We start from the raw sequence: 52010 nt of genomic DNA, 5'->3' as shown, positions 1-52010 counted from the left end.
AATATCAGGAGTCTTAAGGCCGGAACATATTCGAAAATACGTAAGTACAAGGAACTGCGCATCCGTGAGAACAGGATACGCCAGCTTAAATCAACAGTTAAGGAAAAGGAGTGTACGATCGAGGAACTCAAGCTGCAGGTGGAAGAACTAAAACGGGTGCGTTCACTGGAGATCAGCGGACGTACGACTCCTGTCAAAGTAGTCCAGGGATTTACCAGGGAGGCAATTGCTACTACTGCACAGCAGTACGGCATCAATCCCGGAGATGTACTGTTCTTCAAAGACGCCAGCGGCGGCGGACCTGCCGGTGTGGATATTCTGGCCGACCTTCGGGTCAGGGCAGTTATCTTCAGGGGTGAACCCGCACATAATGCTGTGGAAGAGTTCTATAAAAGGGAATTGCCATTCTTCAGCGTAAACTCATTGCCTGTGCAGTATGTGGACGATTTCGGTGTAGTGGACCCGGAAGAATTAAACGCTTTAGAGAAACGTTTTAATGAAGAACTGACTTCAAAGAAAAAAAAAGAGAAAGAACATCTGCTGGATAAACTGGTAGAAGAATATAAAAGCGACCGCCGCAAGGGAAAGATATAATTCCTGCGGTTTTGTTGTTTATACTGGCACTATCCCAAAAACCAGTTATTTCAATCTAGGATTATTGAAATTGATAATTACATAGACACGGATCTACATGGTTTGTAATTATCAATCTTAAGGTTATTGGGGTCGATATCATACGATTCTATTAAGTTTGTGATGGAAGGTATTTAATAAAAATCAAATCAGTGTTGATACGTGCAAATCCGTATCTGAAAAATAACTGGAATTATACTGTGTCGTTTATACTAAAGGCATAATTGCATCCAAAAACGAATATTTTATATATGTATAATTATTTTATTACTTTACAATAAAATGCTGCCAAAAAACAATATAACTATTATTTATTCCACTGAAAACGGGATGGTTGCACTGGACAGTCCGGTCAAACTCAAAATACTTGATTTTATCCACGGTCAGTCCAAATCATTTGAAGAAGTTGTAAACGAGTGCTGTAAAGCTAAATCCACAATTTCGGTACATCTGAAAGACCTGGTTATGCAGGATATTATTTTGGAACAAAAGGACCAATCTGACAAGAGAAAGAAGTACTATTCCTTAAACTCCCAGTTCATAGCATATTCCCAGATGCCGATGCAGAATTGCTATAATCGAATAATTGACAAGTTGATGGATACAGTCGATTCTGACAATTCTGAAATGGAATTTTTCAGGACTTTATGCCACACTATCAGGTACGGCCTGGAAGCCTATGGAATGAACCCAAAACCGGTTTTCAAGAAGATAGGCAACGATATTGGACAGAAAATGGACAGGTTCTTTGGCGCCGGCTCCATTGAGGAACTATTACCAGAATTGGCCGGATTCTGGCAATTACATGGTCTTGGTGAGATCGAGATAGACAACCTCGATCCGCTGACCCTGGTCGTACATGACTGTTTTGACTGTTCGGATATGCCGGATGTGGGGCGGACCCTGTGTGCACTGGTTGAGGGAATTATTGAGGGTATCTTCGAAGCAAGCCTTAAACTGCAGGTAAGAGCAAAAGAAGTGGAATGTTTCGGTACAGGTCACAACCACTGCAAATTTAAAATACGCATTCCGGATTGAAAACCTGTATTAAACGTACTGAAATACTAAACGTACTGAACAAACTGAAATATTGTGCGTACTGAAATACTGAATGTACTAAACGTACCGCTGCTTGTTATATTCCTTCAGTTCAGCCCAGTGCTCATTAATAAGCGCCTGAAGCCGGTCCACACCATCCGGGGGCAGCGCCCGGTAGCGTCCCTGCATTTTCAGGAATTCATCAATTGGCTTAAGTTCACTGAAATCCTTGTTCAGGGTCAGCATCCCGTGCTCTATTTCATACAGGGGCCACATTCCGCAGCGCACAGCAAGTTTGGATATCTTGATAGTCAATCTGGGATCGTAGTTCCACCCGGCAGTACATGCCCCCAATAGTTCAATATATGAAAAACCATCCCTCTCTTTTGCCCTGCTCAGTTTATTCAGGAAATCCACAGGATAGGCCAGGGATGCAGTGGCTGCATATACCCTATGGGCACCCATGATCTTGAGCATGTCCTTGTTGACAATATTAGTCCCGGTGGGATTTTCCTTCCCCCTTGGCGTGGTTTTGGTCTCACTGCCGTAAGGTGTTGCCGTTGACCACTGGAAACCCGTATTGCCATATGACTGGTTGTTGTAGCAGATGTAGATGATGCGCTCGTTCTTGGCCGCTGCTGCTGACAGGGAAGCAAAGCCGATATCATAGGTGGCCCCATCTCCGGCATACACCACTACATTCATATCCTCGTTCCCCAGGTTGTCCAGGCCGTGCCTGGCCCCGGCTGCAGTTGATGCCGCATTCTCAATGGCATTATGTATCCAGCTTGCTTTTAACGGTGTGTTGGGATACAGGGGCAGCAAGGTCATGCACCCGGCAGAATTGATAATAATGGTGTCAAGACCAAGTACTTTTAATGCAAGTTTCAAACCAAGGGACGGGCCGCAGCCCGCACATGCAGATGATCCGCCGGTGAAATTATCTTGTTTTGGTATATCCTTTAAACTCTTGAACTCCTGCATCAGATCTCCTCCAGATCGTTCCATTCCATCCTGGGACGTCCCGTTGCCAAGTCATCCATGAGTTTATGGGTGATCTCCTTTACCTTACTTTCTGTCTGCGGATTTCCCCCCAATCCCACCACAAAACCGGACACAATGGGTCGTTTGTCCAGATTGTACAGCGTTTCAATTATTTCCGGGAACATGATACCACCCTTGCCCGGTGCTACGTTGCGGTCGATCACTGCTATTGCCTTTGCACCTTTCAATGCCCCGGCCACTGCTTCATTGGGCCACGGGCGTATTACCCTGAGTCTTAACAATCCTACCTTGATACCTTCATCCCTCATCTCCAGAATGGCAGCCTTTGCTGTGGTACTCATGGAACCCTGGGTCACAAGCACCAGCTCGGCATCTTCCAGCATAAACTCATCCACCAGATGGTACCTCCTGCCGAAAATCTTCTCAAAATCATCCTGTACCTCTTCAATGACCGTGAGGGCATTGCGGGATGCCACATGATTCTGCGCCCGGAATATCGAGTACTCATCCAGCACCGGTGGACCCACAGTGACAGGCCTGTTCTTTGCTATTGTATGGACCGGATCATATCCTGGCAGGAATTCCTCCACCTGTTCAGGTGAAGGGATGATGATGGGTTCATCTGTGAATGATAGCACATATCCGTCCATATTGACCATGGCTGGCAGCAGCACCCGCGGGTCCTCAGCAATGCGATATGCCTGCAGCACCATATCCAGCACTTCCTGGTTGTTCTCTGCATGGAACATGAGCCAGCCGCTATCCCTCTGGTCAAGGAAATCGTTGTGGTCTGACCACAGGGTAACAGGCGCAGCCAGCCCCCTTGAAATGGTTGCCATCACAATAGGAAGGCGCATCCCGGCCGCAATGTACAACACCTCATGCATCAGTAACAGCCCCTGGGACGAAGTCGCAGTAAATACCCGACTTCCTACGGCTGCCGCACCCACAGCCGCACTCATGACCGAATGCTCTGATTCCATTCTGTCAAAATAAGTTCCAGGTAGTTCCCCGTCCGCACTCCACCGGGCCAGGGTCTCGATACACTCGGTCTGGGGCGTGATAGGGAAATTTGGGATATACTTGGCCCTGACCAGCCTTGCACCCCATGCTGCGGCTTCGTTGCCGGTAACAAGTGTCTGTTTCATGCTCCCTCCTTCTCTTCTGTCATGGCACCGGTTGGACACTCTTCCGCACATATCATGCAGCCCTTACACGAGGTCAGGTTGATTTCGGGACCATCAGGAGTCCAGTTAATAGCAGCATCAGGACAGTAAATATAACATATCTTGCATTTGGTACATTTTTCACTATGATGTACTGGTCTTACCAGTCTCCATGAACCCCTGTTGACCTTTGCTGCACTGCCCGGCTCTCTGATAATGGGAATACCCTCAATCCCTTTATAAGGTATATCTTCCTCCCTCACTTTGCCACCTCATAGCATTTTCTAACAGCGGTTTTATTTGCTTCGATCAGCTCTTTGGGATACTTGGAAAGCTCTTCTTCAATGGCCCAGTTCAGTGCATCGATTGAAATGATATTCGTGAATTTTGCCAGGGCACCCAGCATTGTTGTATTGAATATCGGTTTGCCGATAGTATCAAGGGCAATACTTGTGGCATCCACATTTTTTACCTCAGCAGGCGTGTCAATGTCAGGTTCATGTTCCGAGTTCACCAGCAGCACACCGTTCTCAGACAGCCCGTCAGCCACATTGACCAGGTCCAGCAATGTCCTGTCAAGTACCAGGACCACATCAGGGTCGTCCACATACCCCCGCTCCAGTATGGGGTCATCGTTTATCCTGACAAAACTCATTACAGGTGCGCCGCGCCGTTCTGCACCGTACAATGCAAAATCCTGGACCTGTTTGCCCATCTTAAAAGCAGCCAGGCCTACCATCTTGGCAGCTTTTTTTGCACCCTGGCCTCCTCTACCGTGTATGCGAATCTTATACATCCTCTAAATAGTGGTACTTGTTAAACTATAAAATTAACTGTATCATCAATTGTTGTCTGTGCTCTTAAGTGTGCTCTGTGGCAGAATAGAAAAAGCCAAAATCAATTTTATCTGGTAGTTATTAATGTTGCAACGTTTGATGTTAATCTAAAATTAGGGTTGAAGATTAAGTGGATTTGGGAAAGATTATGACCTTTTCCGACAATTACATCGTAAATAACTATTTTACAGCATAGTAAAATCACATAGTGGAAAAATCATGAAGGTTGCTATAATATATAACAAGGATATGACTGGTGTTATCAATCAGTTCGGTATGCAGAACAAGGAGATATACAACCCGGAGACTGTCAAAAAAGTTGCTTATGCACTTGAAAAAAGTGGGCATAATGTCAGAATTGCCGAAGGGAATATGTACATTATTGAAAAGCTAAAAGAATTCATGCCCAGTGTAATCGAAGGCGAGCGAATGGGCATGGTTTTCAACATGGCTTATGGTATCCAGGGTGAAAGCCGTTATACACATCTTCCGGCTATGCTGGAGATGGTTGGAATCCCTTATGTGGGCTCAGGGCCAGAAGGACATTCACTTGCCCTTGATAAGGTGATCACGAAGATAATTTTGCAGAAAAATGGTATTCCTACTCCTGAATATTGGGTGTTTTCCACAGGTGATGAGGATATGGGTAATGTCAGGTACCCGGTCATTATAAAACCCAAAATGGAGGCGGTCTCTTATGGCATCAAAGTTGTGTATAATGAAGCTGACCTGCGTGATGCAGTTAAATTCGTAATCTCGGAATTTAAACAACAAGCCCTGGTAGAGCAGTTCATCCGTGGCAGGGAATTCTGTGTAGGGTTATTAGGAAATGGCAATCCTGAGGCATTCCCGGTTCTGGAGATCGATCTTGAAAACGATCCGGACGCTATACAGACCGTAGATGACAAAAAGGAAAAACCCAGGGAAAAGATATGTCCTGCAATGATCTCCCGGGAACTGGCAGATGAAATGGTCAGGATGTGTAAAGATGCTTTCAATGCATTAGGACTCAGGGATTTTGCACGTGTCGATATTCGTATGGATGAGGATGAGAATATTTATTTGCTGGAGATCAATTCAATGGCAAGTCTTGGTCCCACTGGTTCTTTTGTTAATGCTGCTAAAGTTGCTGGTTATGACTATACCAGATTGGTAAATAGAATTGTAGATGTTGCAGCAGTTAGATATTTTTCTGATAATTTAATATTCCAGGAAAAAATAACTGGATATGGCAAAGAACACTTACCATTGCCGATACGTATTCGCGGGTTTCTAAGAATGAAACAGGAGGAGATAGAAAAACTGCTTAAAAAGATGACCACTATCAATTCCTATGTACGGAATGTGGAGGGTGTCAATAAACTTGGCACACTCATCTGGCAGCAGCTCAGTCCTCTTGGTTTTTCGCATCAGGTCATCCCCATGGTTGAAATTGGGAACATCCTGCTGTTCAGCAATTCAAATGAAAATAAATATGATGTGCTGCTTCTTGGCCATCTGGATAATTCCACTTCATTCACACGGCAGAGCCATTACCATGAAACTGAACAAAAGCTTTATGGAACTGCTGTATGGGACAGCAATGGCGGATTAGCAGTGATGATTGCAGCATTACGCGCCTTACGATTTGTCCGCCTTTTAAGAAAGATGAAGATAGGAATATTGCTGACCACCGATAATACCTTTCATGGAAAGAATACCAGCAACAGTATACAGGAAATCCTGCAAAGGGCAGAGGTTGTGATAGGATTGAGCGGAGCATCCCTGGATGGAACTGTTATCACCTCCCGTTCAGGAGCTGCAGTATACAACTGCCAGATGAATCTCATAAATGCAGAAAATGCAGGAGATGTTGCCAGAGCAACTGCTTCCTTTAGCAGTCTGCTGACAAGTTTGACCAGACTTTCCAATGAGGTGGATGGTGGGGTGGTAATTCCTCGAAAAGTGAAGATGAAATCGAGTATTGCAACCCTGTGTGCATATTGTGAAGCAGCACTGAGTGTGAGATTTGATAACCAGGAACAAGGTGATGCATTCAATCAAAAGATACATCAGATCATAAAGAAAACGAACAGCAGCAAAACCCGTTTCCAGATCGAAGGGGGTATCCGTCGGCTCCCTATGGCATATAATCAAAAAACAGATGAGCTCTATCAGCGTGTGAAGGATATCGGTAATAGACTGGACATAAGGGTTCTCAAAGAGCACAGGTGGAGTTCATCTGATATATGTTCAGTACGTCAGGATATTGCAAGGATAGACGGTCTTGGCCCTATCGGGGATGCCCCGCATGATAATGAAGAATATATATTGCGGCATAGCCTGCTGGACAGAGCTGCTTTACTTGCACTGCTGCTGAATGATATCAGGCAGAGGAAGTAACATTATGGATTTGAAAGAGATTGAATCGGGCTTTCAGCCTACTGAAGATGGCAAGTGTGCCAAGGCAGAGAACGGTATGGTCTCTACTGCCTTTCCTGATGCAACTTCTGCCGGAGTAGAGATACTAAAGCAGGGAGGTAACGCTGTAGATGCTGCCTGTGCTGCGGCTTTAGCACTTGGGGTCTGTGAGCCCCAGAGTAGTGGTATGGGGGGACAGACCATGATGCTTATCCATTTAAATGGGAAGGTACTGGCAGTTGACGGCTCATCCAGGGCTCCATCACTTGCCCACATTGGTGCTATTTATGAATATGATCGTTCCTATGGTTATCGTGCTACTACTGTGCCCAGCACACCTGCCACTCTATGGTACGTCAATAAACATTATGGAAAACTCCCGTGGGAACAGATACTTGAACCTGCTATCCATATAGCTGAGGATGGATACGCGATCACTCCTTTGCAGCACCAGCTCCAGAAACGCGAGCTAAAGAACTTTGACAGGGTTGAGCACGGATCAGGTAAAAAATACTTTCTAAAGGATGGAGAACCTTATCCCATCGGAGAAAGGTTCTGCCAGCCTGATCTTGCAAGAATGCTGAAGATACTTACCAAAAAGGGTATAGAAGAATTCTATCAGGGAACGATCGCCAAGCAGATAGACGCAGATATGCGTGAGAATGGCGGTTTGCTCAGATATGACGACCTTGCTTTAATCCCATGGCCCATCATCCGCAACCCTCTACACCGGAAATTCCGAGGCTTAACCGTTTACAGTATGCATCCACCGAGTGCAGGAAGAAGCCTGTTGTTCACCTTGATGGCAATCAATATGATAAAATCCAGGCACCTGAATAGAGACGAATTCAACAGGGCACTGCTGTTGGTGGAGATTTTTAGAAATGCTCTGCTGGAAAGCTCAGACAGACCTTTTGATCCGAATTATTATCCCCAGGTAGCAGAAAAGGATATGATCAAACGCTCTTTTGTCCATAAATGCATCCATAAAATCACCCGTGAAACAGAAATACATATGCCTATCCACGAAACTGAAGATGAAGTATCAGGAGATACCACTCATCTATCAGTAATAGACAGCTCAGGAACAGCAGTCAGCCTGACCCAGTCGATCGAAAGGGCATACGGGAGTAAAGCTGCAGCAGATGGGCTTGGTTTTCTTTATAATAATTACCTTAAGGATTATGAATATAAGATATTCTCTCATCCGTTTTATCTGCGTCCGAATGCGGTTCCATGGGCTACGGTAGCACCAACCCTAATTTTCTGTAATAAGAAGATATGGATGGCAGTCGGTAGTCCGGGCAGTGAACGGATATTTTCATCTATTGCCCAGTTTTTGATCCATGTAGTTGATGAACATCAATCGATTGGTGAGGCTATGCGAGCCCCGCGTCTGCACTGTTCGCTGGGAGGACGGATAAGCCTTGAAGCAGAACGTTTTCCTGAAGAACTTATAACATTCTTTGAACAGAAAGGTTACAGGATCGATAAAAGGGAAGCATTTTCATTTTATTTGGGCGAAATACATGCAGTAATGAAAAAGCATGATGACACTGGCTTTCAAGGAGTAGCTGAAATCAGAAGGGACGGAACTGCGGGAGGGTACTAATTATCAGATATCCCTTATTAATATCCATACCTCATGGTGGTGATATCATCCCGCCTGAAGTGAAAGATTTGGTTGATATTACAAAAAGGGATATTTTCTATGATAGTGACTCCCTGACCCGCAAGATATACGATTTCAGGAACAGTGTGGAGGCTTTCATCGAAATGCCCATCGCAAGGGCGATCGTGGATGTGAACCGGGCTCCAGATGATCGTCCTTTGCAAAACCCGGATGGTGTTATAAAAACCATGACCACAAACGGCACACCTATCTATAAGAAAGGCAGGTTTCCTGACGTTGCTCTTATCGATATATTATTACAGAGATATTACTTTCCATATCACGAAAAGCTGGATGATCTCCTGGAGAGTCGCAATATCAGACTGGCTCTTGACTGTCATAGTATGCTGCCCAGGTCACCACCGATCAGTGATAACTCTGGAGAGCCCAGACCACTGATATGTTTGAGCAATCGGGGTGATGGCCAGGGAATGCTCAGGGAAAATGGTCCTGTAACCTGTCCTCCTGAGTGGATATGTGCATTGGCAGAATCTTTCAGGCATGCATTTGCTGATGAAGGCGAAATTGCAATAAATGATCCGTTTTCCGGCGGGTATATCTCACAGTTTCATTACGGGCGAAATAAGATACCCTGGATCCAGGTGGAGATCAATCGTGAGCTCTATCTGAACGAAGCTTATTTTAATCCAGAGAAATTAAGAGTGAAGACGGAGATAATTATAGTACTAAGAAGAAAGATATTCAACGCTATTATTGAGGGATTTGCTATGAGAGGTAGATAAATAATGAAAGTACCTGGCATCTTCGGCTTACATGATATTCCTTTGAGTATTGTAAGAGAAGGGATCTCTCTTTCTATTGAGAGGGATAAAGGAGGTCTCTTTTACAAAAGAAAGTGCATGGATGAGGAAGTAGAGAATGTTTTTCTGTCAAGTAACAGTAAAGTCCTTATTAATCCTATTGAGCCATTGCACATGCCCAAAGAGCTGACTCCATATCTCCTTATAGAGTTTGAAAAATCAATTTTTATCGAACCTACGGCAAGAAAAATAATCTTTATAAAATTTCCAGTCGAGATCGGTGTTTTCGTGCATGGAAAAAAGGATTATCAGATCATTGATATTCTCTCTCTGGCTAAGCAGAAGTTTACTTTATATGGTTCTGTTAAAAGTGGTATTATATGCAAGTACTGGAAGAGTGATGTTTATTTCACGATGCCTGATATAAATCCAGTTTACGAAGGGGTAATAGAACTTAGCATGACAAACACAACCAAGAGGTGGGTGGAAGTAACAAAAGCGGTCTTTAATGCATACGGAATGAAGATTTACTACAGTGATGATATGGTCTCTATGAAAGCGAATATGAAGATTTTGAGCAAGAAGGTCGCAGAAATCGGTTTTATCGGCTCTCATCTTGGGAAAGGGATGAAAAGGTCCTTAGAACTTTATACCTCGATAAAGATTCCTATGATTGCAACAAAGTTTCTTATGGAAGAAGGTATATGATTTTTGATACAGTTATTTATGGAAATTTCACAGTTCTGGATAGAGTTATTTATGGAAACGTCACCGGTTTCGATCTTCTCAAGATAATAGTATTTTTAATAATTGCTGTCTTAATAGCCAGAGTAGTAGTAATCTACCTCAGAAGGTCTCTAAAGGATAGGATGAGCAGAGACCTTATGGAGATAGTTATTAAAGTTACTTATTACACGATCATTGTCATTGCTGTATTATTTAGCCTCAAAGATCTCCAGATTGATCTTTCAGGTTTACTCGTTGCAGGGGGTATAATTGGTATAGTGATAGGTTTTGCAACACAGAGTATAGTAGGTAACCTGGTTTCCGGGCTTTTCCTGATGTTTGAGAGACCGATTAAGATCGGTGATCAGGTAGATATCGATGGAACTTCAGGATTTGTAGAGGACATTCACACAGTCTCGACCATAATTAGAACTTATGAAGGACTGTATGTCAGGATACCAAATGAGAAGGTATTTACAAACAAGATTACGAATTATGTTGCCAATACTGCAAGACGATTTGAGTATGTTGTTGGAATACGGTACAGCGATGATGCTGATGATGCTATTGAGATCATTGAAGACCTTATCGAAGAGCATCCTATTGCCCTTAAAGATCCATCACCAACGGTTTTTGTTGATAATCTCGGAGATAACGCAGTCAATATCATTGTTAGGATCTGGGCACCTCCCACTGAGTGGTACGATCTTAAAATGGAGATGCTGTGGAAGATAAAGAAGGATCTGGAAGAAAACGGAATCGAAATCGCCTTCCCACAGCGAACGGTTTGGTTTGCCAATGAACTTCAGAAACAGGAAGTTAGCTGAATTCGATCTATAAGGCAGTATCAGGTGGATTGTAATGCACAGACTTTTTAGAAAGAGGTCAGAGAAAGTGGGACTCCCTCCCGGGACTCTCGTCCACATAGGGGAGAGAAAAGCCGTAAAAGAAAGAATTACGATCATTGATTATGATGAGACACAATTCCAGGAAAGGGAACTGGAGACGATCGAGGAATCTTTTCCATTTAGGGATACACCAACCATCACCTGGATAAACATAGAAGGTCTTCATCAGTTAGAGATCATAGAGAAGGTTGGCAAGCACTTCAATATCCACCCTCTTATCTTAGAAGATATTGCCAATACAGAACAACGTCCTAAGATGGAGGATTTTGATGATTACATCTTTCTCATATTGAAGAACCTCTGTTTTGAGGAAAAGGACATGAAGATAAAGGTGGACCAGGTTGGTTTGATTATTGGCTCGAATTTCGTTATTTCGTTCCAGGAGGGAGATGGGAATGTTTTTGATCCGGTGAGACGAAGAATCATAAACGGAAAAGGACGTATAAGAAAGATGGGGGCTGATTATCTTACTTATGCTTTGACGGACGTGATCGTCGATGGCTATTTTTTAATCCTTGAGAAAATTGGAGACAAGATAGAAGATCTGGAAGAAGAACTCATAGATGAACCAGGACCAAAAACCATGCATTCTATTCATAATTTAAAAAGAGAAATGCTGCTTTTTCACAAGTCGGTCTGGCCCCTGCGTGAGGTGTTAAGCAAATTGGAAAGAGGAGAATCGGATCTGTTCAGGGAGTCAACCGAGCTATATCTTCGTGATGTTTACGATCATACGATCCATGTGATCGACACAATAGATACATTTCGTGATATGCTTTCCGGAATGCTTGACCTCTATATCTCGAGTATCAGCAATAAGATGAACGAAGTTATGAAGGTGTTAACGATTATTGCCACAATATTCATCCCCCTGACTTTTATAGCAGGGGTTTACGGGATGAACTTCAGGTATATGCCGGAACTCGAATGGCGATATGGTTATCCCATGATCCTCCTGGTTATGTTGATCATAGGACTCGGAATGATGATTTATACCAAGAAAAAAAGATGGTTGTAGGGCCACCTGTGACCTAAGAGGGAGGATGCTCATGATTCTTTGAAAAAATCAATAATCTTGGGTGGAATTAATTGACATTAAATTCAGTGCTTGGCATTTTGCAATAATTGCGCATGGTAAGTCTCCTTTCGTTAACCTGCAATAATTTTTTTATCTTTCATTTTCTGTATAAACATCTTTCTTTTTCAAAGGCAGGGTTCGGAATTTCATATAACGTGGTATATCCGAACCTATTCCAAGTTAGAAGGGCTTCTTTGACGAGACTTTTTATTATTTCCTGATTAATAGTTTCATTCGAACTCTCGCCGTAGGTGTACCATGCTTTCATCAATCTCAATATATGTGTTGTGGATCGGATGTGACTTGTGCCATGAGCCGCAGTTCGCCATCCGCTCCGCTGCGTTTAAATATGGCATATGTAGATGCCCGAAGATCAGGCCGCCATCTGGAAAGTCTACGCTACCGAGTGGATCACCACCATGCGGTATCTGGTTTTTCAGTAGTTTGGTTTTATCATGTTGCCGTATCATCTGCTTCATGTCGTTCTGAATGAAATGTCCTCTGATCCTTGCAAGAAACCCCTCAATCGGTTGCAAGAAGCGCAGATACATATTGTAGGTCTTACAGATTGCATCTCCGCGTGTTATATTTGTATAACAGAACGCATCGAAGTATGCGTGTTTCATGAACTTATCGAACTCCCAGCCGTGTATGAAATCCCAGATGCACCCATCCTGCTTAAGTTCCAGATCGGTCGAGAACTTGATGCGCTTGTGACTGCTCTTTGCCTTGCGCATGACGTAGTCGTGATTTCCGGCAATGTAGTGGATGTTAACGCCCGCATCTGCCATGTTAATTAGCGCGCTCATGAACCGCGATGATTCGAGAACCATATCCATTGCGTCGCATCTCCAAAAGTCTAAGATGTCACCACATAGTACGAGGTCAGTCACGTCTCCAGCGCGCTGCTCGACGCTATGCAGGAACCGGAGCGTTGCCGGTGTGTCAGCTTCTGATGTGCCAATATGTGTGTCCGATATTGCTATTATGGTCATATTACAGAGACTTTTTAATTTATTCTGGAAATGCCATACTTAGTTATATAGTTCGCGAAATACTTAAGTGGTGATCAGGAAATAATAAAAAGTCTCGGTGCGAGAATAAAAAATAATCAAGAAAATGCTCACTTCGTTCGCATTTTCTAAGCCTACAGGTAAGTATATACTTTCCTATACGTTGAAAAAATCGATAATCCCAGGCGGAATTAACAGGAATTCAGTTGATATTCCCATCAACAAAAAAAAGAATTGAACGTACCCCACAGGGTACGCTTTATTGTATATTTACACTTACATCATGGGGGGCATTCCGCCCATACCAGGTGGCATACCGCCGCCCATCATCTCTGGTGGCATCTCGCCTTCTCCGCCGCCAGTGGATGCAATGACATCATCGATCCTCAGTATCATGACTGCCGATTCAGTAGCGCTGTTTATTGCCTGGGTCTTTACCCTGAGAGGCTCAACAACACCTTTTTCCATCATGTCAATGACATCACCGGTATACACGTCCAGACCTGCATTCTTGTTACCTTTTTCATGCTGGGACTTCAGTTCCACCATCATGTCGATGGGGTCCAGTCCGGCATTTTCTGCAAGGGTCCGGGGAATGACTTCCAATGCGTTTGCGAATTGAGTTACTGCCAGTTGTTCCCTGCCTTTCAGTGTGGCAGCATACTCACTCAGCCTAAGGGACAGTTCTACTTCAGGACTGCCGCCGCCTGCGACCAGTTTCTCATCTTCGATGGTAACACCGACCACACGCAGTGCATCTTCAAGTGCGCGTTCCAGACTATCCACTACATGTTCTGTACCGCCGCGGATTACAATGCTTACTGCCTTGGGGTTCTTACAACCTGTGATGAAAAGCATGCTATCGCCGCCTGTCTTCTTCTCTTCTGCCAGGCCTGCATATCCCAGGTCTGATTCAGAGATCTCATCAATATTAGTGACCACAACACCGCCAGATGCCCTGGATAATTTCTCCATGTCACTCTTCTTGACACGCCTTACAGCCAGTATCCCGGCCTTGGACATATAATGCTGTGCCATATCATCAATACCTTTCTGGCAGACCACTACGTTGGCACCGGAATTAATGATCTTATCCACCATGTTCTTAAGCATTTTTTCTTCCTGGTCCAGGAACAACTGGAGCTGGTCAGGAGATGTGATATTGATCTCTGCATCCACTTCGGTCTTCTTGAACTCTACAGGTTCACTGATCATGGCTATTTTTGCATCTTTCACCACTTTAGGCATATTGGGATGCACACGCTCTTTATCAATGACCATGCCCTCGATCAGTTCCGAGTCCTCAATGCTGCCGCCGACCTTTTTCTCGACCTTGATGTTATCAATATCAACTACTTTCTTGCCGCCCTCTACCTCAACAATGGATTTTACTGCCTTGACCACAAGTTTTGACAATTTATCCTTGGAGCTCTCAGCGCCTTTGCCCGTCATCGCAGTTTCAGAGATCTTAAAGAGCAGGTCTTCATCGTCCTCTGTTACTGTTCTCTCAATGGTTTTCAGTATCTCGGATGCCTTGTCGGCTGCCAGTCTGTATCCACTGGCAATTATGGTAGAATGTACATTCTGGTCCAGCAGGTCCTCTGCTACCTTTAGAAGTTCTCCAGCCAGTACAGCGGCAGTCGTGGTGCCGTCGCCCACTTCATCGTCCTGGGTCTTGGCTACTTCTACGACCATCTTGGCTGCTGGATGTTCTATATCCATTTCTCTTAGGATCGTAACACCATCATTGGTAATTACCACATCTCCCAGGCCGTCCACAAGCATTTTATCCATGCCCTTCGGTCCGAGGGTAGTCCTCACGGCATTGGCCACTGCCTTAGCTGCCATAATGTTATTGTTCTGGGCTTCTCTGCCCTTGGAACGCTCGGTCCCTTCTCTTAATATAAATATCGGCTGTCCACCTAATTGTGCTGCCATAATCTGATTAACCTCCTTATTAGATTAGGTGCTACTGAGTGTTTGTAGTTCTATAAAAAACTTTTGTTTAATGGATTTTTATTAAATGTTATACTGCTAATGGAAAGTTCCATAAAATATCTGTAACTATTATGTATTATCACAGAAAATATGAAACGACTTGGTGTGGCTGTTTCAGAGATCAATAATGAAACATCCCTCCCTTTAGGCTTAAGAAATGGTTCCAGGGATATGATGATCGGACCCGTGAGAGAGATGCCTATATTTGAACTATGAACGGGTTCAGTTTAAAATATCATCCTTTGAGATATCATCTTTTCTTGTTGTTCTAACCGGCAGCACGCAATCATCGATCCAGTCAAGGTAATCCCTTGAACCCCCGTCAATGCTGAATGATATTATACACGGTACAGTATAACTGTGCATTTCCTTGACCGTGTTTTCAATGTTCTCAAGCTGTTCATATGTGGTTTTTATGATCATAGCCACCTCGTTATCTTCCTGGACACCGTCCCACCTGTAGATAGAAGTAATCGGAAACATATTTACGCAAGCGGCCAGTTTTTCCTTCAAAAGCCTTCTTGCGATTTGTTTTGCCTCTTCCATACTGCCAGTGGTGATATATACTATTGAGAACATGATAATCCCATTCTAAACTGCGTATTTAAGTTTAAAAAACTTATGATTAATAATAATATCTAATATGGAGAGCCTTTTATTTGAGCGAGGTAAACCCCTTTTTATCATTTATTGAATCTTATTGGAAGATTTTGCTGATATTTGCAGTATACTGGCAGTCCATATTGATCCTGAAGCGGTATGGGATACTTGAACGGTTCAATATCACCAACCATGGCCCGTTATTGATGATACGAACTACAAAGGGACAGAAGTTCCTTGACAAGGTTGCCAGCGCAAAAGGTTTCTGGAGGCTATTTGGAGATGCAGGCATTCCGTTGATGCTACTAGGAATGTTTTTGATGTTCGCCTTGATCATACTTTCTGATATCATCATGGTGACCTCGTTATATGAACAGACCATGCAAACCCCCAGTGAGATACATGAACTCAGGAATATATTCCTTATTCCAGGCATAAATAAGTTCATTCCATTTGTCTGGGGCATTATCGGATTGATCGTTACCCTGGTGGTCCATGAATTCTCCCATGCTATTATGAGCAAGGCCGAGGATATCAGGGTCAAGTCAATGGGGATTATCCTTGTACTGATACCAATCGGAGGGTTTGCAGAACCCGATGAAGAACAACTGTTCGGGACACGGGATGGGCATAAGGAACGCGAAAATGAAGTAACATCTGACCAAAAGACTGCAACCCGCAGGCAAAGGATCAGGATACTGACAGCCGGTGTAATGGCAAATTTTGTTACTGCATTTGTGGCGTTCGTACTATTCTTTATTGTGATAGGTAGCATTGCACCAGTGTCCAATGTGGTAATTACTGATGTGGTTCCGGGATCACCTGCCGATGATATCGGATTGACTAAGATGACCGTGATAACCCACATAAACGATAATAAAATCGAGAACGGATCAGTTTTCTACACACATATTGCATCACTTCCTGTTGATGAAGTCCTGAGGCTTGGGATCAGAAAAGATGGCAAGACCAGTGAAGTGCTGCTGAAGCCTGATGTTGAGAAAAATGGTATCATCAGCGGAGTGAAATTCAAGGAGATTGAACCCGGGATGCCTGCTGAAAAAGCTGGACTTGTGGGGGACACAATGATCATCAGGATCGATGATGTGCCAATATATGATATCCAGGATTTCTTTGATTTTATGGCAAACACCACACCTGACCAGGAAATAATAATTCACACCCTCGTTGCCAATGAGGAGATCAATTATTCTATTACCCTGGCCAGTAACCCGTCAGGTGGAGAAAAGGGATTTATGGGTGTCAGAGGTTTTTCGACTTTCGTTGTGTCAAGGTCCATCGGGGTCTTTGTAGGGGAATACCCTGCAAAGGAATTGCTGCATTTCCTGCAGAATATACCGTATATGATGATGGGCATAGTCGGCTGGATCATATTATTGATATTGCCTTTCCCTAATCCTTTCATTGGAAGCTTCGCGGGTTTCAATACCTCCATCTATATGTTCTATGAACCCATAGGATGGGCCATACCACTGGGTGTGGGCGTATTCTGGCTTGCTAATTCACTGCTCTGGATAGGATGGATGAATTTCTATGTGGGATTGTTCAACTGCCTGCCCATGTTGCCCCTTGACGGGGGGCATGTGTTCAGGGACACTCTTCATTCCATTCTGGCACGGTTCTTCGGTAATGAAGAACGTATGGGTATGATTGCAGGAAAGGTTGCCACTGGCTTTGCAATACTCATGCTGGCCTCACTGGTATTTATGATCATTGCACCTAAGCTGGCACATGGTTTTTGATTTCACAAAACAAAAAGGTTAATAGGAAATAATTTTATACGTATAGATAAAGATTATAATACCATATCGTTTAATTATGTTGTATCATTAAATATTGAATAAGAGTGTCATCATGGATTTTAGTTTTGACTCATTAGATAATCAACTTGTAACCACTGGAATAACAGGATTGGATGTGCAGTTAGGTGGTGGTATACCTATCGGGACAACACTTCTGTTGATTGCCGAATCGGGGGCTGGGGCTGAGATCTTCACAAAACAATTCTTGTATGGTGGACTTAATAGTGGTGAATCTGCCTTTTATTTTTCTTCTGATCGTTCAATTGCGGAGGTCAAAGCTGACATGGATCATTTCGGGTGGGATGTCAGCAAATATGAAGAAACGAATAAGATCGAATTCACTGATGCATACACACCAAGATTTGTCAATATCCTCCCTCCGGAACTACGTAGTAAGATGTCTGCAAAGGAGTTCCTTAAAGCTGGATTCGATCCGTTTAATCAGTTAAAGACCACTGTCAGCCAGAATCGTGAGTCCAGATACAGGGGGGTCATTGATTCTATTTCTTATTTCCTCAGGGCATATGATCTTAACAGTGTGATCGAGGTCATTGAGCTCATGTCTTCCATAGGTAAACTCACTGGTGGCATACACCTGATAGTGATTGGTGCGGGACTGCATGATGATATTACTTTAAATACAGTCAAATACCTGACAGATGGTATGATTGAATTCTATGTTAAGGAAAGGGGGTCACAGATCGAAAGGGGTCTTCTTATTAGAAAGATGCGGGGCATGATCGTACCAAACAAATCCATCAGTTTTGATATCACTCGTAATGGTATCGAACTGGAAACAACCACAAGAGTACTTTGATCACATAAATTCGTTCTGGATATTTACCACTTCCGTACTGTTTCTGGCCTTTGAGTAAGCGTCCAGAGGTTCGTGGTTTAATTCCAGGAATGTATGTCCCCATTTGAACTTGTTGAGGATATCTTCTGCCTGCTTTTTATGATCAAGGATATATAGTGCCGCAGCAAAAGCTTCCACAGTTCCCAATTTGAAAGGTTTCCCAAAGTTAACTGGGTTTGCAGCCAGCAGGTACGGTAGTGCCCGGTGTTCAAGGCGCAGCTTTTGCAGCATGGGAAAGATTCTCTCTACTTCTTCCCATGAGCAGTCCAGTACAATTATGCCCCGGTTATAATTATCTGCCCGGGAGAGTGCCTGCTGCGCCATAGGATTTAGGAATATGGCGCCTGAGGGCAGCTTGCGTGGTGTCTTATGCAGGTGGGCAAGTTTGAATTTGGCCAGTTTTTTACCTGTGCATTTCTTTGGGTCGCACTGGTTGGCGTGGTACAGGTGAAGTGGAATATAGTTGTTTGTCATGTAAGTGAGATTTCTGAATTCTTCGAATAAGGGTTTACCGACTATCTCGTATTAAGCATGTCGGAATTATTCAGTTTTCAGAAATTTGAAAAATATTGTATTTCTTCAGGGGGTTAAGACCTCATCCAGTCATCCCAATCCTGGGCCTTGGAATCTAAAATGTTCACAATATCTTCTAATAGTTCTGCTGGGATGCCAACAACCAATTCACTATCTTTAAGACCTGCATTCTTAGCAGCTCCATCACAGCCAACGGAGACATTTAATTCACCGGTTGTATAAGGTGAACCTGTAGCATCAGCACATGTTGATTGGATACCTGCAAAGTTTGCGGTCACCCGTCCACCGTGTCTATATATTACAGCATGAACGATACGTCTTGCAGCAAGAACATCAGTCATAACCACTATAACATCGGGTTGTGTCGGGGTGTTATCAAGCGGGGCAACTATGGTATTGACTATTGACCCGGGTGTGGGCCTGGGCATATTATCTACCACTCGTTTGGCAATACCGAGGGATATTTCTTTACCGAGTTTATTATAATAGAGTGCTCCGCTTGAGATATTTTCAGGATAATCTCGAAGTCCAATGGCAGCCGCGCCCCCTTTGCATGAATGTTGTTCTTCGGCTGCTAATGTTATTGCATCATTGAACCTGGCATTTTGTAACATTTGACAATATCTAACTGGTTCTTTAATTTCTTCCATTCCTTCAGGAATGTCTTCTTTTCTTGTTAAAAGCGAAACTGCGATTGGTTTTCCATTTAACTTCAGGATATCTACTAATTTTCTTGACATTTCAGAATATTCCATATTACTTACCACCTGTTTTCTAATGGATTTATTTTCATTAAAGATTATTAATTGTTTATCTTATTATATTTTCCTGAATCAATCCCATCTTCAATAAAATTTTTAACAGTTTTCTTGTAATGCCCCACAAATCGTGGCTTTACATCAAGACACGCAGGCAGGCAGGGGGGCAGCGCCCCCCACCCGCCGGCAGCCCCTCAATCAACCGAAGACCGGACCAGCAGCATACACCTTGAAGCATGACAGTCTTGGGATTAGGCCGGAGCTTCTACCTGGCAGATATCTCGGGACCCGGATATCCCCTGGCCAGCTGCAGTAAGTCCTTAGTATCCTGCTGATTGGCGCTTGGGTAAATGGCTGTATATATATAGGGTTTTGTGTGAAAATATTGCAAGATAACTAATTATATTCCGTGAGTCGCCCCTTATTTCCACTGGAAATTATAATAATAATTATATAATGCTTGTCATGGTAATGATGACACTATTTCGAAATTACCGCCCTCTACCCGCCGGCAGCACTCCCATTCAACCAAAGGCCGGACCTGCAACACACACCTTTAAGCATGACAGTCTTGGGATTAGGCCTGAGCTCTTACCGGCAGATATGCCAGGAAACGGATATCCCTGAAGGCCAGCCCCGGGTCAGCGCACATAGCCAGGCCGATGGCAGCTGGCCCTACAAAACTACATCAGACCACACGCCCAATCTGATCTAAGACATACACTCGCAAAATTATAGCAAATATAATAAGTGTATCTTACATAGTTCACTATGATGTCCAAAGATGAAATGAAAGAAGAAGCAAAGCATGATAAACTTGTTTCTCTGGTAGATGATATGCTCGAACTCCAGAAGAAATACCACGAGGTGAGAATGGAGCGAGATAAGGAGCTTTACGAGCGGCAGATAAATATTGTTGATGAACAGATTGACAGGCTGGTTTATGATTTGTATGAGCTGACGGAGGAAGAGATAAAGGTGGTGGAAGAAAGTGGATGAGATGAAAAAATTGCCAGGAGAAGAAGAAAGAAAACGATATAAATTACTTATTGATCGTGGAACTGAAGTTTTTGGAAGGATGCAGCAAAATATTTTAAATTTTAATAGTCGAAACATAGCATTTATTGGCATTATTTTACCCATTCTTTCGATTGTTTTAACACTTGTACTATATCTGCTTCAAAAAGGGTGACAACCTTCGATTGTAGATATCTTCTTATTAATCGCTTTCATTCTTCTTTTAGTCATTTCATTGGTCATAAACATCTCAATTTTTCATCCAACCGATTATAAGGATTTAAATGTGTTTGAGAAAAACACATTTGGTATGTTAATATCCAACTCTGAAAAAGAACTTCACTCACATTTTTTATATTATCTTAAAGAAGCATATAGATACAATGTCGATAAACATGAAAAACGGATATGGCGTTTTACTGTCGCTCTATACACGTTTATTGTGGCTAATCTCATATTTATAATCTTAATAATAAAAAATATAATATGGAGGTGAATATATGCCTGAAGAGGATAAAGAAACAAGCTCAGAACAAGTTGAGCCATTAGAAGTTAAACCGATTAAAGGAATTAAAGGAACTGTAATGGTATTCGCAAATAAAGAGATTGACCAAGAATGAAAACGTTCAATCCACATCAAGATTTCTCAAACCCATCTGAAAAAACTCAGCACGATAAATTTGAAGCTTTAGTGGATAACATGCTTGAACTCTCAAAGCTATATTGCGAAGTGAAAATGGAGCGAGATAATGAGCTTTACGAGCGGCAAATAAAAGTTGTTGATGCGCAGATTGAAAGGCTGGTTTATGATTTGTATGGGCTGACGGATGATGAGATTGGGATTGTGGAAGATGAATAAAACGCCAATGCCGGAAAGATTAGATCAATATGCATAAAATAGGAGAAAAAACAAAGTGCAAACCGCAACAAAAGCTATCGAAACGACAGGAATGATTGACGCCCAGCACCATCTTGTTCTGGATGGGGTGCTGCCTATCACCGGACCGACTCGTGTCCGTGTAATCATCCTGGTCCCTGAAGACTCTGACATAAATGAAACTGAATGGCTTCAGGCAGCAGCCGCTAACCCAGCCTTCTATTTCCTGAAAGATTCTGAAGAGGATATCTACACACTTTCCGACGGGAGACCGTTCTATGATGAAGGGTAAAGTCGTCCTGGTGCCTTTTCCGTTCGATGATCTTTCGACGACCAAAGTACGACCCGCAGTCTGCCTGATAAGATCCCGTCGGTCCACATCGCCATGTTATTATGGCCTTTATCAGCAGCCGGATGTCAATCGATCAACTGGAAACAGACTTAATACTAAAGGAGTGCCAATAAATTAGTTGGTAAATTTATCAGATGATTTATGAAGATATACAGCACATACGGCAATATGAATACAGTTTGCTAGTTAACAATCAATAAAAATTTAACCGCAGATGAACGCGGATAAACGCAGATACAATGCCGCAAATCTGCATTCATTCCACAAAAAGAACAAGAACTGTTGAGCAAAACCCCCATTGGCAATATACTCTCAATGTCCAAATCACTGGACTATCAGGTCCCGGACAGAATAAACTGTGAGACAGATGTCAGGATACACAAAAGCAGGCAAAAGGACACCAATATAATGATATTCACCGGGACCTTTTCGGTTAATTTCCTCATCCCTGACTATCTCGGTGTGGGGAAATCGGCATCCAGGGGGTTCGGGGCTGTTATTAGAGAAAGTAAAGATCAAGGAGAAAATAAGAACCACAGATAAACACAGATGAACACAGATATTGTTGAAAAGCAGGTGAATCAGACCTACACAGAGTATAGAGATTAAATTAGAAAACACTACATTCAAAACCATCCGTTTTCCCCCTCTTCGCATCTGTGTTTATTTGTGTTCACCTATGGTTAATTCATAAAAGAATCATCAATAGAAGACAAATATCAGATGGAAGCAAATCAAGAATTAAATAAATTATCCGAGAAAATTATTGGAGCTGCCTTTGAAGTAAGTAATGTACTTGGAGCGGGTTTTCTTGAGAAAGTATATGAGAATGCATTAAATATTGAACTAAATAAAAGAGAAATCAAAACCCAACAACAGGCACCTTTAAAAGTCTATTATAAAAGCGAATTGGTCGGAGATTACTTTGCCGATATCCTCGCAGAAGACAAGATCATCATCGAAATAAAAACCGTCAAAGAGTTAGATTCCATTCATTTAGCACAATGTTTGAATTACCTTAAAATTACCGGACTTAAACTCTGCCTGCTTATTAATTTCAGTAAACCGAAAGTAGAAATTAGAAGAATAATGAATTGAAAAATATCAGTAAGATTCAATAGGTACAGCAAATTCCGTATCTGTGTTCATCTGTGTTTATCTGTGGTTAATTTACCAAAAAGCCAGAAAAACAGATACAATAATAATCATGCAACTCGTACTCAACACCCGCGGTTCATTTGCGTTTATCTGCGGTTCGAATTCTCTTATATATCTATCGGGAGATTATAAATTGATTTTGACCGGTTATTCTCAAGTAAGCCCTAAATTCAGGGCAGGTAGACTTTATCATGACCAGGCTACGCGTAACATCCACGGTCCGGCTGCACCGTCTGATGACGGTAATGACTACAAGAAGTGTAAATGAAAACAGCTAAACAACAAGAGGGATAAACATAATAGAGAATACCATCGACACTGCCTTTTTCCATTCATGGTTTCGAAATTACGTAAAAGGTTTTTACTCTAAAGATCCAAAAATCCAGGAGAATATCAGACTTAAAGAAGAACACTCATTACGTGTTTGTAAGGAGATCCTTGGGTTAGGCAAAGCCCTGGACCTTAATAAAAATGCACTTCATCTGGCGAAGACCATTGCATTATTTCACGACATAGGTCGCTTTGAACAATTCAAAACCTATGGCACTTTTAATGATAAGGTATCGGAAAACCACGCAACTCTCGGGCTGAAGGTTTTAGAAGAAACAAACGTATTAAGCCGGCTCACAAAAACGCAACGCTCAATCGCTTATAAAGCCATAGGATATCACAATGTACTCAAACTTCCCGACCCCGCAGATGAAAAACCTGATTGTTTACTGTATTCGAAATTATTACGGGATGCGGACAAATTGGATGTATGGCTGGTTGTGACAACTTATTATGCACAACGTCATAAGCACCGCAACCCTGCATTAGAACTTGAACTTCCTGACACATCCGGATATTCACTTTGTTTTGTCGAAGATATCCTTAACAACCAGGTTTCAAATTCCCATGCCCTGAAAACATATAATGATTTGAAACTCCTGCAACTGGGTTGGATATTTGACATTAATTTTACCCGGACATTCCGTTATATTCAACAAAGGCAGATCATTGAGAAAATCATTACCACCCTGCCCGATACTGAAGATATACGAAAAATTCAGAACCATTTAAACGAATATCTGGAAAAGATAGGTGATTCCTGATTCTAAATATAAAAAGGGACATTGTATCATTTTCAAGGTTTTTTTAAGATATGGATTTCAGGTTGCATCGTATCTACTTCAAAAAGCATGGTATTTTGACCGGATTTACAGGATGTTGACGTTGCAGTATATCCTGTCGATCTTGTTAATCCTGTCTAATAATTTTTAAATTACCCTTAGATTTGAAGTGGATACGTTGCATCGTCTGTGTATATTGAATTGTTGCCGCCGCCAACAGTTAAAATATATAATTTGTGCTATTCTAAGCTACAGAGGCACACAGATCGTTTTTTCCCTTACTCTGCGTGCCTCAGCGCCCTCCACGGTTCACAGTGAAATGCTGTCCAGCCCCTACCCCGTTCTCACACTTCCACACTCTCCCGCCGTTCCGGCATCTGCACTTTACCCTGCCACCGCAGCCCGCAAGGGCGGCAGTGTGGCAGCCAGCCTTGTGGATTCGTGCAGGTGTCCATTCGCTGAGTATGGGATAAAGACGTGAATAGTGGAGTGTGCTGCCGGTGGTGGCCATGGTTATCATCGAGTTTGTTATAGAATTTAACGACTTGATCGTGAAGAAAGATTTCATACATGGCGTTTCACTTTGTTCCATGAAGTGAATTCCTGCATCCTTCCCCGCTCCCATGCCTGTTCAGCAGTTCTAATATTTCGCATTGACTCTTCATCAGCAAGAATTTCAAGGGTAGCATCAAGTTCTTCTTTTTGTTCGAGATATTCGATAAAATCGAGAACTACTTTTAATCTATCAGGTGATAAGACATCCAACTTTTCAATTGCTTTTCTTTTATAATTAACTACATGAACTGCCATTATCTTGCCTCCTGTTATAGAAACTGAATTAATTAATATTAATACTATGCAATAGGTTGCCTCATAATCTCATTAATGTGAGAACTTTGCCACCAACTTCCATTATGTTAACGATGTATCTGCCCGACCATAGACAGTCTGGTTTGCCTCCCTGCGGGTGCTCATGCGCTGAGTGTGGGGCACGGGATTGAATTGTGGAATGTGCTGCCGGCAGCGGTCATGGCTGTAAAAATATATAATTTATGAAATACTATGCCACAAAGCATGCAAAGTCAATGCAGCAATAGCTTTGCGAACTTTTCGGTGAATTCGATGAACTGCAGATAAAAATTATTGGCGCCCAGATTGACAGGCTGGTTCATGATTTGTATGGGCTGACAGAGCAGATAAAAGGTGGTGGAAGAGAATGGGTGAAATCAAAAAATTGCAAGGCGAAGGAAGAGGACATAGTCTACACCATAGGAAAGACCAGCAAAAAAGGAGTATCACCCCAAACTCCCGGCACCCACAACTCAACCATCAATTCCCATTACAACCACCCATAACTCCACAGCCAAGATATTTTAACACCAAACAAGGATAATCTTAAATCTTGAAAAACCCCTTTTAAACTAACATCAGGTGAATTATATGAAACAGATAAATGAAAATCTTCAACTTTTCTCAAATGCTCACGGAGTTTCCGGTTACGAAGGCAATATCAGGCAATTACTCGAAGACAAATTAAAACCATACGTTGACGATATCAAAGTTGACAAGCTTGGCAACCTCATCACAACACGAAACGGTAGCTCTCCTTCTATCATGATAGCAGCACACATGGACGAAATAGGACTAATGTCCAAGTACATAGATGACAAAGGCTTCGTCCACTTCGTAAAACTGGGCGGCTGGTTCGACCAGACCCTGCACAGCCAGCGGGTAATACTACATACCGAAAAAGGAGATATTTACGGCGTCATCGGGGCCAAACCCCCCCATGCGATGAAGGAAGAAGAACGGAAAAAAATGGTAGAAGCCGAAAACATGTTCATTGATATAGGTGCCAAAGACGACAAAGATGCCGAAGCCATGGGAGTCATCCCAGGAGTCCCCATCACCCTGGACCGCGAGTATGCCCGCCTTGCCAATAACAGGGTCACAGGCAAATCATTTGACGATAGGGCCGGCTGCGTGCTCATGATCGAAGCCATGCGCATCATAAGTGAACTGGACGTAAGATCAACAGTATATGCAGTGGGTACAGTCCAGGAAGAAGTCGGCCTTAAAGGTGCCAGAACCAGTGCTTTCGGTCTTGACCCTGATCTAGCCCTGGTCACTGATGTTACAGTCTCAGGTGACCACCCAGGTATAGAAAAAAAGCACAGCGCAATTGAAATAGGAAAAGGTCCGGCGATCACCATATCCGATGCTGGAGGCAGGGGACTCATTGCTACAGAAAAGGTCATCAAGTGGTTAAAAGAGACCGCAAAACAGCACAACATCGACATCCAGCCTGAAGTGGCTGACGGCGGGACCACAGATGCAACAGCCATACACTTGACCAAGTGCGGCATCCCTTCTTCAGTAATAAGTGTTCCTTCAAGATACATCCATTCACCTGTAGAAATAGTAGACCTTGAGGATATCAAAAAAGGAGCTGAGCTCCTGGCCAGGGCTGTGGAAAGTGCTGCAAAATTCTTTTAAAATATTAACTGAAAAACATAAAGGTGACTTAAAGGATGCCTGAAGCCACATATATTCTTAGCATCCTGGCTGTCGTCCTTTTAATGGGTATTGGAGCCCAGCTTTTTGCCCGGTTCCTGAAGATGCCCAGTATAGTTTTCCTGCTACTTTTCGGCATAATCCTGGGACCGGAAGGACTGAAAATAGTGGATATGACCGGTTTTGAAAATGAACTGGAAGCCATCGTTGCGCTTTCCGTGGCAATAATAATATTCGATGGTGGACTGCAGATAAATGTCAGGCATATCAGGAAACTGCAGAGGAACATTCTTAACATAATAACCATCGGAGTATTGATCACATTCACCGGGGCATCGATCACAGCTTATTATCTTTTGGAAATAGAGCCAGGCATGGCTATGTTATTCGGTGCACTGGTCTGTGCCACCGGTCCCACGGTCATAACGCCACTGGTAAAGCAAATCCATGTAAACCAGAAGATCAGCAAGATACTTGAGACAGAGGGTGTACTGAACGATCCCATCAGTGTAATTCTGGCAGCATTGATATTTGAATGGATACTACTGGACAAATCAGGAATAAGTGCACTGGGATACATGGCCGTTAGAATTGGCATGGGCTCGATTCTTGGACTGTTCGGAGGAATAGTACTTGCATATATCCTGCAAAACTTTTCTATGATCACAGCCCAGTATGCCCGTCTATTCACTTTGACAATGGTACTACTTACATTCACGTTTGCCGAGATATTTGGAGAAGGTTCCGGAATACTTGCCGTGGCCATACTTGGCCTGATCATAGGTTCCACAGAAATTGCCCATAAAGAATCTATCAAGGAGTTCAAGGGTGACCTGGTGATAATACTGCTTTCCATAATCTTCATTCTTCTGGCCGCCATGATACGTTTTGAATATATCTGGAATATCGGCATAATGGGAGTTGCAGTGATCCTGATATTATTATTTGTGATCAGGCCCACAGCGATCATGGCATCTACCGTTAATTCCATGCTATCGTTTAAGGAAAAAACCTTTATTTCAGTTATATCACCCCGTGGCGTTGTAACTGCATCCATGGTTACTTATTTTGCCATACGTATTAAGGGATTGAACAGCACTACAGACGGGGTGGATGTGCTTGTAGGACTGGTATTCCTGACTGTGATCTTCTCGGTCCTGCTGCCCGGCATCTTTGCCGGAACCCTTGCAAGAAAATTAGGAGTGATACCAATGGAGATATTGATCATAGGAGGAGGAGGGGTGGGCAGAGAGCTCTCCCAGAGATTTGATAAACGCGGTGAAAATGTGGTAATAGTTGATACTGATGAAAGTAACTGCCAAAAGGTCATGGAACTGGGAATAAAGGCAGTCCAGGGCGACGGCAATGACCTGAATGTACTTGAAAAGGCCGGCATCAGGCATGCCAAATATATAGTGGCAACTACGGATAAGGATAATGTTAATCTGCTGGCATGCCAGATAGCGAAAAGCAAATTCGGTTTTTCCAGTAACATGCTGGTTGCCAGGGTGAACGACCCGAATAACATCCCACTGTTCTCTGAGATGGGGATCAGGTCTATGAGTCCTATAAATTCCGCAGCTATTATTCTTGAGAACATGGTTGGACGCCATGACCTTTTCACAATGTGCGAAGTAGGTACGGAAGGTGATATCATAGAGGCCACAATAAGCAATCCCAAGATCGTAGGCAAGGCTATCAAAGATATAAATGTCCCAAAAAATAGTCTCATCGTGCTGATACAACGTGGGGATCAATCTATTATCGCCCATGGGGACACTATACTTGAAGACGGCGACCAAATTACTATTATCGGTCGTTTAGGAGCAGCATCAGAAACTGCCAGTATCATGCAGTAAGCTAGTGGTTAAGTATGAAAGTTCTGGTAATAGGGGTCAACACGCGCCACATAGCCTGTTCTGCCAGCCGGGCCGGGTATACGGTATATACACTTGGCAGGTTCAATGATGTGGATCTGAAAGTCTGTTCTGAGAAGTCAGTAATTCACGACATGTCTGATGTCATTGACCTGGAACTACCAAAACTTGCACCACTTATCAGGACACTTCTCCCTATTGATTTCATTGTGTTGGGGCCCGGGTTCGAACACCTGGGCAACTGGGTGGAAGAAATAACCCAGGGAAATATTCCTGTGCTCAATAATCCTCCCCATATATTTACAAGAATTTCTGATAAGGCCTGGCTGGCAGGTAAGTTAAAGGTCCTGAACCTGCCCCACCCTTTTACAGTCTTACTTGATTCCCTTAACACTCCTGAGGACTGGAGTGGTGGCTATCCGGCCATCATTAAACCAAGGGTCGGGGCCGGTGGAATGGAAAACAGGTTGATAAGTGATTTAAAAGACCTTAAAATGACAATGGCCGTGCTTGAGTGTGGACAGTACCTGCTTCAGGAATACATTAAGGGCACTGTGGCAAGCGTATCTATTATATCTACAGGTAAGCAAGCTGTTGCTATTGCTGTTAATGAACAGCTTGCCGGGATTGATACACTCACAGGGATGCCCTTTGCATATTGTGGTAACATCACACCATACGTATCTGAACACAATGACTGGATGCGTGAAACCTCTATGAACCTGGCCGTGGAACTGGAATTGTTCGGCTCGAACGGGGTGGATTTCATAATAACTGACAAAGGACCTGTCGTCCTTGAAATCAACCCCCGGTTCCAGGGAAGCATCGATACAGTTGAAAGGTCCACCGGGCTCAACATTTTCCGGCTGCACCATGAATCATTCCAGGGAAAGCTGTCCGTGTGCGGGGATAGCCAGTGCTTTTCCATCAAGACAATATTCTTTGCCCCGCGAAGGCTTGTGGTGGAAAAAAAGGAATATGATTATTTAGTGCAATGTTACAATAAAGGTACGACTGCCGATGTTCCTTCCAAAGGAACTGTGTGTGAAAAGGATGAACCAGTGGTATCGTTCTTATCAGAAGGCAACAGCAGGATGGAAGTTGTCAGGCAGGTAGAGCAGCTTGTTAATGGTCTAACTGATATTATTGAAGATATCCACACGGAAGTTTAATGTCTTTGTAGCACACAATTAGGGTGTAGGTGAATAAATTTGGTAAACCTGGATGATCCGGTAATTCAAGGTCTTTTATTTAATTTGGTTGGAGAAGATGGAATGGACGTTGTCCTGAACATGCCTGATGGGGAGATTACTGATGATGGAGTAGCTGAGATAACGAACGTCCCGTTAAACATTGTAAGGCGAACCCTCTATATTCTTTTTGAGAATAGGCTTGCCACATACAGGCGTGAAAGGAATAAGGACAGTGGCTGGCTTACATACTTGTGGAAAATAGACCTTAATGGCATTAATGAATTGCTTGAAGCTGAAACTAAAAAATTTATCCGGAATCTCAAGACCAAATTTGAATTTGAAAATGATAATATGTTCTATGTTTGCAAGAACAACTGTGGTCGATTCGTATTTGATACTGTGGCTGAGTTAGAGTTCTTATGTCCCAATTGTGGTGAGGATGTGATCTTTGATGACAATGAACTTATCAGGCAGACTTTGAAAAAGCGGATCAATGAGTTGACGTAAGCTTGATACCGGATAAAAACGCTGCTATTGAATTGCTTAAGCTTGCCGGATGCAGTGACAACGTGATAAATCACTGCAAAGTGGTTTCAGATTGTGCCAGGGAGATGGCTGAGAAAATTTATCATAACGGGTATGCCGTAGATATAGAACTTGTGCAGATTGGAGCATTACTTCACGATGTCGGCCGGTCACGAACACACGACATCAGGCATGGGGTGGAGGGGGTCATTCTGGCAAAGGATTTTGGGCTTGATGATAAGATAGCCGGAATTATCAGGACACATATCGGTGCAGGAATAACACCTGAAGATACTGTTTCGTTGGGTCTGCCGCCAGATAGGTATATTCCTTTAACCCTGGAAGAAAAGATCGTGGCCCATGCAGATAATCTGGTTGAGGATGAAACGAGAGTCTCGATCTTCGAAAAGGTGGAAATCCTCAGAAAAAAAGGGCGTGAGGAACATATCATCGAAAAAATTATCCACTTGAACAATGAGATTGAAAATATGATCGACTAAAGGTTTTCGGGATCGTTTTTCAATACTGCACTCCACCACCATTCTGCCATGTCCTTAAGGTCTTTGCTGAATTGCCCGGAAAGTCTGTATTCACCGTTCTTGTTGCTTATAAAGCCAGCTCCAAGTAGTTTATTCCTCATTGAATAGAATGAAGCTTTTCCCACACCCAATTCTTCTGCGATCTCTTTCCATTCATTTGTTCTTACCGGGTCTTTGTTTTTCTGCCGTTCTTCTATAAGTATTAGAAATTTTTGACCCCTTGCAGCAGTTCTTTCTTCCTGGAAGATACGCCGCATCAGATCATAATAAGGGTCCCTGGAACGGCTTATCCGGGTATTTGATTCTGACCTTACTAGTATTGTAGTTGAGGTTCTTGGAGCATCTTTTACAAGGGTCATTTATTTTATTCCATGCTGCGCTATTGGAATTTTACTTATCAATAAAACGTTAGCAAATGCGATACTTAAGTGGGCTTAGGCTTTATTAATGCAGATTTCACCAATTCTACGTAATCATCTTTTAGTGTGTATACTGTTGGTGTTTTATAGGACTCTTTACGTGCTCTGAGTATCCCCAGTTTTGAATGCACATAGCCTATCATTGATGCTACCATATTATGTGAGACATCATATTTCTTAGAAAGGATTTTATGAATTGTATCAACAGTAGCCTCTTTTATTTCAAGGAAGATGTTCAGGAGAGTATTTCTTATTCCTACAGTATCAAGTTCAAGATACTTTTCTAACCGTTCCTTGATTCTTCTTTTGAGGGATCCCATAACATGCGCTCCATTGAAGAAAATTTATCATCTGTTACAAATAATAATGCATTAATTCTCGCAGTTTTAATATATATATGTTTCTACTTATCACTGTGTACAAAAATTCCAGAGTCACTCATCATTAGTATCTCTCACTTTTTTTATCATATTTTCATTAGTTCATCTTAAACCGGTTTCATTACAAATTTTTATCAAGTGATTGACAATATTATTACTTCAAACAAATTTTCACATGAAATATAAATGTGACAACATACAAAACAATTTTTTAATATATTAGTATTTTTTGATTAACATTTTATTAGTACAATATTATTTGAGATGTGACGGTATTTTATAATTACCATTTTATTAATATAATATTATTTGAGATATATTAATTTGAAAATCTGTATTAGTTTAAAAATATCAGTACATGATAATAAATATTGAAAATAATATAACTAATAGTTATTTCATCGTAGAATTTGTTTGATTTTTGGTTTTGTTTTGGGATTGGTCTTTATTTTTCATAAATATTCCTATAATATATAGTCCTTGATTCACGTGAACATATTTTGCTATATTTTTGTAACATCCGGAATTACATATACTATGGGAATATGATGTTTGGGACACAAAACCCCAGGATGATCCACATAAAATATAATTCTCTGGATATACGGTATTATGTGTTTGAAGTATTACTACATCATATAGGACTGAACATATATAACAACAATACTTTATTTCAACAGTTTTGCAATTTCTGCCTATGTTTTAAACACCATATTTTACATATATAGGGTATGTTTTTTAGTAACATTTACTATATATAAATATAGGCTAATAAAAATGAAAAATCATACTACTTTTTATAAATAATATATAAGTATGAGTTATTTAGATATATTGTAAAATAGTATAGTATAAAATATATTAAAAATAATGTTTAAATATATATAACTAATAAATAAATTATAAAAAATTATAATCTAAATATTATATATACTATTCTATATAGAATAAATAATAAATAATAAATAATAAATAGTAAATATATTATTATATATATTGTGTTGGTAAATAATATTTTAAATATAGTATTATTATTATTCTATAACTGACATATTAATAAAATAAAATTGAAATACTGATAACATTTTGTTGTGAGAATAATACCAAATAATTTATTTCAAATGAAATCGCTATCGATAAAAGATGTATAGAAATAAATATACCGGGTGCTTGCTGGGAAGTGCTGTGGGGGATGCACTGGGAATGCAAACAGAAGGCATGAGTCCTGGTGAGATAAAACAAAAATTCAATATCGTGTTTGATTACGGACCAGGCATGCCAGGAACTCCTAACGAAAAACTTAGAGCTGGGCAGTATACTGATGATACTGAACAAACACTGATCCTTGCACGTAGTATCTTGGAAGCTGGTAAATTCGACCCTGTGCTTTTCTCAAAGAAACTTGTTGAACATTATGCAATGATCGTATCAGACCCCGGATCAAACAGAGGTTGGGGCCGTACAAGTCTTGATTCCTGCAAGCGGTTACAATCCGGCACCCTATGGAATGAATCCGGTGGTGATTCACCCACATGCGGCTCATCAATGCGTATATCCCCGATCGGACTGCTCTATCCGGATAACTTAGAACAAGTTGAAAGAACGGCAGTAGATTCATCATTACCAACCCACAGACATCCCGAATCCATCGCTGGCGCAGTGACCGTAGCATCTGCAGTTTCTCTTGCAATAACAAACACCAGCCCTGATATTATTTTAAAGACTGCCAGCAGCCTGGCTAAAAAGTACGACCATGTGCTGGGCAACAAAATCTTTTCCATTGAAAAAATGAGATATATGCCAGAGCTCAATGCATTCTCCACAATAGGCACTTCCCTGATGACACGGGATGTAGTACCTTCGGCATTCTATTGTTTTTCTAAAAATCCGCTGGATTTTTCAAGTGCCATGATTACTGCTATTAATGCAGGTGGGGATACTGATTCTATTGCTGCTGTTACAGGTGCTATCTGCGGCGCATATCTTGGAATTGACGCTATTCCAAAAAAATGGCTGGATGGGCTTGAGAACCATGATGAGATCGAATCACTTGCCCTGGAACTATGGGAAATCGGCAGACATAATATGAAAGAGTGAGTCTATGATTCCAGACCATGACCGATGATACAATAAGAGCTGTAATCCCCTTTAAAAAAGAGAATGCAAAATCAAGACTATCGGAAGTACTTTCCGAAACCCAGAGGCAAAAGCTTGCTCTTTGTATGTTATTTGATGTTATAAGTGCACTGGAAAAGTCAGGGAAATTCGATGAGATCGATATTTTGAATTCTTCATTTTCCAGCATAATGAATACTGAGTTTCCGTTAAATATCAATATCCTGCTAAATGAGAAAAACTTGAACGATGCATTGAACGAATATCTCAAAAAATCGGCCGAACACTGGGATGGTACTGTGTTTATCATCATGGCTGATATGCCGTTGGTTACTGAAAAACAGGTTATCGAACTTACAAATAAGACAGCAGACGTGGTAATAGCCCCGGGTTCGGGTGGCGGGACCAATGCCTTGCTGATACGAAATCAGGAAAAATTCCATGTGGATTATTACGGTACCAGTTTCCTTGACCACTTAAAGATTGCAAAAGAGGCTGGCCTGACTGTGGATGTGTATGATTCCTTTTTGGTCAGCACTGATATGGATGAACCCGATGACCTGGTAGAACTACTGATACACGGGCAGGGCAGGGCAGCAGATTATCTCAGGTCTGTCGGAATATCACTTGATACCAAAACTGGTAAACTTAACCTGAAAAAAAAGAGTTGACAAATAAACAGAGCTGATAATTATCGCTTAATTGTCAATTCAATATCTGTCCAGTCCTTTTCCACACCCTCAAGGGGTTCTACTGCACCGCCCACAATACCTGCAATAACCTTCTGCACAAATTTGTTAATCGTTATATCCTTTCCATCAACAATAAGTTCTAATTCTATATTTTTCTCCATATTTTTCCCTCCAATATTATATATGCATCTCGAACATTTCATTCATCTCAAACATTTCATTTATCCAATTCATATCATTCATCTTTTTTTATTTGAATTTTCTATAATTTCCTGCATATCTCTTACATCCCATCCCAGGATGTCACGGATGATAATATAGCTCATTTCAGGTGAGATCGCTCCCGCTTCAGTACAGATAAGGTCAATATAGCTTGAAGGGGTGACATCAAAAGCCGGATTTTTTACTCTGACATGTTTCATGCCTGATAGTTTTTCAGGGTCAATGACCTCCCCTGTATCCCGCTCTTCAATTTCTATCATTTCACCAAGCAGTGTGCGTGGACTGAACTTATAAGTCTCTGCCGCCACTATCAGGTTTGTCCTGCCCTCGTGGGCTGCCAGTGCCAATTGGGATGTACCAATTTTATTAATGACCGACCCATTTGTTGTCACTGCATCTGCTCCTACCACCACCAGGTCCACATCCTTCATAAAGTACCTGACTGCCGAATCAACGATCAGTGTGGTCTCTATGCCCAGCTCGTTAAGTTGTTGAATTGTTAAATGACCCTGCAACCTGGGCCTGCTCTCTGTAGCTATTACTTTGATATTTTTCCCGCTGCGATGAGCTTCGGCTATTACTGATAAGGCAGCCTGGCTGTTGCAGTGGGTCATAATTGTATCGCCATCGCCTATGCGCTGACTGCCGATCAGACCGATCCGCCTGGTTGCTTCCTTTGATGTGGAAATGAACTCATCGGCCAGCCTTACCAGATCAGATCTTGCCTCATCTACTGATCCTCCCTTGTATGCCATTACTATCCTGACAGCATTTGGCAAAGATACCGCAGTGGGTCTTGTTGATACAAGTATTTCTGCCGCCCTGGATAACTGGCTGTCAAACTCTTGCTTTACAGTGGTTTCCTGTACAAGGGCATAGTCCTTTAGAGCCTGTGCCGCTGCCCTGGCAATGGTACCGGCTCCGCGTATTTCCATATTCCGTATCTTTTTAGCAACGTCAATTATCTTATCCATTTCTGCAACCAGTACACAAAAGGTAACTTACATGGCAAAAGGCTTACTACATTGACAGATAAAATACCGCAAATGAATGAAAGCACAGTTCCCGGTCATCACTCCACTGAGGAAAGAATAGACCAAGTGGTTGAATATCTCAAAAACATCAATGGTGTGCTTGTGGCATACAGCGGCGGAGTGGACAGCAGTACACTGGCAGCACTGGCACATATGGCACTTGGAGAGCGGTGCGTTGCCGTTACCGCTGAGGGCCAGACCCTGCCGGCACGGGAACTGGAAAGTTCCAGAAGTACAGCCAGATCATTAGGTATCAGGCATATCATTATCCCCTATAATGAGCTGGATGAGCCGGAATTTGCCAATAACCCGGTTGATAGATGCTACCATTGTAAAAATGGCCTGTTCAGGGAATTGAAGAAACTGGCCAGTGAAATGGGATTGGAAGCTGTAGCTGAAGGGACTAATGCTTCAGAACTAACAGGACACAGGCCTGGCCACAAGGCAGCGATTGAAAACGGGATACTTACACCTTTTGCAGACCTTGGTATTAACAAAAACGAGATACGGCAGATGGCAAAGTATCTTGGATTATCAATATGGGATAAACCTCAACTGGCATGCCTGTCCAGCAGGTTCCCTTACGGACGGACTATTACAGTTCAGGGACTTCAAAAGGTGGAGAAGGCAGAGGATTATCTTTTTAATCTCGGGGTCAGCCAGTGCAGGGTACGAGACCATGAAGACATTGCACGTATTGAAGTATCAGGGGATGATCTTCATATTATACTGAAGTACAGGGATGATATTGTGAGTGTTTTTAAAGAACTTGGTTATACCTATATCACCCTTGACCTGGAGGGCTTCAGGAGCGGAAGTTTTGATATCGCTATAAAAACCGGGACCCGGGCTGAATTAAGATAAACTTCTGGATAAAAATACCGGCAAGCTGAACAACCATTAGGGCTAAAAAAAATTAATGTGTCATCAGTTAAGAGTAATATTGTGATAGAACGTGGATTGCACAGATGACACGGATGTGCGAGGATACGAAAATAAATCCGTGAAAATCCGTCTAATCCGTGTCATCTATGTTCTATTCAAACTAAATTGATTAATCATAAAAAATCATTGGTTATTTGGAAAACAATACCAATCGAGCCAGTCAAACTCCTTAACCGATTACTAATGAAAAAAAAATTAGGCCAAACAACCCGTAATATAACCAGCAGACCTCACTCGAACAGCCTGTCCACCAGCCACTGGGGATCGAACTTAACAATATCGTCGTATTCCTGGCCCACTCCGAAGAACAGTATGGGTTTACCTGTGGTATGTGCTATGGAAATAGCTGCGCCGCCTTTGGAATCTGCATCAGACTTGGTCAATATGCTTCCGCTTATCGGTACTGTCTGGTTGAATAGATGGGCACGTTCCACTGCATCGTTGCCAGCAATTGCCTCGTCCACGAATATCACAAGGTCAGGGGGGGATACCCTGCATATCTTCTTTAACTGGTCCATCAGGTTGATATTTGTATGCATCCTGCCAGCCGTATCTGCCAGCACCACATCTATTTTCCGGGCTTTGGCATACTCCACCGAATCATATATCACAGCAGCCGGGTCGCCGCCTTCCTGGTGTTTGATCATCTTCAATCCCAGGTTATCTGCATGACGCTGCAGCTGGTCAATGGCACCAGCCCTGAATGTATCGCCGGCCGCCAGTACCACCGAATATCCCCTGTCTTTAAGCCGCTTGGCTATCTTGGAGATAGTGGTGGTCTTACCGGTGCCGTTCACGCCGACAAATGCAATATTGACAGGTTTATTTGCCTGTTCAATAAAGTCATCAAAATCCAGGGTATCTACGTTCAATACACTGATAAGCGCTTTTCTGAGAGCCTGTTCTACAATATCCTTTTTGTTCCCACCGATCTTATAGTTGGTTCCAGCCAGTTCCGACTTCACATATCCCACTATCTCTTCCGCAACTTCCAGGGCAACATCACTTTCAAGAAGTGCCACTTCCAGGTCCCATAAAGGTTCTTCCAGCGATTTTTCACTTATTATGAACTCACGACTAAGCAGCAGTGCTTTAGCCTTCTGTTTGATTCCAACTGCTACTGATGGTGTCTCTTTTTTTTCTTCTTTAGTGACACCACCTGACCCTTCCTGCTGGATGTCTTCAGATGCTTCTTCAGCCTGTTGATCCAGTATGTCACCAAATGAATTTTTGAAGCTGCTGAGTTTCTTTTTTAAACTATTGAACATCTACAAACCCTGTATTGGACCTTGATTTGTCTGCTGTGCTATTTGACCTGCCTGCTGTCCTTTTATTGCAGTTGTCACAACGGACTCGATCTCATGCATCTTTGTTACGATCTGCTCCAGGTTGTTCTGGGTGGTTTGATGGAACTTGGTAAGCTCTTCTTTCTGGATTTCCAGGCTTTTTTTAGCATTGTCCAAATCCTTTTCCATACTGATACCTGCACCAATTTCCATGATCACAGTATCTGGTTTTAACAGTTTTGCCATGATATTAGTACCCGAACCGATAGGAATCAGGATTTCGTGTCCGTCTTCTGTTCCTTCAATCTCAGTTATGGTATTGATGGCCTTCTCGGATTCGGCTAAAGAAGCACTGACCATGTTCAATTGTTGTGATAGTGCATCTGACTGGTATTGCAATTGCTGGAACTGATTTGACATTTTCTGGATGTCCTCTTTTGATAGTTCTTGATTAGAAGACAAGCTTATTCACTCCTTTGTTGTGGATTCCAGTTGTATTAAAATGCGTTTCAGGCCGTGTTCACTACCAATAAGAGAATAGACTTTGTCTTCTGCGTTTTTCTCATTTTGGCTGGTTACTTTCTTGGTAAATTTCTCCCATGAAATACCTGCTTTGAATCTACCTGAAATAATATAATTTTCCATCTCTTCGAACTCCTTGATCATGCTCATGATTGTGTCTACATTAATCCTATAATATGATGTACCCTAATTCCATTTGCAAGTTAAATAGTTTATTCAAACCTTGCACTACCACCATAAGCTTTAAGTTTATTATGAATATATATTCATTAATGCCAAGACCAAGACGCCACCGGTATATACGGTCGTCATTTGATTACAATTATTTCAAACCGTGTACAACCTGTCTGCAGGACATAGGTGAAGTGGTCCTGAAGATGGAAGAGATGGAGAGCATACGGCTGAAGGATTATCTTGGAATGGATCAACGTGAGGCGGCAGATCATATGAAAGTCTCGCAGCCAACATTCCACAGGATACTGACCGAAGCAAGAAGAAAGATCGGGTGCGCCCTGGTCTGTGGCAAAGCGATACGAATTCATGGAGGGATGTACGAGATGGCAATAACTCAACTACGTAAGTTCCAGTGCTATGACTGCAAGCATGTATGGGAAGTGGTACATGGCACAGGAAGACCCCAGAACTGCCCGGAGTGTAAAAGCGTGAATATACACAGGGCTGAGGACGATCGTGGCTATGCCAGAGCCGGACGTGGCAGACATGGTATGCGGTAAGATTGTGAAATTGACAATGTAGATCATTTTGTAAAAGGAGATTGATAAATATGAAGATATGCGTAACCTCAACCGGACCAAACATGGATGCGTCCGTAGATCCAAGATTTGGAAGATGCCAGTACTTCGTTTTCGTGAACTCGGAAACTATGGAGTATGAAGCAATGCCGAATCCAAGTATAGGTGCTTCGAGCGGTGCTGGAATACAGGCGGCACAGACCGTTGCAGACAAAGGCGCCGGCGTTGTTATCACCGGACAGGTGGGACCGAATGCGATCCAGACGCTCGGTGCTACTAATATCTCGATCGTGACTGGTGCAAGCGGCACTGTCAGCGATGCGATCGAGCAGTACAAGAGCGGCCAACTGCAGGCAGCCCCCGGTGCGCCTGCCCCCGGTATGCCTGCTACCGGTATGCCTGGTGCAGGCATGGGAAGAGGTATGGGACGCGGCGGTGGCCGTGGCGGCGGTCGCGGAATGGGTGGAGGTATGGGACGAGGAATGGGACAAGGAATGGGCTTGGCAGCTCCGGTAACACCTACTCCTCCAGTACCGTCCCAGCCTGCACAGACGTTAGATGAAGAGATACAAGCTTTGGAAAGTAAGATGATAGAGATCAAAGCAAAGCTGGAAGAACTGAAAAAATGAAGTGCAAAATCGATGAATCGCTATGTACAGGATGTGGATTATGCATCAATGCATGTCCGGTAAGTGCGATAACACTATCAGATGCGGCACATATCGATAACGACCTCTGCACTGGCTGCGGAGCCTGTGTCAACATATGCAAGAAAGAGGCAATTATCGAAGTGCCGGATGAAATAGTGCAGGAGAATGTGTCCATGCCCGCCGCAATTGCATCCGGGATTACAACTGCCATAGGATCTGTTAGAGACGCCATCAAACGGTATACGAATAACAGCGCCACTAACGGAACTCGTCGAGATAGTATGGGGCGCGGTGGCGGTCGTGGTCGTGGTCGTGGTCGCAGTAGTGGCAGTGGTCGTAGTGGTGGCAGTCGTAGTGGTGGCAGTCGTAGTGGTGGCATTGGCCGTCGCGGAAAAAAAGGGTGATAATTCAATTTTGACAATATTTATAATGCGTTGGTATAGCCGTTTTTTTATCTGATCTCTTATTTTGTAGGAATCCAGAACTCAGGGAGCTTCTAACCAAAATTTATCTCTGAGGCATGTGTCAACAGGTTCAAGACTTGTAGCATCAGTTTGGTTGCCCGGCCATACGCTATATGTAACAAGTACGCCTTTCTGGTCAACAACAAAAGCAACAACGATTTGAGGGGGGGTCAGGATTGGTATTGTGTTCGATCACATTGACCGGTTCTATTTCGTCACAGATCTTGTGCAAGGCCAGTACATATAATACTAAAGATACAATCCACACATTTAAAGCTTGGAACAATTGATGTTATCGTGAAGCCCAGGCAGATGCTATGAACTCACATACGAATTTTGCGCCCAGAAGTGCGGTATTTCCGCTATCGAACCCGGGAGCGATCTCCACCAGATCGAAACCAACAGACCGGGGGGCCAGCCGCCTGATAAGTGAAAGCACCTGCCTGTCAGTTAGTCCGAAGGGTTCGGGTGTACCCAGTGCAGGAGCATATGCCGGATCCAGGACATCCATATCTAGTGACAGGTACAGGTGACTTGTACCAAGGTCAAGGTGCCTGGAAAGTTCTGCAAGAACATGTGGGATGCCTTTATCCTCTACAAGATCTGCCGGATAGTAGGTAATACCACGGGACCTGGCAAGTGAGTATTCATCCCTGGTGCCGCTTCGTATGCCTATGGATACATAATTGCCTGTAATGTCTTCGATGATACGGCGGCTCACACAGGCATGACTGTTGACCTGCCCCTCATATTCCTGCCGCAGGTCAAAATGGGCATCCAGCACCACCACACCCAGGTCATTGAAATAGCTCTTTGATCCCCTGACACACGGCACCGTAAGTGAATGTTCACCACCCAGCATTACGGGAATCTTACCATCACTAAGGATGCCGGTTACCATGTCACCAACCGCAGCCTGGGCCTGTTCTACTGTGCAATTATCAGGTATGTCCACATCTCTTGCATCATGAAAGGGTATGTCCACATCTCCAGCATCATGGAAGGGTATGTCCACATCTCCAGCATCATGGAAGGGTATGTCCACATCTCCTGCATTATGGAAGGGTATGTCCACATCCCCCGCATCATGGAAGGGTATGTCAGCAAGGTCGATATCGAAGTAAGGGTTGTAGGTCTCAAAGTTATACGAAGCTTCGCGTATGGCATCAGGGGCAAACCGGCTGCCCTTCCTGAAAGAGGATGTACCGTCGAAAGGTGCACCGAAGATCACGAATTTAGCATCAGAATAATTAGAATCGGCATCTGCAAAAAAAAGTTCCCCACCCATGCGAACATTCCTAAAAAAAATTAAAAAAAAATACAGGCTCAGAGTCGCATATCGATTTTCATCTTCCCCATGGCAACCAGATACTGGAGATCCTTTCCAACCTCGATCTTATCCTTATACTCATCCGGTAGGGCAAGCTCGATAGTGGAATAATCGCCCATGTCCATTAACTGTACCACATCACCAGAGATAGAGATAACCTGCCCGTTCTTCCTTTCCACAAGGGGAACGTAGATCTTCTGTGTAACAGGCGATATAATGGAACGTTTCTGGTTGTCAAATATACCAACAGCGTCTACCCTGGCTTTGGCACTTCCGTGTTTTCCTGGTTTTGAATGTGAGAGTGATTTGATCACGCAGGGTTCATCATCGATTATAACATATCTTCCTTCTTTTAATGTACGGACTTCGGTCTGCTCTTTCATGGGATAAGTTCCTCCGGTAAATAGACATAGCTAATATCACGAACTTAATATCGTTGGGGCTTAAATATATATCGTAAATAATACCACTGGGTCCCTCCGGATGACCGGGGGAAGGGAAGTTACGTGTATATTCCAATATCACGTTCTTTCTCTGGTTTCACTTTCTCCCTGGCTTTTTTGATATGATTACCTGTAACCCTGTACTTTTGCATCTCTTCATCATCATCTACCAACTTGCCTGACTGCACGTATTCCCTGATGGCCAGCATTATGCTTTCCCGTACAATTCCCGCAATATCGGCACCAGAATAGTTTGCAGTCTCCTTAACCAGTTTTTGAACATCAACATCGTCGGTAAACGGCTTATTATTCATATATATCCTGAGTATCTCCCGCCACGCGGCCTCATCAGGCAGCGGAACTTCCACCATCTTGTCAAACCTGCCAGGCCGAAGCAGTGCCCTGTCTATCATATCAATCCTGTTTGTTGCGGCAATGGCAACCACACCATGCAGTTCTTCCAGTCCGTCCAGTTCGGCAAGGAACTGGCTGATTACCCTTTCAGTTACATGACTGTCAAAACTCTGGCCCCTGGTGGGTGTAATGCCAGGCATCTCGGCAGTTATACACAAGTTTTTCTTTTCACTGTCAATGATGTTGCACGAGTATGGTTCTCTCACATCCCCGCTAATTATACCGGAAGCAGATGGCCTGATATTTCCGAACTGTTCGTGCACAATCAAATTATTCATAATCTATTTATGTACAAGAAACAGCCTATATTCTTAGAGATCCGGGGTGATGTGAAATGGATAATAACACAGCAGTGCGAAATCTGGGCATAGGCATGGCCGTCATAGGTATCATCCTGCTGGTAGGATACGTTTTCTATAATATTTTAACCATAGAGAGCAACCTGATACTTAAATTATCCTTTGCAGCCATTATATTAGGTATAATAGTAGCGTTATTGTCTTTGATAAAGGAAAGAATAGGGACAAAGGATACTGAGATTGAAAGGAAATACTGAGGCAAGAACATGATAATCGTGAACACAGATACCATAGCAGGAAAAGAGATCACACAGACCCTCGGCATGGCCCGTGGCAGTACTATCCAGGCCAAGCATATCGGCAAGGACATACTGGCAGGTCTGCGCACCATCGTAGGCGGTGAACTGACAGAATACTCAAAGATGCTTGAGGAGGCCAGGGAGAAAGCCATTAACCGCATGGTACAGGATGCCGAAAAGATGGGTGCTGACGCCGTAATAAATGTTAGGTTCATGACCTCAATGGTAATGGCAGGGGCAGCCGAGATACTGGCATATGGTACGGCTGTCAAGTTGAAGGATAAGGAATAATTTTGTTCAAATCTTTACGATAGTATTAATAACTTATAGAATGAAATAATTGTAAATCATAAGACTATTAAGGTGATGATAATTTTGGAACCAAAGAAAGCTTTTTCAATTTTTATTGTAACAACATTGTTGGCAATATCAATATTTGCTGCAGGATGCACTGATATTAAACCTGAACCTTATATTGAAGATACAGCAACACCCACAGCAACACCCAACGCTACAGCCACCGTAACCCCTGAGCCAACTGAAGTAACACCCACATCAACTGCAGTACCCCAGGAATATTTGATCAGGATCACGAGTTACATGTTCATACCTGTAGGGGATAAAGAAATAAACGTGGGCGACACAATTAAATGGAGGAACTTCGAAAATAGCAAGCAAGCAAGATATCTGGTTAATGAGAATGGTATATGGGAAGAAGAACAATATCTTCCTTATATGCGGTATGTAAGCCATACCTTCAATGAAACCGGTGAATATACTTTCTACCTGAAAGGCAGGGATACAAAGGTATTAACCATTACTGTGGTTTAATAAATAATGAATCGCAAGGTCATCAGTGAAGGGGGTGTCCGAATTGAGGTTCCCCTTCCCGGTGATCCATCATCTATTCCATCTTCTTCTGCAAGTGTGTTCTATAACTCTGAAATGGAATTAAACCGCGATATTACCATTTCTGCTGTTGCGGGTTTTATAAAAGATCATGGCCTTGACACTAAAACACTTTCCTACGCTGATGTTATGTCAGCCTCAGGCATCAGGGGCATACGTATGGCAGCCGAGGTGGGATCCAAGTGCTGCCTGAACGACTGGAAACAGGATGCTTATGAACTGATTCAAAAAAATATAATGCTGAACGGTCTGGAAGATATCTGCATCTCCTCCGGGCAGAACGCCAATACTCTCATGCATAGAAAGTATTTTGACATTGTTGACCTTGACCCCTTTGGCTCACCTGCCCCGTTTCTGGATGCTGCTGCCCGCTCGGCCCGCAGGCTGCTGTGCATCACTGCCACAGATACTGCTCCCCTGTGCGGTGCCCACCTGAAATCGGGAATGCGCAAGTATGCGGCAGTGCCGTTGAACACCGAATACCACAGGGAGATGGGGGCACGCATCCTGCTGGGTGCGGCAGTAAGGGCACTGGTGCGCCGGGATAAAGGTGTAAAGGTGCTGTTGACCCATGCCACACGACACTATGTCAGGGTATATATTGAGATCATAAAGGGTGTGTCCTCTGCCGATGATGCCCTGGAAAAAATGGGTTTTATCACTCACTGCCAAAATTGCGGATACAGGTCATGGAAATATGGGCTGGCTGCACAGTTGGATTCGATCTGCCCCCACTGCAAAGGGACACTCCAACCTGCCGGACCACTTTGGCTGGGAAGTATCCAGGAGCGGGATTTCTGTAAGGCAGTGCTTGTCGAACTGGAAACCAGGAAGCCGGGCAAATGGGAGCAGGCAGTAAAGATTGTTGAATTTTGTCGTGGTGAAATAGATGTTGTGACCTACTACGACCAGCATTGGCTGTGCAAAAAAAATAAAATCTCGCCCGGATCTATTGATGGACTGATAGAGGCACTCGTATCTGCAGGATTTTACGCTTCACGCACCCATTTTACAGGAACAGGGTTCAAGACAGATGCAGGGCTTGAGCAGATCAATATATTATTACGTGACCTCAATGACAGAAGGTAGACTTAGCAATAGGTTCATGGGTGTGCACATATTATGCAGAATAGTAGAAAACAAAATATATCTATTACAATCCCTATAGAAGTTTGCGAACTATGACCAATCCGGTAAAAATACTAAAAAAAAATACATTCGGGCCAAAACCAAGAATCTCAGATAGCCCTTATGTCAGGCTTTTGGACCTGAAGTCAAAGCCTTATTTCATTGTAGCCTCGGTAGAAGTAGGCAACACTACAACTAAATGCATACTGACAGCTACTAACCTGGAGGATGGCAAGACCAGCCTTGTCAATAAAACTGTAAATATGACACGGGACGTCAGGAGCCCCAGGCCAAACGAAGAGATTTTTGGTAAAACACTTACAGGCATTTCACTTACCAAGGAATCTGTAGCCGAACTGGTGCGTGATACTCTGCAGGAATCGCTGTGTACAGCTAACCTTGATATTAAAGAGGACCTGCACTTTGTGGTACGCTCCACCGGGGTTGTTGCCGGTTTTGATTCGCCTGACGAAGTAGGCCATTTCGTCAAGGCTCTGGCAGACGGGTGCATGATGGCCGGGGTACCGCCCAAACACATGATCCCTGCCATGTCCATAGAGAACGTGCCACAGCGCTTCAGGAAATTCAGCTTGATAGAAAAGATCGTGTTCACAGGTGCGGTGGGTGGCGTACTTCCCCCTGTGGGTGCCTCGGGACTTGAGGTGGTCGCCAATGAGATGGAAGGTGAACTGGCCACCGCCGGTATTAAGGAAGGTGCAAAATGGGCGGGCATTGATTTTAGGAATCCCTGTCTCTCCATAGACTTCGGCACAACGCTGGATGGTCGCATCACAAATGACGATACCCCATATGCCAGGGTTACCGGGAATTTTGCAGGGTATGCCGGTGCCATTCCGGATGCCATTATCCAGGGCACACATCTTGTGGATGAAAAGGTAGGTACTGCCCTTGACCTGTTTAAAAACAAACCAGTGGGACTACTCACCTGGATGAAGCGGGGGAAGGTTATCAAAGAGTATACCAATAAGATACATGAACTGATATCAATTGAGGTGATTCCCGAAAATGTGGACAAGTACGGCAGCGTACCGGTCAGCCCGAAAACAGCAAAGGAAATCGGGGTCACCCTGATAGGGTGTGATGTGGGCAAAAACGGTTCTGACCTGGAAAAACTATCAAAGATAGGGGGCAAAGTGTATGAAAAATATGGGTTGGAGACACTGTTCGCTATAGTGGATATGGTGTGTGCTATCATGGTGAAACGGCTGGTGAAAGTTGCATCGGATGAGAACCTTGTCACAGAGAGGACTGCCTTGGGTTTGACGGGAAGGGCAGCCATTACCGGATGCAAACCAAGATTAATACTCAGCCAGATAAAAAAACTGGGCATATTCGATTCACCTGAGGAACATATTGTATTTATCGATGATGGTCTTGCCCGGGGAGCTGCGGTAATGGCCAGGTGTATGAATTCACTTGGTACGCCAAAAAATCCCCTGGGTGGTTCCAGATATGGAAAATGTGTCCTGCGGGAACGCATGAAGCTCCAGGGTGGGAACATGGATGAAAAAGAGATGAAAAAAATGACTGCCGAAGAGGCACAGGTTAAACGATCATCAGCATAAAGGAGAATGATCTTGAACTATCATCAGCATAAGGAAAAGTAATCTTGAACTATTATCAGCATAAGGAAGAATAATCTTGAAAGATAAACGCAAAAAGGCATTGTTAATGTTAGGCTGCCCTGAAGTCCCGGTGCAGACCAGCCTGGCTATCTATACCCTGGACCTGCTGGTAAAAAGCGGTGCCATGGTAACCATTGCAGGTAACAATGCAGCACTTGGACTGGTCCGTACGGCCGACCCTGCCAGGCATTATATAAAAGAAACGGCTGACCTTGATGCTACTATTGGCGGTCTTGCCGAAAAAAAGGTTGATGCTGACATATGTTACGTATTCATCCATAACGATACAGGGGTGTCATATCTTGCCACGGCAGCCGCATTAATAAGCGGTGAGGCCGTGGGGATAATATTCGGGAACGATGCCATGGCCCTGGCACAGCAGTGTGATGATGCAAGCTTGGAAAATATCTGGGCCGGAGCTGTGCATAATCCAAAACCAATAATATCAAAAGTAATCATGGAGGTAGAACGTTGGGCTGCATCGAACAGTTGAAATATGAGATTTTACTAGCCAGGGCTAGATTCAAGGAATGCTCGTCATTCATCAGCTCAAACTATGATGAATATTACCAAGTCCAGCCAGGGTATCATATGATGAATGTGTTCATTATTGGTGTTCCGCCAATCTATGTGGCAGTAGACGGCGATAATATCATATTTCCATATACAAAGCCATGTCACGGTACCTTTTTGCTCACAATTACCAGTCCTGAAGAAGTGGAGAAAATCAAAAAAATGGGCGAACCAGTAAAGTAAAACCTCTATATACTGGCATGAGTCGAATGTTTTAGTGCCCACCTGATAAATTCAGGTGTGGGAAATTCATGTATGGTCGTGGCGATTATCATACCCTTTTTGTACTTGATCTCTACTAATACTACCTCATTTAAATCATTGAGAAAAATACATTCACCATCTGCCGAGCAGAAGAAGCCGTCGCAATCCAGTGATGTGTCACCTGCTAAAAGTGATACATCGCTCTGGCAGCGCGGGAACAGTTCAACAGGACCATACCGCTGTATATATTCAAGGTTGACTGGCAGCCATTCATAATTATGTGATTCTGTCAGGGCACCGTACACCAGCAGCATACCCCCGTTTTTAATAAATTTCTCTATCCTGTGACTGCTGCGCATCAGAGAGGATAATGTGCTGGAATAATCAGTATTGGCGAAACCGGTTGGTATGATCAATAGTTTGAATTCAGGTAAAAACGGCGTGCCAAGGGATGCGGGATGTATTAACTTGCAATCAAAACCGTGCTCGGTAAAAAACTTTTCAAAAAGCAGTTTTGTATCCCATAGCAGTCCGATATCGGTCATAATATTATATATTATTCACCGGATGTAAATAATTTTCTTATTGCATTTGATGGATAACATTACATACTTGTGCTGTTGAAGGAAACATATATGAATAGTGGGGTAGTATGCAGGTCATAAAATATAGGAGCATAAAAATGGGAATCAGACCAAGTTATATCAAGACTCTTGCACTCCAATTAATAAATGAAAAAGGCGACCAGTTCACTGGTGATTTTGAGGATAATAAACCTCTTGTCACCCAGTTCACCAATGTTCGGAGCAAGGTTATAAGGAACCGGATTGCCGGATACATCACAAGGAAGAAGAACCGACAGACAAAATAATATTATAATGTAGGTGATCCTGCTATGCTGGATGGCGTACTGGCTGCATTGATAACACCTTTTACTCCTGATGACAGGATTGACAAATGGGGTATGCAGTCCAACCTGGATTTTCTGGTAGAGGGAGGAATTTCAGGCGTCGTGCCCTCAGGGACGACAGGAGAGTCTGCTACTCTTACATTCCAGGAACATAAGGAGATCATTGATATAACTGTGGAGTATAGCCAGGTGCCGGTTGTTGCCGGCACAGGGTCCAACAGCACAGTCGAAGCCCTGGAATTAACTAAATATGCTGCTGATGTAGGGGCTGATGCAGCACTATTGATCACACCCTATTATAACAAGCCCAATGATGAGGGGTTGATTAAACATTTTACTAAGATAGCTGATAATGCGGATATTCCGCAGATATTATATAATGTGCCAAGCCGGACATGCCTTAACATGAAGCCTAAGATTACTGCTCATCTTGCAGGCCATCCCAATGTTATTGGAATAAAGGAGGCCAGTGGTTCCCTGGACCAGATATCTGAAATTATCAGGCTGACGCAGGATGAAGATTTTATTTTGTTATCAGGAGATGATGCCATGACATTGCCAATTATGGAACTTGGTGGTGCTGGTGTGATTAGTGTGGTGGCAAATATCGCACCTGGAAAGATGACGGCTATGTTAACGGCTTTTAATGAAGGGGACCTGGATGAGGCAAAGCGGCTGGAAGTACAGCTTGCACCACTTATCGAGGCATTGTTCCTTGAGACCAATCCCATACCTGTGAAAAAGGCGGCCGAACTGGTCGGTCTTGCTGCGGGACACTTGAGGCTGCCCCTTGCGCCGCTGGACTCAGGGAACGAGGCAAAGCTGGTGGCTGAATTAAAAGCAATCGGGGCGCTGTAGTATGATACGCACTGCCGTTACCGGTGCATGCGGCAGGATGGGCACCCTGATCATCCAGAATATCCTGGGCAGTGGGGATATGGAACTTTCTGCGGCATTTGATATTGCTAATATCGGCAGGGATGTGGGCGAGGCCATCGGGACAAGGCACCTGGGTGTGCCGGTATCAGACCCCGCCGATATGGAATCCGTGATTAAGGAGACTGGGACACAGGTCGTGATCGATTTTACGATAGCTGCGGCTGCGACTGGAAATGTGGTCAGGGCAGCCAATGCCGGGGCAAACCTAGTGGTGGGCACTACTGGTTTTAGCGAGGAGCAGATGCGTGAGATGCACAAGGCCATCAGTGATAATGGCGTGGCTGCGGTCATATCGCCCAATTTTGCTGTGGGCGTTAATATTTTCTGGGAACTACTAAACGAGGCTGCCGGGTCCCTGGACGGGTTTGATGTGGAGATCATCGAGGCCCACCACAATAAGAAGAAGGACGCACCAAGCGGCACTGCGGTTAAGGCGGCGCAGGTTATCAGTGAGGTGCTGGGTGGCAGGGATTATGTGTACGGGCGGCAGGGACTTGCGCCAAGGGGTGATGAGATCGGTATTCATGCTGTAAGGGGCGGCGATGTGGTGGGTGATCATACTGTGTTATTCTTTGGCGATGGTGAGCGTATCGAGATACGGCACCAGGCCCACAGCAGGCAGGCGTTTGCCGGCGGGGCTGTGAGGGCTGCACTTTGGGTGATGGAGCAGGGGGCCGGGGTGTACGGTATGGCTGATGTGCTGGGGCTGGGTAAGTAAGGGGCGCGCCGCGTTAGTGGAGTACTTCCGAAAAATGGATGTTTGTATTTCTATCAACTTGCTTGTTTTAGTTCATTTTCCTGTTAATTTTTTCCTGGTGACCAAGTGGATTAGTTAAGAAGAGCAGCATGGGAGTTGAGGGGATGAAACTGGCTATAATTATTTTAATTTTATTATTAACCGCAGATAAACACAGATGAACGCAGATAACGGTAATTATGGTTTTTAATTTAAATTATGCAGTATAAATTCAAATACAATATGATTTTAGCTGCAATATGTACGTTCATTCGCGTATATCCGCGGTTCGAAGCTCGCATGAATCCACAAGGCTGGCTACCACCTGCCGCCATAACGGGCTGCAGTGGCAGGGCAAAGTGCAGATGCCGGGGCGGCGGGAAAGTGCTGTGATGCAGGGACTGAAATCATTCCATATTAACGATAGACGTAAGGAATGAAAATTGCAGGCACATTTAAATACACTTAAACATATGGCTCATAAAACATTAACTATCTCATAAGAAACTTACAAAAGCCTTGTGCAGCTAAAAAAAGAGGGGGAAAGCTTTACAGCCCTCATAAATCGTACAACAGGAATTGTTAGAAGAAAGTCGTTAAAAGAATTTGCCGAAAGATTAAAAGACGATGAATTTGAAAAGGCTGCCATTGAAATTAGGTCCATTGGAACTGATATATCCCGTTCAGAGCGTGCAAAATTATGACAATACTGGATACTGATTATTTAGTTGCTCTTATCGTGACTTATTAATTTATTCTGGATAAATGAATCGTGGCAAAAAAGATTCACCGCAGAGGACGCGGAGGACCGCAGAGGGTCGTTATTTTACTCTGCGTCCCTCTGCGGTTTTTCGAATCGTCCCAGAAAACGTACATGAAATTCTTCGAATAGCATGCACAAAAAAATGAAAGAACCCAAGGGTACTTTCATGCTAAATAATAATAAGTCTCGGAAGAGGAGGAGGAGTAACATGAAAAAGGATACGCGATTGATACTGGCCATGGATGTAACAGACAGGGATGCCGCCCTGGACATTGCAGAGAAAACAGCGCCATACCTGGATGCTGTGAAGGTAGGGTACCCGCTGGTACTGGTGGCTGGTGTGGATATCATAAGTGAAATGTCCAGGTTCGCTCCGGTAATTGCCGATTTCAAGGTGGCTGATATTCCCAATACCGGCCGCCTGATTTTGCAGCAGGCTTACCGGGCCGGGGCTGCGGCAGTGATAGTGCATGCTTTCACGGGCCGGGACAGCCTTGAGGCCTGTGTTGCAGAGGCTGCAAAATGGAACCGTGATGTGTTTGCAGTAACCGAAATGAGTCATCCGGGTGCGGCTGATTTCATGGTAGACCCGGCCGAGGACATGGCAAGAATGGCTGCTGGTTGTGGTGTTACTGGTGTGGTGGCACCCGCCACACGGCCTGAGCGTGTGAAGACGATACGGGATGTTGTGGGTGACCTTGTGATCATCTCGCCGGGTGTGGGTGTGCAGGGCGGCAGTGCCGACGATACTATCCGGGCCGGGGCTGATTATGTGATTGTGGGCAGGAGTATCTACCAGGCAGACGACCCGGAGGCGGGTGCAAAGCAGATTGCAGATGAGATATTATCTGTATTGTAAGAGCATGTGGAAACCGTCAAATTAGCATTTTGACTTAAGAAACTATCTGTTTTTTTTAGATAGCCTGAATTTATCTTCACATCAAACGTTGCGCTATTAATGACTACC

At 43.4% G+C, this 52010-nt stretch carries 63 protein-coding genes and 1 pseudogene; 42 read left to right on the top strand and 22 right to left on the bottom strand.

Going from position 1 to position 52010, the window contains the following annotated elements:
* The coding region (locus tag HF974_14435) for a DUF460 domain-containing protein (GenBank protein MBC2699499.1) at positions 1–594 on the top strand (594 nt) is incomplete at its 5' end.
* 369 nt (positions 595–963) lie between these two features.
* The gene (locus tag HF974_14430) at positions 964–1671 is read left to right on the top strand and encodes an ArsR family transcriptional regulator (protein MBC2699498.1); all 708 of its coding nucleotides are present in this window, start codon (positions 964–966) and stop codon (positions 1669–1671) included.
* A gap of 78 nt (positions 1672–1749) precedes the next feature.
* Here the strand turns inward: HF974_14430 and HF974_14425 are convergent, their stop codons facing one another.
* Genes HF974_14425 through HF974_14410 form a run of 4 tightly spaced genes read right to left on the bottom strand, consistent with a single transcriptional unit; the run spans position 1750 to position 4638 of the window.
* On the bottom strand, positions 1750–2655 hold the full coding sequence (locus tag HF974_14425; GenBank protein ID MBC2699497.1) for a pyruvate synthase subunit beta: 906 nt from the start codon (positions 2653–2655) through the stop codon (positions 1750–1752).
* Positions 2655–3824 (bottom strand): pyruvate synthase, encoded by a 1170-nt coding sequence (locus HF974_14420; protein ID MBC2699496.1) that lies wholly within the window; start codon positions 3822–3824, stop codon positions 2655–2657. The genes HF974_14425 and HF974_14420 overlap by 1 nt, the downstream gene beginning before the upstream one ends.
* Positions 3821–4075 (bottom strand): 4Fe-4S binding protein, encoded by a 255-nt coding sequence (locus HF974_14415; GenBank protein MBC2699495.1) that lies wholly within the window; start codon positions 4073–4075, stop codon positions 3821–3823. The genes HF974_14420 and HF974_14415 overlap by 4 nt, the downstream gene beginning before the upstream one ends.
* Positions 4076–4101: 26 nt before the next feature.
* The gene (locus HF974_14410; GenBank protein ID MBC2699494.1) at positions 4102–4638 is read right to left on the bottom strand and encodes a pyruvate ferredoxin oxidoreductase; all 537 of its coding nucleotides are present in this window, start codon (positions 4636–4638) and stop codon (positions 4102–4104) included.
* 259 nt (positions 4639–4897) lie between these two features.
* On the opposite strand from HF974_14410, the gene HF974_14405 reads away from it, so the two are divergent.
* The 6 genes from HF974_14405 to corA are packed head-to-tail and all read left to right on the top strand — an operon-like array spanning position 4898 to position 12163.
* On the top strand, positions 4898–7060 hold the full coding sequence (locus tag HF974_14405; GenBank protein ID MBC2699493.1) for a M20/M25/M40 family metallo-hydrolase: 2163 nt from the start codon (positions 4898–4900) through the stop codon (positions 7058–7060).
* Between the two features lie 4 nt (positions 7061–7064).
* Entirely contained in the window at positions 7065–8690 is a 1626-nt protein-coding gene (locus HF974_14400) for a gamma-glutamyltransferase (GenBank protein ID MBC2699492.1), read from the top strand.
* A gap of 2 nt (positions 8691–8692) precedes the next feature.
* Entirely contained in the window at positions 8693–9493 is an 801-nt protein-coding gene (locus tag HF974_14395; GenBank protein ID MBC2699491.1) for an N-formylglutamate amidohydrolase, read from the top strand.
* Between the two features lie 18 nt (positions 9494–9511).
* Positions 9512–10219, top strand: a complete 708-nt coding sequence (locus HF974_14390; GenBank protein ID MBC2699490.1) for a DUF432 domain-containing protein — start codon at positions 9512–9514, stop codon at positions 10217–10219.
* Positions 10216–11064 (top strand): mechanosensitive ion channel family protein, encoded by an 849-nt coding sequence (locus HF974_14385; GenBank protein MBC2699489.1) that lies wholly within the window; start codon positions 10216–10218, stop codon positions 11062–11064. The genes HF974_14390 and HF974_14385 overlap by 4 nt, the downstream gene beginning before the upstream one ends.
* 34 nt (positions 11065–11098) lie before the next feature.
* Positions 11099–12163, top strand: a complete 1065-nt coding sequence (gene corA / locus HF974_14380; GenBank protein MBC2699488.1) for a magnesium/cobalt transporter CorA — start codon at positions 11099–11101, stop codon at positions 12161–12163.
* A 290-nt stretch (positions 12164–12453) separates the two neighbouring features.
* Here corA and HF974_14375 read toward each other — a convergent pair whose 3' ends face one another.
* From HF974_14375 to HF974_14365, 3 genes are all read right to left on the bottom strand, one after another.
* Positions 12454–13218, bottom strand: a complete 765-nt coding sequence (locus HF974_14375; protein ID MBC2699487.1) for a hypothetical protein — start codon at positions 13216–13218, stop codon at positions 12454–12456.
* A gap of 294 nt (positions 13219–13512) precedes the next feature.
* Positions 13513–15174 (bottom strand): thermosome subunit, encoded by a 1662-nt coding sequence (locus tag HF974_14370; GenBank protein MBC2699486.1) that lies wholly within the window; start codon positions 15172–15174, stop codon positions 13513–13515.
* Positions 15175–15456: 282 nt separating this feature from the next.
* The gene (locus HF974_14365) at positions 15457–15813 is read right to left on the bottom strand and encodes a divalent-cation tolerance protein CutA (GenBank protein ID MBC2699485.1); all 357 of its coding nucleotides are present in this window, start codon (positions 15811–15813) and stop codon (positions 15457–15459) included.
* Between the two features lie 110 nt (positions 15814–15923).
* On the opposite strand from HF974_14365, the gene HF974_14360 reads away from it, so the two are divergent.
* Positions 15924–17597: a PDZ domain-containing protein gene (locus tag HF974_14360; protein ID MBC2699484.1), complete on the top strand. Its 1674-nt coding sequence runs from the start codon at positions 15924–15926 to the stop codon at positions 17595–17597.
* A gap of 112 nt (positions 17598–17709) precedes the next feature.
* The gene (locus HF974_14355; protein MBC2699483.1) at positions 17710–18474 is read left to right on the top strand and encodes a signal transduction protein; all 765 of its coding nucleotides are present in this window, start codon (positions 17710–17712) and stop codon (positions 18472–18474) included.
* Here the strand turns inward: HF974_14355 and HF974_14350 are convergent, their stop codons facing one another.
* Positions 18475–18987 (bottom strand): DUF367 family protein, encoded by a 513-nt coding sequence (locus HF974_14350; GenBank protein ID MBC2699482.1) that lies wholly within the window; start codon positions 18985–18987, stop codon positions 18475–18477.
* 113 nt (positions 18988–19100) lie between these two features.
* Complete coding sequence (locus tag HF974_14345; GenBank protein MBC2699481.1) at positions 19101–19802, bottom strand: DUF169 domain-containing protein; 702 nt, start codon at positions 19800–19802, stop codon at positions 19101–19103.
* A 792-nt stretch (positions 19803–20594) separates the two neighbouring features.
* On the opposite strand from HF974_14345, the gene HF974_14340 reads away from it, so the two are divergent.
* The 8 genes and pseudogenes from HF974_14340 to HF974_14305 all read left to right on the top strand — a co-directional run bounded on the left by HF974_14340 (position 20595) and on the right by HF974_14305 (position 24303).
* Positions 20595–20804, top strand: a complete 210-nt coding sequence (locus HF974_14340; protein MBC2699480.1) for a hypothetical protein — start codon at positions 20595–20597, stop codon at positions 20802–20804.
* Positions 20797–20997 carry a hypothetical protein gene (locus HF974_14335; GenBank protein MBC2699479.1) on the top strand — a complete coding sequence of 67 codons (201 nt, stop codon included), beginning with the start codon at positions 20797–20799 and terminating at the stop codon, positions 20995–20997. Before HF974_14340 ends, HF974_14335 begins: the two co-directional genes overlap by 8 nt.
* Before the next feature lie 441 nt (positions 20998–21438).
* The gene (locus tag HF974_14330; protein MBC2699478.1) at positions 21439–21681 is read left to right on the top strand and encodes a hypothetical protein; all 243 of its coding nucleotides are present in this window, start codon (positions 21439–21441) and stop codon (positions 21679–21681) included.
* A 91-nt stretch (positions 21682–21772) separates the two neighbouring features.
* Positions 21773–21991 carry a hypothetical protein gene (locus HF974_14325; GenBank protein MBC2699477.1) on the top strand — a complete coding sequence of 73 codons (219 nt, stop codon included), beginning with the start codon at positions 21773–21775 and terminating at the stop codon, positions 21989–21991.
* Positions 21978–22058: pseudogene (locus HF974_14320) on the top strand (type II toxin-antitoxin system PemK/MazF family toxin). The gene HF974_14325 and the pseudogene HF974_14320 overlap by 14 nt, the downstream one beginning before the upstream one ends.
* 227 nt (positions 22059–22285) lie before the next feature.
* Entirely contained in the window at positions 22286–22594 is a 309-nt protein-coding gene (locus HF974_14315) for a CRISPR-associated endonuclease Cas6 (GenBank protein ID MBC2699476.1), read from the top strand.
* Positions 22595–22774: 180 nt separating this feature from the next.
* Positions 22775–23149: a GxxExxY protein gene (locus tag HF974_14310; protein ID MBC2699475.1), complete on the top strand. Its 375-nt coding sequence runs from the start codon at positions 22775–22777 to the stop codon at positions 23147–23149.
* 359 nt (positions 23150–23508) lie between these two features.
* Entirely contained in the window at positions 23509–24303 is a 795-nt protein-coding gene (locus HF974_14305) for an HD domain-containing protein (GenBank protein ID MBC2699474.1), read from the top strand.
* Positions 24304–24613: 310 nt separating this feature from the next.
* Here the strand turns inward: HF974_14305 and HF974_14300 are convergent, their stop codons facing one another.
* Positions 24614–24889 (bottom strand): hypothetical protein, encoded by a 276-nt coding sequence (locus HF974_14300; protein ID MBC2699473.1) that lies wholly within the window; start codon positions 24887–24889, stop codon positions 24614–24616.
* Positions 24886–25131 (bottom strand): hypothetical protein, encoded by a 246-nt coding sequence (locus tag HF974_14295; protein ID MBC2699472.1) that lies wholly within the window; start codon positions 25129–25131, stop codon positions 24886–24888. Before HF974_14295 ends, HF974_14300 begins: the two co-directional genes overlap by 4 nt.
* 630 nt (positions 25132–25761) lie before the next feature.
* Between HF974_14295 and HF974_14290 the strand changes: the two genes are divergently transcribed.
* Genes HF974_14290 through HF974_14270 form a run of 5 tightly spaced genes read left to right on the top strand, consistent with a single transcriptional unit; the run spans position 25762 to position 30930 of the window.
* Positions 25762–26817 carry a M42 family metallopeptidase gene (locus HF974_14290; protein ID MBC2699471.1) on the top strand — a complete coding sequence of 352 codons (1056 nt, stop codon included), beginning with the start codon at positions 25762–25764 and terminating at the stop codon, positions 26815–26817.
* A gap of 35 nt (positions 26818–26852) precedes the next feature.
* The gene (locus tag HF974_14285) at positions 26853–28694 is read left to right on the top strand and encodes a sodium:proton antiporter (protein ID MBC2699470.1); all 1842 of its coding nucleotides are present in this window, start codon (positions 26853–26855) and stop codon (positions 28692–28694) included.
* Positions 28695–28708: 14 nt separating this feature from the next.
* A complete protein-coding gene (locus HF974_14280; protein ID MBC2699469.1) occupies positions 28709–29884 on the top strand; it encodes an ATP-grasp domain-containing protein in 1176 nt (391 codons plus the stop codon).
* A 39-nt stretch (positions 29885–29923) separates the two neighbouring features.
* Positions 29924–30412: a transcription factor gene (locus tag HF974_14275; protein MBC2699468.1), complete on the top strand. Its 489-nt coding sequence runs from the start codon at positions 29924–29926 to the stop codon at positions 30410–30412.
* 5 nt (positions 30413–30417) lie between these two features.
* Positions 30418–30930 carry an HDIG domain-containing protein gene (locus HF974_14270; GenBank protein MBC2699467.1) on the top strand — a complete coding sequence of 171 codons (513 nt, stop codon included), beginning with the start codon at positions 30418–30420 and terminating at the stop codon, positions 30928–30930.
* On the opposite strand, the gene HF974_14265 is transcribed toward HF974_14270, so the two are convergent.
* Positions 30927–31328, bottom strand: coding sequence for a hypothetical protein (locus HF974_14265; GenBank protein MBC2699466.1), 402 nt, complete (start codon positions 31326–31328; stop codon positions 30927–30929). The genes HF974_14270 and HF974_14265 overlap by 4 nt on opposite strands.
* Positions 31329–31393: 65 nt before the next feature.
* Entirely contained in the window at positions 31394–31708 is a 315-nt protein-coding gene (locus HF974_14260; protein MBC2699465.1) for a DUF2551 domain-containing protein, read from the bottom strand.
* 1203 nt (positions 31709–32911) lie between these two features.
* Here HF974_14260 and HF974_14255 point away from each other — a divergent pair.
* Positions 32912–33865 (top strand): ADP-ribosylglycohydrolase family protein, encoded by a 954-nt coding sequence (locus HF974_14255; GenBank protein MBC2699464.1) that lies wholly within the window; start codon positions 32912–32914, stop codon positions 33863–33865.
* Between the two features lie 32 nt (positions 33866–33897).
* A complete protein-coding gene (cofC, locus tag HF974_14250; protein ID MBC2699463.1) occupies positions 33898–34554 on the top strand; it encodes a 2-phospho-L-lactate guanylyltransferase in 657 nt (218 codons plus the stop codon).
* Positions 34555–34574: 20 nt separating this feature from the next.
* Here cofC and HF974_14245 read toward each other — a convergent pair whose 3' ends face one another.
* The gene (locus tag HF974_14245; protein MBC2699462.1) at positions 34575–34736 is read right to left on the bottom strand and encodes a hypothetical protein; all 162 of its coding nucleotides are present in this window, start codon (positions 34734–34736) and stop codon (positions 34575–34577) included.
* Between the two features lie 78 nt (positions 34737–34814).
* Positions 34815–35771: a ribose 1,5-bisphosphate isomerase gene (locus HF974_14240; GenBank protein ID MBC2699461.1), complete on the bottom strand. Its 957-nt coding sequence runs from the start codon at positions 35769–35771 to the stop codon at positions 34815–34817.
* 72 nt (positions 35772–35843) lie between these two features.
* Between HF974_14240 and larE the strand changes: the two genes are divergently transcribed.
* Positions 35844–36695 (top strand): ATP-dependent sacrificial sulfur transferase LarE, encoded by an 852-nt coding sequence (larE, locus tag HF974_14235; protein ID MBC2699460.1) that lies wholly within the window; start codon positions 35844–35846, stop codon positions 36693–36695.
* Positions 36696–37006: 311 nt separating this feature from the next.
* Here larE and ftsY read toward each other — a convergent pair whose 3' ends face one another.
* From ftsY to HF974_14220, 3 genes are read right to left on the bottom strand one after another with little or no spacing between them, the layout of a single operon-like run.
* Positions 37007–38044 (bottom strand): signal recognition particle-docking protein FtsY, encoded by a 1038-nt coding sequence (ftsY, locus tag HF974_14230; protein MBC2699459.1) that lies wholly within the window; start codon positions 38042–38044, stop codon positions 37007–37009.
* Positions 38045–38524, bottom strand: a complete 480-nt coding sequence (pfdA, locus tag HF974_14225; protein ID MBC2699458.1) for a prefoldin subunit alpha — start codon at positions 38522–38524, stop codon at positions 38045–38047.
* A gap of 6 nt (positions 38525–38530) precedes the next feature.
* The gene (locus HF974_14220; protein ID MBC2699457.1) at positions 38531–38707 is read right to left on the bottom strand and encodes a 50S ribosomal protein L18a; all 177 of its coding nucleotides are present in this window, start codon (positions 38705–38707) and stop codon (positions 38531–38533) included.
* A gap of 149 nt (positions 38708–38856) precedes the next feature.
* Between HF974_14220 and HF974_14215 the strand changes: the two genes are divergently transcribed.
* From HF974_14215 to HF974_14205, 3 genes are read left to right on the top strand one after another with little or no spacing between them, the layout of a single operon-like run.
* Complete coding sequence (locus tag HF974_14215; protein MBC2699456.1) at positions 38857–39318, top strand: DUF134 domain-containing protein; 462 nt, start codon at positions 38857–38859, stop codon at positions 39316–39318.
* Positions 39319–39368: 50 nt separating this feature from the next.
* Complete coding sequence (locus HF974_14210; GenBank protein ID MBC2699455.1) at positions 39369–39965, top strand: DUF5320 family protein; 597 nt, start codon at positions 39369–39371, stop codon at positions 39963–39965.
* Positions 39962–40390, top strand: coding sequence for a 4Fe-4S binding protein (locus tag HF974_14205; protein ID MBC2699454.1), 429 nt, complete (start codon positions 39962–39964; stop codon positions 40388–40390). Before HF974_14210 ends, HF974_14205 begins: the two co-directional genes overlap by 4 nt.
* A gap of 352 nt (positions 40391–40742) precedes the next feature.
* On the opposite strand, the gene speB is transcribed toward HF974_14205, so the two are convergent.
* From speB to HF974_14190, 3 genes are all read right to left on the bottom strand, one after another.
* Positions 40743–41738 carry an agmatinase gene (gene speB / locus HF974_14200; protein MBC2699453.1) on the bottom strand — a complete coding sequence of 332 codons (996 nt, stop codon included), beginning with the start codon at positions 41736–41738 and terminating at the stop codon, positions 40743–40745.
* Positions 41739–41776: 38 nt separating this feature from the next.
* Entirely contained in the window at positions 41777–42163 is a 387-nt protein-coding gene (locus tag HF974_14195; protein MBC2699452.1) for a translation initiation factor IF-5A, read from the bottom strand.
* Positions 42164–42282: 119 nt separating this feature from the next.
* Positions 42283–42915, bottom strand: a complete 633-nt coding sequence (locus tag HF974_14190) for an AAA family ATPase (protein ID MBC2699451.1) — start codon at positions 42913–42915, stop codon at positions 42283–42285.
* Positions 42916–42971: 56 nt separating this feature from the next.
* Here HF974_14190 and HF974_14185 point away from each other — a divergent pair, with 56 nt between their 5' ends.
* The 7 genes from HF974_14185 (at position 42972) to HF974_14155 (ending at position 47674) form a co-directional block, all read left to right on the top strand.
* Positions 42972–43193: a hypothetical protein gene (locus HF974_14185; protein MBC2699450.1), complete on the top strand. Its 222-nt coding sequence runs from the start codon at positions 42972–42974 to the stop codon at positions 43191–43193.
* 9 nt (positions 43194–43202) lie between these two features.
* On the top strand, positions 43203–43526 hold the full coding sequence (locus tag HF974_14180) for a YbjQ family protein (GenBank protein MBC2699449.1): 324 nt from the start codon (positions 43203–43205) through the stop codon (positions 43524–43526).
* Positions 43527–43610: 84 nt separating this feature from the next.
* Positions 43611–44066: a hypothetical protein gene (locus HF974_14175; protein ID MBC2699448.1), complete on the top strand. Its 456-nt coding sequence runs from the start codon at positions 43611–43613 to the stop codon at positions 44064–44066.
* A gap of 6 nt (positions 44067–44072) precedes the next feature.
* On the top strand, positions 44073–45233 hold the full coding sequence (locus tag HF974_14170) for a tRNA (guanine(10)-N(2))-dimethyltransferase (GenBank protein ID MBC2699447.1): 1161 nt from the start codon (positions 44073–44075) through the stop codon (positions 45231–45233).
* 92 nt (positions 45234–45325) lie between these two features.
* A complete protein-coding gene (locus tag HF974_14165; protein ID MBC2699446.1) occupies positions 45326–46858 on the top strand; it encodes a methanogenesis marker 14 protein in 1533 nt (510 codons plus the stop codon).
* A 106-nt stretch (positions 46859–46964) separates the two neighbouring features.
* The gene (locus HF974_14160) at positions 46965–47411 is read left to right on the top strand and encodes a DUF1890 family protein (GenBank protein ID MBC2699445.1); all 447 of its coding nucleotides are present in this window, start codon (positions 46965–46967) and stop codon (positions 47409–47411) included.
* Positions 47390–47674 (top strand): DUF1894 domain-containing protein, encoded by a 285-nt coding sequence (locus HF974_14155; protein ID MBC2699444.1) that lies wholly within the window; start codon positions 47390–47392, stop codon positions 47672–47674. Before HF974_14160 ends, HF974_14155 begins: the two co-directional genes overlap by 22 nt.
* A 5-nt stretch (positions 47675–47679) precedes the next feature.
* Here the strand turns inward: HF974_14155 and HF974_14150 are convergent, their stop codons facing one another.
* A complete protein-coding gene (locus HF974_14150; GenBank protein MBC2699443.1) occupies positions 47680–48240 on the bottom strand; it encodes a hypothetical protein in 561 nt (186 codons plus the stop codon).
* A gap of 137 nt (positions 48241–48377) precedes the next feature.
* Between HF974_14150 and HF974_14145 the strand changes: the two genes are divergently transcribed.
* The 6 genes from HF974_14145 (at position 48378) to pyrF (ending at position 51902) form a co-directional block, all read left to right on the top strand.
* A complete protein-coding gene (locus HF974_14145) occupies positions 48378–48566 on the top strand; it encodes a 30S ribosomal protein S17e (protein ID MBC2699442.1) in 189 nt (62 codons plus the stop codon).
* Between the two features lie 24 nt (positions 48567–48590).
* Positions 48591–49463 (top strand): 4-hydroxy-tetrahydrodipicolinate synthase, encoded by an 873-nt coding sequence (locus HF974_14140; GenBank protein MBC2699441.1) that lies wholly within the window; start codon positions 48591–48593, stop codon positions 49461–49463.
* Between the two features lies 1 nt (position 49464).
* The gene (locus HF974_14135) at positions 49465–50262 is read left to right on the top strand and encodes a 4-hydroxy-tetrahydrodipicolinate reductase (GenBank protein MBC2699440.1); all 798 of its coding nucleotides are present in this window, start codon (positions 49465–49467) and stop codon (positions 50260–50262) included.
* 278 nt (positions 50263–50540) lie between these two features.
* Positions 50541–50720 carry a hypothetical protein gene (locus tag HF974_14130; GenBank protein ID MBC2699439.1) on the top strand — a complete coding sequence of 60 codons (180 nt, stop codon included), beginning with the start codon at positions 50541–50543 and terminating at the stop codon, positions 50718–50720.
* An 81-nt stretch (positions 50721–50801) separates the two neighbouring features.
* The gene (locus HF974_14125; GenBank protein MBC2699438.1) at positions 50802–50984 is read left to right on the top strand and encodes a hypothetical protein; all 183 of its coding nucleotides are present in this window, start codon (positions 50802–50804) and stop codon (positions 50982–50984) included.
* Positions 50985–51251: 267 nt separating this feature from the next.
* The gene (gene pyrF / locus HF974_14120; GenBank protein ID MBC2699437.1) at positions 51252–51902 is read left to right on the top strand and encodes an orotidine-5'-phosphate decarboxylase; all 651 of its coding nucleotides are present in this window, start codon (positions 51252–51254) and stop codon (positions 51900–51902) included.
* The last annotated feature ends 108 nt before the right edge of the window (positions 51903–52010 follow it).

Source organism: ANME-2 cluster archaeon (assembly GCA_014237145.1).
Lineage (GTDB): Archaea > Halobacteriota > Methanosarcinia > Methanosarcinales > Methanocomedenaceae > Methanocomedens_A.
Note: the sequence above shows the minus strand (reverse complement) of the source record. Positions and strands in the feature narration are given on the sequence as shown.

Bases quoted from the DNA above. Each gene is read 5' to 3' on its own strand.
- HF974_14295 (MBC2699472.1), bottom strand. From the start codon at position 25,131: ATGGCAGTTCATGTAGTTAATTATAAAAGAAAAGCAATTGAAAAGTTG.
- pyrF (MBC2699437.1), top strand. From the start codon at position 51,252: ATGAAAAAGGATACGCGATTGATACTGGCCATGGATGTAACAGACAGG.
- HF974_14310 (MBC2699475.1), top strand. From the start codon at position 22,775: ATGGAAGCAAATCAAGAATTAAATAAATTATCCGAGAAAATTATTGGA.
- HF974_14425 (MBC2699497.1), bottom strand. From the start codon at position 2,655: ATGCAGGAGTTCAAGAGTTTAAAGGATATACCAAAACAAGATAATTTC.
- HF974_14405 (MBC2699493.1), top strand. From the start codon at position 4,898: ATGAAGGTTGCTATAATATATAACAAGGATATGACTGGTGTTATCAAT.
- HF974_14355 (MBC2699483.1), top strand. From the start codon at position 17,710: ATGGATTTTAGTTTTGACTCATTAGATAATCAACTTGTAACCACTGGA.
- HF974_14325 (MBC2699477.1), top strand. From the start codon at position 21,773: ATGATTGACGCCCAGCACCATCTTGTTCTGGATGGGGTGCTGCCTATC.
- HF974_14420 (MBC2699496.1), bottom strand. From the start codon at position 3,824: ATGAAACAGACACTTGTTACCGGCAACGAAGCCGCAGCATGGGGTGCA.
- corA (MBC2699488.1), top strand. From the start codon at position 11,099: ATGCACAGACTTTTTAGAAAGAGGTCAGAGAAAGTGGGACTCCCTCCC.
- HF974_14215 (MBC2699456.1), top strand. From the start codon at position 38,857: ATGCCAAGACCAAGACGCCACCGGTATATACGGTCGTCATTTGATTAC.
- larE (MBC2699460.1), top strand. From the start codon at position 35,844: ATGAATGAAAGCACAGTTCCCGGTCATCACTCCACTGAGGAAAGAATA.
- HF974_14260 (MBC2699465.1), bottom strand. From the start codon at position 31,708: ATGGGATCCCTCAAAAGAAGAATCAAGGAACGGTTAGAAAAGTATCTT.
- HF974_14130 (MBC2699439.1), top strand. From the start codon at position 50,541: ATGTACGTTCATTCGCGTATATCCGCGGTTCGAAGCTCGCATGAATCC.
- HF974_14300 (MBC2699473.1), bottom strand. From the start codon at position 24,889: ATGAAATCTTTCTTCACGATCAAGTCGTTAAATTCTATAACAAACTCG.
- HF974_14350 (MBC2699482.1), bottom strand. From the start codon at position 18,987: ATGACAAACAACTATATTCCACTTCACCTGTACCACGCCAACCAGTGC.
- HF974_14220 (MBC2699457.1), bottom strand. From the start codon at position 38,707: ATGGAAAATTATATTATTTCAGGTAGATTCAAAGCAGGTATTTCATGG.
- HF974_14255 (MBC2699464.1), top strand. From the start codon at position 32,912: ATGTATAGAAATAAATATACCGGGTGCTTGCTGGGAAGTGCTGTGGGG.
- HF974_14410 (MBC2699494.1), bottom strand. From the start codon at position 4,638: ATGTATAAGATTCGCATACACGGTAGAGGAGGCCAGGGTGCAAAAAAA.
- HF974_14190 (MBC2699451.1), bottom strand. From the start codon at position 42,915: ATGAATAATTTGATTGTGCACGAACAGTTCGGAAATATCAGGCCATCT.
- ftsY (MBC2699459.1), bottom strand. From the start codon at position 38,044: ATGTTCAATAGTTTAAAAAAGAAACTCAGCAGCTTCAAAAATTCATTT.
- HF974_14265 (MBC2699466.1), bottom strand. From the start codon at position 31,328: ATGACCCTTGTAAAAGATGCTCCAAGAACCTCAACTACAATACTAGTA.
- HF974_14170 (MBC2699447.1), top strand. From the start codon at position 44,073: ATGAATCGCAAGGTCATCAGTGAAGGGGGTGTCCGAATTGAGGTTCCC.
- HF974_14245 (MBC2699462.1), bottom strand. From the start codon at position 34,736: ATGGAGAAAAATATAGAATTAGAACTTATTGTTGATGGAAAGGATATA.
- HF974_14330 (MBC2699478.1), top strand. From the start codon at position 21,439: ATGAAAACGTTCAATCCACATCAAGATTTCTCAAACCCATCTGAAAAA.
- HF974_14140 (MBC2699441.1), top strand. From the start codon at position 48,591: ATGCTGGATGGCGTACTGGCTGCATTGATAACACCTTTTACTCCTGAT.
- HF974_14195 (MBC2699452.1), bottom strand. From the start codon at position 42,163: ATGAAAGAGCAGACCGAAGTCCGTACATTAAAAGAAGGAAGATATGTT.
- HF974_14345 (MBC2699481.1), bottom strand. From the start codon at position 19,802: ATGGAATATTCTGAAATGTCAAGAAAATTAGTAGATATCCTGAAGTTA.
- HF974_14400 (MBC2699492.1), top strand. From the start codon at position 7,065: ATGGATTTGAAAGAGATTGAATCGGGCTTTCAGCCTACTGAAGATGGC.
- HF974_14205 (MBC2699454.1), top strand. From the start codon at position 39,962: ATGAAGTGCAAAATCGATGAATCGCTATGTACAGGATGTGGATTATGC.
- HF974_14165 (MBC2699446.1), top strand. From the start codon at position 45,326: ATGACCAATCCGGTAAAAATACTAAAAAAAAATACATTCGGGCCAAAA.
- HF974_14135 (MBC2699440.1), top strand. From the start codon at position 49,465: ATGATACGCACTGCCGTTACCGGTGCATGCGGCAGGATGGGCACCCTG.
- HF974_14370 (MBC2699486.1), bottom strand. From the start codon at position 15,174: ATGGCAGCACAATTAGGTGGACAGCCGATATTTATATTAAGAGAAGGG.
- HF974_14160 (MBC2699445.1), top strand. From the start codon at position 46,965: ATGTTAGGCTGCCCTGAAGTCCCGGTGCAGACCAGCCTGGCTATCTAT.
- HF974_14385 (MBC2699489.1), top strand. From the start codon at position 10,216: ATGATTTTTGATACAGTTATTTATGGAAATTTCACAGTTCTGGATAGA.
- HF974_14430 (MBC2699498.1), top strand. From the start codon at position 964: ATGGTTGCACTGGACAGTCCGGTCAAACTCAAAATACTTGATTTTATC.
- HF974_14375 (MBC2699487.1), bottom strand. From the start codon at position 13,218: ATGACCATAATAGCAATATCGGACACACATATTGGCACATCAGAAGCT.
- HF974_14285 (MBC2699470.1), top strand. From the start codon at position 26,853: ATGCCTGAAGCCACATATATTCTTAGCATCCTGGCTGTCGTCCTTTTA.
- HF974_14365 (MBC2699485.1), bottom strand. From the start codon at position 15,813: ATGTTCTCAATAGTATATATCACCACTGGCAGTATGGAAGAGGCAAAA.
- HF974_14280 (MBC2699469.1), top strand. From the start codon at position 28,709: ATGAAAGTTCTGGTAATAGGGGTCAACACGCGCCACATAGCCTGTTCT.
- HF974_14290 (MBC2699471.1), top strand. From the start codon at position 25,762: ATGAAACAGATAAATGAAAATCTTCAACTTTTCTCAAATGCTCACGGA.
- HF974_14180 (MBC2699449.1), top strand. From the start codon at position 43,203: ATGATAATCGTGAACACAGATACCATAGCAGGAAAAGAGATCACACAG.
- HF974_14340 (MBC2699480.1), top strand. From the start codon at position 20,595: ATGAAAGAAGAAGCAAAGCATGATAAACTTGTTTCTCTGGTAGATGAT.
- HF974_14145 (MBC2699442.1), top strand. From the start codon at position 48,378: ATGGGAATCAGACCAAGTTATATCAAGACTCTTGCACTCCAATTAATA.
- HF974_14185 (MBC2699450.1), top strand. From the start codon at position 42,972: ATGGATAATAACACAGCAGTGCGAAATCTGGGCATAGGCATGGCCGTC.
- speB (MBC2699453.1), bottom strand. From the start codon at position 41,738: ATGGGTGGGGAACTTTTTTTTGCAGATGCCGATTCTAATTATTCTGAT.
- HF974_14210 (MBC2699455.1), top strand. From the start codon at position 39,369: ATGAAGATATGCGTAACCTCAACCGGACCAAACATGGATGCGTCCGTA.
- HF974_14150 (MBC2699443.1), bottom strand. From the start codon at position 48,240: ATGACCGATATCGGACTGCTATGGGATACAAAACTGCTTTTTGAAAAG.
- HF974_14240 (MBC2699461.1), bottom strand. From the start codon at position 35,771: ATGGATAAGATAATTGACGTTGCTAAAAAGATACGGAATATGGAAATA.